The following is a 57,671-nucleotide window of genomic DNA, read 5'->3' as shown; positions in this document are numbered from 1 at the left end:
ATAAACTATTTTCAATATTTTTAACTATGGCAACGGTTATTTTATCCCCACTTTGGACGTTAATGATAGCTAAATTAACAGCGCAACAGTTTCAAGATATTAAACGTATACATAAAAAATTAATGATCATTATATGCATGATTTTGATAAGTATGTTTTTCATGACATGGATGGTGAATTTAGTCATAAATATTTGGATAGGTAAATCATATCAAATCGAATGGATATTTATTTTTTTAACCGCAACTATAGTGATGTTATCTATTATTGCCTTTACTTATCAAACGTTATTAAATGCAATGAACATTGTTTATTCACAAGCAATCATTTATTTATGCGGTGTAATTGTGAGCTTGGGATTAATGTTTATTTTACTCAAAGTGTTTAATTTAGGTCCTTATTATTTCTTATTAGCGATTAATAGCGGTATATGTATACCAGCTATAGTATTGCCTTTGATTTTTAGAAAAAATTTACATAAATTATCAATTCAATATACTCAATCGAAACTATAGTGTTATAGCCTTTCGATGATAAATTTATAAAAACAACTTGGTGATGACATGAAAGCAATATTTTTAACGGTAGTCAATATTTCAACGATTAAAGACATTGGGTTATATCCTGATTTAATTAATGAATTAAAACAATATTATGAAGACGTTGTTGTGCTCTGTCCTTTGGAGAGACGACACGTAGAAAAGACGCATGTAATTAAAGAAGATAATGTATCGATATTAAGAGTGAAATTACCCACAAATATTAATCAAACAAATGCAATTGAACGAGGCATTAGTATGCTAATCATTAGTCGATTATTTAAACGTGCTATTGGTAAATATTTTCCTAACGATACGTTTCAGTTGATTCTATACCCAACCCCACCTGTCACAATTGGGCCACTAGTTCGAGATTTGAAGCAACAATTTAATGCAATAACGGCTTTATTGTTAAAGGATATATTTCCACAAAATGCTGTTGATTTAAATATGTTAAAAGAAGATAGCTTTATGTATCGATATTTTAAAAAGCAAGAAACATTACTATACAAAGTTTCAGACTATATTGGTGTAATGTCAGAAGCTAATGAGAAATTTATTACAAATCATCATCCTAATATTGTGAAAAATAAAATACACATTTTTAGAAATGGATTATACGATATTTCACAAAAATTTAGTCATAAAAAGGCAAAAATCTTTCGTCAATATGGTTTAGATGCAGAAAAAGTTACATTTATCTATGGTGGGAATATTGGTGTACCACAATCACCAGACAAGATTAAAGCTGTTGCACAAGGATTTAACCAAATACCCAATGCTCAAATGGTGATTGTAGGTAATGGCACTGAATTTGAAGATGTTGTTCAAGCTACTAAACATATTGACAATGTAATTACTATACAGAGATTATCTCAACATGCCTATCATCAACTGTTAAAAGAAAGTGATGTAGGATTTATATTTTTAGACGAACGTTTTACTATACCTAATTACCCTCAACGACTAACAAGTTATTTTATGTTTGGTAAACCAGTGATTGCTATGACTGATAGTAATACAGATGCTGGCAGTGAAATTGTCAAACAGCAATGCGGATATTGGGTTAATAATGGTGATTATCGCCAATGTTTGACATATGTAAGTCAATTAACTGATAACCAAACATTGAGAGCAGAAATGGGTACGAATGCCCGCCGATTTTATGAAAGTGAATTTAAGATTGAACAAAATGTAGAAGCGATGATGAAACAGATCAAACAATTAAAGAAATGAATGTAGGGGTTAGCTATAAATATACTGAAATCAATTCTAATGGTGAATATTTCGAAAGATTAAATGTTAGCCTCTAATGATAGATTAGGAAGATGGAAAGATGAAGATTTTAGTATTAGATTATGCAAGTGAATATGGAGGAGCAAAAACCATATCGGATTATTTTAATAAGGAAGTATTAAAAGATAAACATAATGAATGGCTATTTATTACAAGTAAAAGACGAGTCTATGAATCTAAACACGTTAAAGGCATGACGTTTCCATTTATTAAATATTCAATTTTGCACAGAATCTATTTTGAATTTGTTACATTAAAGCGCATGATAAAAAAATTACAACCAGATTGTATTGTGTCATTACTAAATTATGGTGTCTCGGGATTTAGTGGAAAGCAGATTTTATATGTTCATCAAGCACTTGCATTCATAAACGAATCGTACAAACAATCAGATAGTATGCTTAAGCGATTGAAAATGAATATATTAAAGAAAAAGATTAGAAAAAGCGTGAGTGATGCAGATTGTATTATTGTTCAGACTAATGAAATGAAAAAGTTAGTAGAACCATATAACGACCAAGTTCAAGTTTGTCAGCCAAAACTATTTACTTCGTACCCTGAAGTACATGATGAAGCCATCCATTTATTTTATCCGACTAATACTGAAAACTATAAACGTTTTGATTTAGTAGTAAAAGTGGGACAAGCAATTAAGAAATTTCAAATTCCTTCTTATATACAAATCACATTAAACGGAGATGAAACACGTTCAATAAAACGAATGTTTAAGCAATGTCGTAAAGAAAAACTACCAGTAAGATTTATTGGTTCAATTGATTGTTTGAAAATGCAGACTTATTACCGTAGTAATCATTTGTTGTTTACCTCTGAAGTAGAAAGTACTGGGTTGCCGCTTATAGAAGGTATGCATTACGGTGCTAAAATACTAGCGTTAAAACAAGCTGTCACCGAAGAATTATTAGAACATTATCCTCATCAATTTTTATTTAATGATGCAAATTTAGAACAACAAGTTTTAAATTTTTATAATTATCCAATTATCAGTACTAAAGGTATGAATATACAGGCTAAAAGTATTTTAAATATATTAGGTCAACAGGGTTATATTATTAGATAGTTAATTAAATGGGATATATAGATGATAATGTGTAAATCAACGCTACTAGAGGTATAAATAAATAACCTAGGAAATAATTGAGTATATACAAAGAAATGAAATGAAAAAAGAGGTGGCAACAGATGGAAGATAACAATAGAGAATTGGATAATAGAACCAATAATGTACTGGGATCGTTAAGCTATTTAAGTATCTTTTTTGCACCCGTACTGTTCCCACTTATTGTTTGGATTGTGGGTGAAAAACCTGCATCTACACATTCTAGAAATGCATTATTCAATCATATTTTATCGTGGTTATTTATCGTCGTGTCTTTAATTTGTTTTGCAATGGCACCAGCATTTTACGATAGTAACACTATACTAATGGTACTATTATTTATTTTAGCTACTATATTAATCATTGGTTCAGGCATACTATTTATCATTAATATAGTAAGAGGAGTTCAACTACTTATTAATTAAACATATTAAAGCGCCGTTCAAAGGAGATGCTTTAATGTATCTTTCTTTGAACGGCGTTATTCATATTGTGATTTTAATGTAATTTATTTTTCATATCTTATTGGTCTTGAAGTGCCGTAAGAATGATGAATCGATGTTTGTATTAAAATATGTTGTGAGTCTTCATAGTCTAATGTATATATTATTTGCTGATTATCTTCAGGTAATATTTTGATACGCTGATGGTTAGAATCAATTTGAATTATTTGATATTGATTAAGAAGAGTATGTCTTTCATATCGAATACTAATTGATTTTTTAAGTGATTGGTTTTTCCAATTACCTAAAAATTGTTGAATCAAATTAAGCTGTTCCTTTGTGAGTGTTGATGGATTGAAATCTAAATTAATAAATTGAAGTTGATACATACTTTCACCTACCTCTAATCAATATCAATGACTATGTTAATTAATAACCTATCATTGTGTCATCCCATGTATAGTCTCTATTGAATGACAGATGTAATAAGTTAGAATCTGCATCTTGAATAGATAGTTCAGTATCCCAAGGATTCCAATAGATAATTTTATCTTCATTATTAATTTGAGCATTACCAACCACGGCTAGAGCGTGACCAAGATGAGGATCATTTGGATTGTTTTCAACACTATGTGCTAAAATCATAGCACCTTTATTATCTTTAGTTAATTGATCAACTTGGTTATAAGAAGGCATGCCACTTTGATGTTGGATATCTCTACCTTGTGAGTTACCGTATCTTATCATTTGATTTGGGTTAGTAGAATATTGTGGCAATTCTGCTTCGCTAACATTAGGATATAAAGTTCTCATAATGTCATATGCATTGTATTTATCTGTATTTTTTGTAGCGTTAAGTAGGGCAGCCATACTGAATCCTGCACACCAAGAATTATCAAATTGTTGTTCTCTAATTTTGAAATGATCTAGGGTGTTTTCATATTGAACTTGATTATTACTTTCATTTTCTGCATATTGAGTTTCTTTAATTTTAGTCGGTTCAGATGTATTGTTTAATTGTTTTTTGAGTGTTGAAGAAACAGTTTTACTGCTTTCTTTTTCCTTAGTGTTAGTAGGTAGTGGTGTAGATTTAACTAATTTGACTTTGCCATCTTCTTCAAAGTAAAATCCTTTTTCATCAGTAAGGATAGTGATTTTTGAATTTTTATCTTTAATTTTATCTAAATCATCAGCAATAAAATTAGATATTTTCACGCTATAATTAGCGTCTTCTTTAGATTTTTTTAAGTCGGAATTTGTTTTTGGACTTATTGTTAGTGTGTATACAATTTTGCCATCTTTCAAAATAGGATAATAATAACTATTATCTTCTTCGCCATTAAATTTATAAATATTAAAAGGTTCGCCTAATTGATATTTCCCACTTTGCTTATTGTGTTGTTTATCAAGTGCTTGTGCATAGCCAACATACTGTTGTTGTGCTAATTGTTCTACTTTTTGAGGTACTTTGTTACTCTTTACATTAATTTCAAGTTGATCTGAATCTTGATTAGCTTGAGCTGTTTTAATATTAGTTATAGCGCTTAGTGATAACAGTAAAGCAACAATGATAGAAAAAGTAAGTAACTTAAATAATTTATATTTAGATGTAGTTTGCATTAATAAACCTCCATTGGATGGATATTGTATAGCTATATTTAAAATATTTTAAAATTAAGCGGCGTCATCATTGCCATCGTCATTATTTGCAAAGTTAATATCTTGAATGTTTTGTTCTAAGAAATCTAAAACATCATCATTGAAGTAAACCGCACCATTATAAGCATTAGAAACGCCACCCCAATGAATACCGATAAGTTCATTTCTTGAGTTAAATACTGGAGAACCGGAATTACCACCAGTAGTACTTAAATCATATTGCATATTTTCGCCTTGAAGTTTAGTGATTTTACCTTTACTTTCCCACATAGTAGCAAGTGGTTTGTCACCAGGATATCCAGTTACAGTAATAGGTTGGTTAGTTTCTGAATCTACATTACCGTCTATTGTTGCTGGTTGAATAACATCTCCAATATTTTCACCGTTTTGATTAGGAGAGAACTTTACGATGGCTAAATCAGCATTACCAGGATATTTAGTGATAGTTTCAGCAGTAAAGCTACCATTAGGGAAGTCATTTTCATTGATAGCGGAAGGGGCTGCAGTTAGATTTTGTGGATTACCATTAGTAGCATCGACGACATGTTTATTTGTTAAAAGTTTATCTTTACCAACTACGATACCTGATGCAATTGCAGTACCGCCATTAGTTTTGACTTGAATGAAAGTTACTGGTGCATAGTGTCCTAAAGTCGTATCTGTAATTTGGTGTCTATTATTGTTAGGTAATATAACATTTGCTCTTTCTTTTTTCTCGATAGGTTTAATGTTGTCTTTGTTCTGAATGTTAGATTTCTTTTGGTGTTGGCTCTGTTTAACTTGTTGGTTATTATCTTGATGTTGCGTGGACATAGTGTCGGCTTGTGCTGAGTTGAGAAGAGTAGCGGACGTTAAAGTTGCAATTAACAAAGAACTAGCTGTGAAAAATTTTGCTTTCATATAAAAACCTCCAAAAAATTTATTTACGATTCAAATATAACATCAGATATTTTTAAGTCAATATAAATATATAAATTTTTTAAAAATATTTATGACATTTAAGTTTTGAAAATAATTCTTTTTATTTTATTTAATTAAATGGAGTTTAATATTATTTAATTGTCGTTAATTCGATTTAACTATAGAAAAAAGTATCGATAAAAACTATAAGAAGTTGGTATTTATCGATACTTATATGAAAAAAAGATTAATTTATGAAAGTTTAAGAAAGGAGAAATTAATATAAAATATATTATTTTTTAGATGAAGTTCGTTTTATAAAGATAAAAGTAATACCTAATACTAAAAGCACTACTAACCCTAGGAGGGGTGTATGCTTTCTGTTTTGACCAGTTTCAGGCAACAATTTCATTTGTTGCACATGTCTTTCTTTTGTTGTCTTAAATGTATATGTATTATCTTTTTGATTTGAAATGTGGTTTTTATGTGGATCTTCGTTTGTAGTAGCTAAAACATTTTGGTTGAAATTAAGTAATAAAGCTATAGCAATGACAATAGCACTGATAAAATATTTGATAGATTGATGAAACAAATAGATCTCCCCTTGAGTAAATGGTAAATGATTAAAGCTATTTAATATCTAAATTAAAGATATCATTTAAACTTTTAAAAGACCTATGTATGAGGTGTCAATTGAATAACAGTTTTGTCACTTTGCATTGGTTGTTTATGAATATTTTGTTATATAGAGAAGTAATAAGTACTTTTAATTTATTTTTGTATAATTCAACTAAAGAGGTGAATAGTATGGAAACAGTATATGTGGCTGGTGGATGTCTATGGGGAGTGCAAGCATTTTTTAAAACAATACCAGGCATTATTTCAACAGAAGCTGGAAGTGCCAATGGAAAGACTCAAACATTAGATGGGAATTATGATGGATATGCAGAATGCGTAAAATTAACTTATGATCCTGAAGTGTTAACAATATATAAAATTATGGAGTATTTATTTGAAGTCATTGATCCATATAGTGTAAATAAACAAGGGCATGATGTAGGTAAAAAATATAGAACAGGTTTTTATAGTAAGGATGATCAACATTTGCAAGAAGCGAAAGACTTTATAAATCAAAGAGAAGATTGTTTTAAAATAAAGGTGGAAGTCTTACCTCTGTCTAATTATGTAAAAAGTGCGTTAGAACATCAAGATAGATTAGAACATTATCCTGAAGATCATCATATGTGTCATATTCCATTACATTTGTTAAATAAATATAAATAAAATAGACCACAAGGATGTGGTCTATTTTATGGTCAAAATTATTTGCGTTTACCATCAAATGTATCTAGTAAACTTAATGTTGCTAATCCTAGTAAGTCTAATGCGTGTTGTGCACCTTTTTTACCATGGCCAGCTTCAAAGTGTTTATAAGTTGCTACACCTAATACTGAAATAGTAGCTAATGAACCTAAACGTGAAGCTGTTTTACTTAAGAAACTAACTGCGAATAAACCTGCAGCTGCAGCTTCAACACCACCAGCTAATTTAACAGATTGTTCTGGTAATCCGAACACATTTGTGAATGTATCAACCATACCTTGATCACCTTGTAATTTTGGTTTTGATGCATGGTATAATTCTTTAGCAAGTTTTAAATTTGTAGCATAACGTAATATCATAATAATATTTCCTCCTATTTATCTTTAAAATATTTATCTACTATAGGTTTAACCTTTTCCCCAAAAAGACGAATTGAATGCATTGTTTTTTCATGAGGCATTGATCCTACTGGTGTATGAATCATAAAACGATTAAGACCTAGAGTTTCTATAGTTTCAATTATCTTTTGTGCGACAGTCTCTGGACTTCCTAAGTATATCGCACCATTGCTTCCAATTTCTCTTTCAAAGGCTTGTTCATCAAAAATTGGCCAACCGCGTTCTCTACCAAGTATATCTTGATGTGCTTTTAATGACGGGAAGAACTCACGTTTAGCTTGTTCATCTGTATCAGCAATATAGCCCCAAGAATGGACTGAAATCGGCAGTTCAGAAGGATTGTGACCATATGATTCAGCAACAGATTTATAAATCTCAATGTTGCGAGTAAAACGTTTAGGATTACCACCAATAATAGCATAAGTAATTGGTAAACCTAATGCACCAGCTCTTAAAGAAGATTCAGGTGTTCCTCCTGTAGCAATTGAAATAGGTAATTGTCCATGTTCTATTCTAGGATATATACCTGTCTTATCAATGCTAGGTCGTAATTTACCTTCCCAATCTATCATTTCATGATTGTTGATTTTTAGCAACATTTGAAGCTTTTCATTAAATAAATCCTCATAGTCATTTAAATTGTAACCAAATAAAGGAAATGACTCGATAAATGAACCTCTACCAATCATTACTTCAGCTCTACCATTAGATACGGCGTCTAATGTTGAAAAACGTTCGTATACTCTGACTGGATCATCAGACGATAATACGGTAACGGCAGAAGAAAGTTTAATGTGAGATGTTTTTGCAGCAGCTGCAGCTAATACTGTAACAGGATCGGATACTGCATAATCCTTTCTATGATGTTCTCCAAGACCATACACATCTAATCCTAATTGATCAGCAAGCTGAATCTCTTCAACGATATTTCTAATTCTTTCCGCGTTTGAGATAGGTAATTCTGAACCTTCTGGCATGTGAATAACAGTGTTATCAGCAAAAGATGTTAAACCTAATTCTACTTTCATATGGGTCACCTCCATTTAATATATTTTTTATACTGGATATATTATATATCTTGGGGTGATGAAAGTCAATACGAATTGCTTGTAGGTTATAAAAGGGATAGATGAGCAAATTACAGCGTATATCAACGTGGTATTTAATTTGCTATAAATTTTAAATTTTTTGCAAATTAAATAGGTTCTTTAGTTTTATGAGTTAAAGTGTAATAATAGGTAACGTTAATAAAAAATAGGAAGGGAGTATAAAGATAAATGGAAGAACAACGTCATTATAATCTTATAACTATAATTCTCTTTTTCTCAGGAATTATCGTTATGGGAAGTTTATATACTGCACTTCCGCTTACTGCAGCATTTGCTCATTCATTTCATATTCCACAATCTGTTGCTACTTTAAATGGTGTTATTTTCTCTATTATGTATTCAATTAGCTGTCTATTTTATGGAACCATTTCTGATAAATACGGGAGAATTAAAACAATATTAATAGGATTAAGTGGTTTGACATTGATTTGCTTTATTATTGGCTTTGTAAATTCATTTACATTATTACTTGTTATGCGTGCGTTACAAGGAATATTTGCCGCTGCATTTTCTCCAGTAGCCATTACTTATACCACAGAAACTTACCCTGCTAAAAAGAGAGTTACAGCAATTAGCTTTATTAGTACAAGTTTTATGTTATCTGGTGTGTTAGGACAAAATTTAAGTGAAATGATAGTTCATCATTTAAATTGGCATTGGGTGTATTTTACTTTAACAGTATTATATTTGTTATTGGTATTTGTTATTTATCAATTTGTACCTGAAAGTCCTCGCAGAAATACTGATGTTAAATTACTTAAATTTTTTAATAACTTCAAAGACTTTCGAGATAATTTAAAAGTTATTTACTGTTTATTCATTTCATTTACTTTATTGATTATGTTTATTAGTATGTACGCTATTTTAAATTTATATATACTATCTGATAAATTGAATGGTGACATTTCAACAGCATCATTAGTAAAACTATTTGGTGTTATTGGTATGTTGCTATCATTATTAGCTGGACGTTTGAGCGGTCGCATAGGTATCAAACGATTGATCTCATTAGCTTTATTAATAAGTACAATTTCACTTTTAGTTATGGGAATGACTACTAACATTATTTGCATAACTATTTTTAGCGTTACGTTTGTAGCTGGTATTGCCTTTGCAATCCCTTCAGTCATTTCAAAAGTAGGAATTACAGTTAATCGTAATCAAGGATTCTTTTTATCTGTAAATACAGTGATATTATTTATGGGAACAGCCATTGCTCCAATAATAATGATTTATATTGGTGAGATGTCTAGTTACTTTATGATGTTTGCTTCAATCGCTTGTATAGGTTTTGTTGCATTTATCGTATCGTTATTTATGCCTAGTGATGCTAACGCTTATTAAATAAAAGTTAAAGGAATATTGTTAGATTAATAGTTATTAATTATTTTTAAACGATTTATTTATAGCATGTGACTATAAGTAAATCGTTTTTTAGTATTAGAATTATCAATGAAGTTATTGTATGATTGAAGAAATATAAATATTTAATAGGGGTGAGGAACAATGAATTATTCACCAAAGCAAGGCACTAAATCTCATGGATTACCACATGATCCATTTAAAAGTAGTACAGTACCAAGACCTATAGGATGGATATCAACTGTTTCTAAGGATGGTAAAGATAATTTAGCACCTTATAGTCAATATCAGAATCTAACATGGAACCCGCCAATGGTTATGTTTGCCGCTAATCAATCTGTTTTAGGAGACCACGAACGTAAAGATACAGTGAAAAATGCAGAAGAAACAGGTTGGTTTGTTTGGAATATGGCGACTTATGATTTAAGAGAAGCTGTTAATTTATCATCCAAAGCATTAGCACCCGAAGAAGATGAATTTGAATATGCTGGTGTGACTAAAGAAGAATGTATTGAAGCACCTGGATATAGAGTTAAGGAATCTCCTGTTCATTTTGAATGTGAATATGTTCAAACTATTCGTATACCAACTGGTGACCCGGTATCTACAGTGGATATTGTAATTGGTCGTGTTGCTCAAGTTCATATCGATGATAAAGTGATTACTGAAGATGGAAAGCTAGATATACCTTCAATTCGTCCAATTGCACGTTTAGGATATTATGATTACACTGTTGTAGATAAAGTGTTTGAGATGAAAGCACCACATGCATCTAAAGAAGAATTAGCAGGACTAGAAGGAAGAAATTTCGATAATAAAAATGAAGATTAATATAAATAAAGAAAGCTCCTCAATTCGCTTTGAGGAGCTTTCTTTTATATCTATAGTAAATCTTTATTTGCTTTTTGTAGTTTTGTATATTCATCGTCGATATTAACTTTCGGAGGTTTAACTTCAACTTTTGGATAGATTAAGATTGGTGTTAAACCAATAATGCCATATATTACAAAGGTGAATGTATAACCTAATTCTTCTACAATAGGGCCTGCTAAAACAGAACCAATGACTTGTCCTACTGCTAACATTAAAAATGGAATTCCTATACCAAGAGAAGCGTTTTTAACGAACAATTTAACTCCCCAAACAAGCAATACACCTGTAATAAATATATAACTTGCTCCAAAAAGTAAAGAAGCTAGGAAAGGTACTATCCAAATAAAAGGTGTTAATGCCAGTAGAATAGATGCAGCTGCCATTAAAATGACACCTAAAAAATATGAGAACTTAAGTCCGTATTGATCAATCATTCGACCGGAAATACCGCCTAATACACCAGCTACACCAATAAGTATCCAAAATATAGATAAAGCGATAGGCGAGTAGTGATCAGTATTTTGAACATATGATTTTGAAAAGGTCCAATATGGTGCAGTTGAAATACCTAATATTGTAGATGCAAAGATAATTCTTTTACTGGCACTTATATCTAGAATATTAAGAGAACCTGGATTTATGTTTATGTTGTGTTTTAAAGACGGAATAATAAAGAAGTTCCATACGGTAATTAAAATGGCGATAATCCCATAAATTAAATATACTGAACGCCAATCTATAAAAACTAACATAGCAGTTATTCCAGTAAACACTAAACCTATACTCGTACCTGAATTAATCCATGTGTTAGCTTTACCTTGTTGTTCCCATTTAATCCATAATGAAATAGCATAACCATAAGGTGGAGAGATAAGGCCCGAACTCGCTCCAGCAAATATAACACCTAAAGAAAGCGTCAATGCATTGGAGGCTATGCTAATGGTGATTAAACCTAAAATAACTAATAAGCTAGCTAACATAATCATATATTTAGGACCAGTTTTTGCAGTTCTTAACGTAGCATAGATGATGGTAAAACAATAAGATAAATAAAATAAAGATGATATAATTCCAGCACTTGAAGCGCTTAAATGTAAATCTTTAGAAATATCAGGGAGAAATAGGCCAAAACTAAATCTACCTAAACCATAGATTGTAGCAATCATGGCAATACCTGGAAATACAAGTTTATAGAAATTCATTATATGATCACTCCCTCTTTTATATAGAACGTTCATTCTATTTTAGGTTGAAATTAAAGAGATTGATGAAAACATCAATCTCAAATATTAATTGTATTTGGTTGCTTCATCTATAAATAGATGTGCAATATAACGTGCATGCTTTGTCGCTTCATCTACACCTAATAGTGTTGTCATAGAAGTTGTACCTTCCATAAGTAAAGTATATCTAATCGCTAAATCACGACCATTTTTAAAGTTAGATCGAGTAGCTAAATTTTCAAGAAAGTTTAAAAGACGCTCTTTATGACCACGAGCGATAGATTCTATATTACTATCACTGTCCCTATTATCTTCGATAGCTCTCATAAACATATCTCCAGTATAAGAATAGTCTTCTAACCATTTACAATGTGCATCAACAGCTGAAATAAAAGGTTGATGAGGAGATTGATTAACACCATCTTCTAAATAATGCCAATAACGTGATTCACGTTGTTTAAGGACAGCTTCTACTAATTTTTCTTTTGAATCAAAATGATTATAAAGTGTCATTGTGGCTACATTAGCTTCTTGAATAATTTGTTTGAGACCAACACCATGGAAACCGTGTTGATAAAATAATCGTTCAGCTACTTCTAATAAATCTTGTTTCTTCTTGGACATCTTCATCACTCATTAAAAATAGAATAGTCATTCTAGTTAAAGTTAACACTGTCAATTTTGGTTGTCAAATTGTGTTTGTCTGCTATAACAAGAGGGGATATTGATATCCAAACTATCATATAAAGCTTCTAAAATTTCATCAGCTGAATAACTATAGTCATTTTCAACCCACCGACGAATAATTTCTATTAAACCACTACTATAAAAATCAGCAATTAATTGTGGGAATTTACTATTATTAATTTTATTAGAAAGAGGGTCATTATTGTTTTGTGCTTCTTCAATCATTTTTTCACTACCATATCGAGTGAACAGACGAAATACATCTTCTTGTCTTGAAGCTACTAATAAATTTTTAAAAACGCGTTTGTTACTATCAATAAAATGGATAAACAGTTCGAACGCATCTGTTGAAGCATTATGGCCATCATACTTCACTACTTCTTCTTCCATTAAGAATTCTGTAAGTGGTAGAAGTAGATCATATTTATCTTGAAAATATCGATAAAATGTACTTCTGTTAATTTCGGCTGCTTCACAAATCTTTTGTACAGTAATTTCATCAAAATGATTATGGTGTAACAATTCAAAGGCAGTTTGATTAATATGTTTAATCATGCGTTTTTGTGTTGATGTTGGCATAACTATGACTCCTCAAGTAATAATGTTAATTAATAATAACAATGTTTATTTCGTAATGTATCACGAATAATTTTATCTTACCAAATATAAATGGTTTTTACATAAACTAAACAATTATCTTCAGTTAAATACACAAAAAAGGACTTGAGAATGTCTTCATTCTCAAGTCCTTTACATGATTGTTACTCGGAGTTATTAATTCGTAGCTAAGATTAGTGGTCGATGCCTTCTAACCATTCGTCTACTTTATTGTCGTGGTCATCTACATAATCTTTTGCAACTTGTTCTGGATTTTTTTGGTCTTTGAAGATTTTCTTAGCTAATTGATCTTCATCTTTTTTGCTCCAGTCGTCTGACATGCGTGTTGCAATTGTATACGCAGCTGGATGATTTTCTTTAAATTCTTTGTTAAATACTAAATTGATATGTTGATCTTCTTTACCATAGATTTTATCTGGATCTTTTAACATTTTTACATCTAATTCTTTAGAGAACCAACTTGAATCCATTGCTGTAAATAGGATTGGTTGTTGTTGTTTATAAGCTTTTTGAATCGCTTTAAATTGATCTTGGTCTGAAGATTCTTTAAGACTATAGCCGTCTAAATTATCTTCATCTAATTCACTTTTAGTTTGTTTCATAACGCCATTTCTTGCGTCAGTACCTTGAATGTCTTTATCGAATTTTTTACTGTCTTTAAGATCAGCAATAGAATCGATATCTTGTTCGTATTTTGGTACGGCCAAGCCAACTTTAACGTCATCTACAAAATTTTCTTTGTCATAAACTGATAATTTACTTTTGAATTTATTATAATAGCTTTTATCTGTAGATGGGAAAATACCTGATGCATGGAATGAATCCGGATTTTCAGCTACAGAAGCATATAACGGGCCACTTGCTTGAACAGGTGTTGTTGTTACATCATAACCAGCTTTCTTTAAAACTTCAGCAATGACTAATGTACGTGGTGCAGAGTTATCGCTAGCAACGTAAGGTAATTCGATTTCTTTATTACCAAGTGATGTGTCTTTTTCTTTTGATGAACTTCCGCCACCGTTACCACATGCACTTAGCACAATGGCTAAGGCAATAGTGGCAAATAGGCCTAAAAGTTTTAAACTTCTTGTTTTAAACATTCAGCATTTCCTCCTATTAAAAATTAATATCTATCTCTATCGTTATTACGGTGAGTGTCGTCATGAGATTGTTGATCAGAGTGATGATTATATTGATTATAAACATCGTGATCATTTTCTCTTGCATATAACATTAGAGCATGGAATAACACATCTTGACCATTTGATTTACTTGATAAATCTTTAAATAATTCAGTCGTACGTACTTCATTGCTTTGTTGATTTGATTGAGAACGACGTGCGTACGAAGTGTTATGGTTATCATAATTATTTGGACTATCGTAGTGTCTGTAATCATCATTTCTGCGATTACCAACATATTGTCCATTTCCTTCTTTGTTATATAAAGATTCATAATCTACATCATCATTAGGTTCGTTTGAAGAAAGTCGAGATAAGTGTGATTCACTAGTATATGTTGAATGATCACGGTTGTCGTTATAATGTTGTCCATTTTCATTATGGAAACGACGTTGCTCATCTAAACGATATTGGTTGCTTACACTATTTCTATCTTCTCTTTGACGACGGTCATCGGCATAAGCATTATAATCATCTTCATTATAATGTGCTTGAGAATTAGCTCTATTTGAATCTTGTTCTAATGCTTTACCTTCGATATCTAATTCAGGGAGGATGTTACGCAACCATTTAGGCATGTACCATGAAGCTTTACCGAATAATTTTGTTAATGCTGGAATTAATGTCATTCGTACTACAAATGCATCAAATAAAACACCGAATGCTAGAGAAATACCCATTGATTTAATTGCCATATCATCTTGGAAAACGAAAGCAATAAACACACTGAACATAATCAATGCTGCAGCAACAATAACTGGGCCACTTTCTTTAATACCTACTCTAATAGAGTGGTCGTTATCGCCAGTCTTACTATATTCTTCATGAACACGTGTCATTAAGAATAATTCATAGTCGATAGCTAAACCGAAGAGTAAGCCTATTGTTATAACAGGTAAGAAGGCTAATATTGGTCCAGTGTTTTCGACACCGAATAAGCCACCTAAGAAACCATCTTGCATTACTAAAGTTGTGAAACCTAATGTAGCCATTAATGAAAGTACGAAACCAAGTACTGCTTTTAATGGTACAAGGATTGAACGGAAGACAAATACTAATAATACAAAGGCTAATAATACGATAACGCCTGCAAATACTGGAATAGCGTTGTTAAGTTTTTCTGACATATCAATGTTAATAACACTTTGACCTGTTATTTCAGAATTGAAATCGTATTTTTCTTTAGCATCTTTATTGTAATCACGTAAATCATAAACTAAATCGTTTGTAGATTTAGCGTTAGGACCATCTTCTGGAATAACTTGGATAAGTGCATAATGATTATTATCATTTAATTGTGGTTTTTCCACAGTATCTACATTATCCATGTCTTTAATATCTTTTCTCATGCTGTTTAAATCAGATTCGATAGATTTTTTGCTACCGCCATCTTTAGTGTTAACAAGCATTGCAATTTGTCCATTATAGCCTGCACCAAAGTTATCTGTGATTAAGTTGTAAGCTTTATGTGCTGATGAATCATTAGCTTTAAGACTATCATCTGGGATACCTAATCTCATTCCGGATACAGGTATGATAGCGATAATTAAAATGATTAAACTAATAATAATTGCAATTATAGGTTTACCAACTACGAAATTTGCCCATTTATGATCTTTAGGGTCTTTATTATTTTCTGGTTTGTTTTTAATCTTAATTTGTTTATGGAATACACTAATTAATGCAGGTAATAGTGTTAAGGCTGCTAATACAGCAAATAAAACACTAAGTGCAGAAGAGAATCCCATAACTGCTAAGAAGTCAATACCTACTAATGATAATCCACAGACAGCAATCATTACTGTTAATCCGGCAAAGATAACGGCGCTTCCGGCTGTTCCAACTGCTAAAGCGATGGATTCAACAGGAGGTGTACCTTTTTTCCTAATTTCTTTATATCTAAATAAAATAAATAAGGAGTAGTCGATACCAACTGCCAAACCAATCATTACTGCTAGCGTCAATGTGAAGTTTGGAATGTCAAATACATTAGTTAGTAATGAAATGATTCCCACACTTGAAGCTAAACCGATTAAGGCACTTACAATCGGCATACCTGCAGCGATTAATGAGCCAAATGTAATTAATAAAATAATAAATGCTGTGATGATACCAACAAGTTCTGAATTACCACCAATTTCAGAATTCATTGAGCTTCCAGTTGTTTGTTCTATTTGAACATTGTGGTCATCTTTAACATCTTTCATTTCTCGATTGATAATTTTTTTAGAAGAATCTTGTAATGATGTTTGATTTACAACATAGTTTACTGTTGCAATAGCAGTATCTTTATCATCATTTACTTGATTTGTTTCATATGGATTACTTACATTTTGTACGTAATCATCGTCTTGTTTAATATTATCTAAAGCTTTTTCTATGTCTTTTTTAGTATTTTTATCAGTGATGCCATTCTTTTTATCAGAATGAATCACAATTTTCATCGATGCCTTCTCACTATCTTGATGGAATTCTTTAGACATTTTGTCATTTGTGTCTAATGATTTAAGTCCATTCATAGTGATATCACTATCGAATTTTGGGGAGCTTATCAATAGTGGTGTGATAATTACGCCAAGAATGATAAGCCATGAAATAATGCTTAACCATTTGTGCTCAGCGATAAATTTGCCTAATTTGTATAAAAGTTTTGCCAAGACATTTCCTCCTATTTGTTTTTTTATTAGTAAACTTATGTCGTACATATGAAGTTAAGCTCAATTTAATTGAGTGAAATCTATGGTGTGTAAAAGTTACATTTATCAATTTAACAAGATTCAACTATATGAAACACCATTAATTTTTTTAAGGCGTTGAAAAATGAAACAGATTGCAAAAATTGTTGGAAAATTAATTGATAATGTTAGCTGTAACGTTGTTGTTCTCATTGAATAGGGAATTAATTATAGAGCTTGTTGTACCTTATTCCCTTAATTTATATAAATAATTAGTGAAATAGGATGTTTTTGAATATAACTGTTGAAAATTGGGATAGGGATGTACTTGTTTACCATTATATTTTGAATAAGATCATAAAATATTAAAAAAAGTGGGGAGAATCATTCATTCTCCACCACTTTCAAGATATTTAATATATATTAATGAAATCATAGGGGTAATTAAAAATTATCTACTATTATTGAGCAATTGCTTTTAACGAAACATCAATATTTCCACGTGTTGCTTTAGAATATGGGCAGAATTGATGAGCTTGTTCAACATATTGTTCTGCTTCTTCTTGAGATACATTCTCTAAAGTAACTTGAATGTCTGCAGCTAATTTAAAACCGTTATCCGTAGAATCTTTAACTAATTCAATCGTTATTTCTACTTCAGGATTTGCATCGTTGACTTTGTTACGAGATAGAATTAAAGACAAAGCACTGTTAAAACAAGCACTATATCCTGCAGCGAATAATTGTTCAGGGTTAGTGTCGTTACCGCCTTGACCACCCATTTCTTTAGGCGTCGCTAAATTTTGTACGAAAGTATTGTCCGGGCTAAATACACGACCATCTCGACCACCATTACTAATAATAGTAGTAGAATAAATTGACTCTGCCATCTGAAAAACTCCTTTTAAATTTAATTAAGTTAAATTATATACAAAAACCAATTAATTTAGCTTGGTTGAATTATAAAGCTATATACATAGAAATACAACGTATTTGTTTGATAAAATTTATAAGGATATCAAATACCTTCTATTTAAAATGTAAAGTGTAATTTTATAGGAGTTTGTTATATAATAAAAACAAATTTAAAATTACTAATCGGCTAAAGGAGATTGAAAACATGAAAGATAAACAAACAAATAAAGTCAGCATATGTTTGAAACTATCTTGTTCAGCGCTTTTAATCAGTGGCTCAATGATTGGATATGGTTTTACAAATAATATGAAAGTCCAAGCAAAGGATTCATCATCTTATAGCACACTTGAATCGAAAGAAGAAAGTTTGCAAGGTCAAATCAAAAAAGCTAAACATGACATTAAACAACTCAGCCATTTGAATGAAGAAAAACAGCAAGATTATCTAGAACAATTGGATGACGTGACTGATAATACTAATTTGGACAAAATTATTAAAAATGCTAAGCAAGAAGATACAAAAATAAAAACAATAAAGAAACAGACTGCTAAGAGTACTGAGAATGAAAAATCAAATTCACAAGTAAATCATTCCAGTAATACTGATGATAATAAAGATGTGACAGAGAATTTAGACAAAATGTTAAAGGATTTAGACATTTCATCCTCGAAAGTTGATAATAGTCAACTAAGTGAAGGAGATTCCTATTCCGATAATGATAAAGATGTAACCGAGGAACAAAATCAACAACTTGATAAAACGAATTCAGATGATAAAAAGGGCAATATCATCGATGATTTGGATAAAATCAAACAAGATGCAACAATAAATGGCGAAGAAGATAACAACAATGATCAACTGGAAAAAGTTGAACCATCAAACAATTCTAAGAAAGTACAATCCAATCATAAAGAACAAACGAAGAGTAATTTGCAAAAGCAAAATAATGTTGAAGATAAAGAAAATCAAACATCATCTCAAGTTCAACAATTAATCAAAGATACAAATTCAGAGAGTACTAATAATAAAGCTAAAGATAAAGTGAATGATGTTACTAAAAAGTTAGAAGGCAGCGACAAAATTGATCATGATATTTCTAAAAAATTAGCTGAAAGTCATGCAAATAATGGTCAATATTTGAATAATAAACAAGATGCCTTAAAGCAATTAGAAAATAATGTTAATCAACAAAGTGAATTATCTACTCAAAGTAAAAAGGAATTGAAACGAGATATTCGTCAAACTCAAAATCGTACAAATCAACAACGTGATTTAATACTTGATGAGCTCAATAACTCTAAAGACAAAAATAAATCAGTTAAAGCGATATTAAATAACGTTATGAGCCAAAATGAAGCGAATCAAACACTGAAAAAAATACAAACCAAAGGTCGATCAGATGAACAAATCGCTAATCAAATTGCAAAACAATTTGATAACTTATCCCATACTTCATCAGATAACATTTTAAAATCAATGCTAGACCAGTCTAAAGATAAGCAACAATTGATTAAACAATTACTTTCTACCCGATTAGGTGACAAAGAAGCAGAACGTATCGCCAATCAACTAGCAAATGGAAATTTAAATAATCAACAAATTATAGATCAGTTAAAACAGCAAATTGATAAACAAGGGAACGTCACTGCAGATGATATCTTAAATGACGTATTAAATAATGCTAAAGATAAAAGACAAGCCATTGAAACGATATTAGCCACTCGTATTGAACAAGGAAAAGCCAAAGTGTTGGCAGACATCATTAATCGTATTCAAATCGATAAAGCGAGTACGTTAGACTTAATTAAATCTGCAATTAACGGTAAAGCAAATGACTTACTACAATTACAACATAAAGTTGATAGTGCTAAGAAAGATTTAGATTACATTATATCTCCTATTAAAGATAGACCGAGTATCTTTGATAGAATCAATCAACATTCGAATAATAATAATTCAAGCTTATTGGATCAATTAAATTCAGGACGTAGTTTATTGGATGGAATTGAAGATATACCAACACCTACACCAGAAAAGGGATTGACACTAGGTTCTGGAGATGGTCTGTTAGAAGGGTTATTTAATGATGACGGTAATCTATCATTACCAGAAGCAGGACAAACAATCAAACAACACTGGATGCCAATTTCAATTGTTGTTGCATTATTCGGGGCAAGTCTTATTTGGATAAGCAGACATAAACGAAAACATCATCAACAGTAACATCAAAATAAAAATGGACGAGGCAAATTTAATATTGTCTCGTCCATTTTTTTATAGTTTGAAATTATTTACCAGTAATATAATCAAGTTGTGAAGCGTCACTCGCATCAATTGTTCTATATGAAATGACACCTAATCCTTTAACATTAGATTCTGAGATAATAATTGAACCATCTGAATTAACCTTTTCTACAAAAGCTACATGGCCATATTGTGTGTCTGCACCTAATTGACCAGCTTCAAAAACAACAGCAGTGTGCTTTTTAGGTGTAGATGATACATGGTAGCCTTCTTTTTCTGCACGGTTATTCCAATTATGAGCATCTCCCATATTATTATGGATATATTCATTAAATTGTTTCATACGTTGGTCTACATACCAAGTACATTGACCTTGCGGATAGCCAGCACTACCTTGACTTTCTTCGAATGGTTTGAAACTTGATTGTGACTGATCGTCATTCTTAATAGAATGATTATATTTATCTAAACTTGGCATTTTTTTCTTATCAAAGTCAGTTAAATGATAATGTTTAATAATACTATTTAATTTTTTAGCATAGTTTGGATCAGTGGCATACGTGCGTGATAAGTGTGATGTTGCTGACTGATATGTAGATGCCTTACTTTTCCATGTCGGTTGATAAATTGTTGGATTACCATCGATACCACCTTTAATTAAATTAGCATAATCTTCTAATGAAGCTTTGGTATTAGGGTATTTACGGAATCCAGCTGTTATATTATACATACTATTTGAGCTATCAGCTTCTAATGTGTTAAATGAAACAGATTGACCATGATAATCGCCTTTAATTCCAAATAAATTGAAGTTAGGTTTTTGGGCAAGCGCACTGTTACCTGAGTCAGATTCTAGGATTGCTTGTGCCATCATAACCGAAGCATAAATATCTTCTTTTTGGCCTATTTGATGTGCGTCTTTGGCGATAGATTTTATAAAGTCTCTTGTGTTTTTACTATCTACAACATTGATATCCCCATCTGTTAAATGACCATCTTGTAATGTTGGTAATTGTTGGAATAGACCAGTTGAACGTGTATTAGACTTTTTAAAATCACTTTCAAATGATTGTGCTGGTTTCGTCTTGTGTTTTAATTCGTCAGGTGTTGGTAATTGAGGATTCTTGATATCTTGTTGTGTATCGTCTTTTTGTTGTTCTTCTGAATGATTCTCATCGCGAGTTTCTTTCTTTTTAGAAGATTGATATTGGTTTTGTGTCTTCGTTGCATCTTCACTATATTCATCTAAAATAGAATCAATCGCAGAATCTGAGATACTTTGATTTGATGAATCAGTATTATCGTCATTCTTAGTATTTGATTGACTTGAATGGCTTGTGTTTGAGCTTTGAGATGCATCATCATTTGTTTCTTGTGTTGCATTATCAGAATCATTGTTATCATGATCTGTTTGATCATCATTTGATGTAGTTTGATCGTTTTGATTATTGTCATCTTGTTCTAAATTGTTATTAGATGATGCGTTATCTAAATTGCTTTTACTTTCGTCACTCGTTACATCATCGTTAGTATCTTGATCATCGGAATTTTGATTATCTTTCTCTTCATCGCGAGTTGGTTGTTCATAGTCTGAAATATCAGTGTCAAAATGAAATAGATTTTGAATTAATGTCGTTAAACTAAAACTATTGTCATATTTATCTGGTGACCACAAACGATTGAAATCAGATTGTGAAAAAGATAATCCATCATAAAATTGATTGATAACATTAGTTGGCTGATGGGATTTTTTATAATTATCATCAGTGACAGATGTTTGTGTAGAATGATGTGATGAATGATTCTCTTCTTTTGATTGATTATTTTTAGAATCATGACGTGAAGATTTATTTTTAGCTTCTTTATCACTTTGAGAGGTATCATGATCTTTGTCTTTATCTTCTTCGTCATTATTATCATTTGTTGATGAAGTAACTTGACCACTCTTTTTATCAGCATTACTTTGAGATTGAGTGCGTTGTGAAGATGACGAATGTGTAGGTGTTTGATCATCTTCAGCATGGGCTATGGGTGCTGTTGTTAGAGATGGCACGATTAAAGTAGTTGAAAGTAAATAAATTAAGAATTTGTCTTTAGACATCTATATTAAGCTCCCTTGAAAATTTAAATATTATTGTGCTATATACCTTGAATTTGATATAATTTAATTTATGGCATTTATAGTTGATACATATCAACGAATTATAATAACCTAACAAAATGTATTATACTAACCTTTATAAGAAAAATAAATTGTTTTTAGAAAAATGTAAAATAACATTTGATAAAATGAGTATAAAGACTGTGACAAAATAGGTAGAAAAGTTAATAAATTGTTTTTAGGAGTGTGACAATGAAAAACGCACTGAAACTGTTTAAAACGGATTTAAAGAAAATTGCTAAGACACCGGCAGTTTGGGTGATTTTAGCAGGTTTAGCTATATTACCTTCATTTTATGCTTGGTTTAACTTGTGGGCAATGTGGGATCCGTATGGTAATACTGGACATATTAAAGTGGCAATTGTTAATGAAGATAAAGGTGACAAAGTAAGAGGAAAAGAAATTAACGTCGGTAACAAAATGGTACAAACACTTAAGAAAAATGATAGCTTTGATTGGCAATTTGTAAGTCGAGAAAAAGCTGATCATGAAATAAAAATGGGGAAATACTATGCAGGCATATACATACCAAGTAAGTTTACACACCAAATTACAGGTACTTTAAGAAAGCATCCTGAAAAGGCGGATGTTGATTTCAAAGTTAATCAAAAAATTAATGCTGTAGCTGCAAAACTAACAGATACAGGTTCTTCGATGGTAGTAGAAAAAGCCAATGAACAATTTAACCAAACTGTGACCAAAGCGTTACTTGCAGAAGCAAATAAAGTAGGATTGAAAATTGAAGACGAAGTACCTACAATTAATAAAATTAAAAATGCAGTGTACGCAGCTAATAAATCATTACCAGAAATAAATAAATTTAAAGATAAAATTATCTACTTAAATGACCATCAGGATGACCTTGATCAATATGCGAATCAATTTAGAAATCTTGGTAATTATAAAGGTGATATTTTAGATGCACAAGAAAAACTCAATCAAGTCAATGCATCAATTCCTGCATTAAACGAAAGGGCAAAATTAATTTTAGCTTTAAATAATTATATGCCTAACATTGAACGCGTCTTGAATGTTGCAGCGAATGATGTACCAGCACAATTCCCTAAAATAAATAAAGGGGTATCTATTGCAGGACAAGGTATTGATGAAGCAAACGATCAATTGACTGATGCTAAAGGATTTTTAACTCAAGTTCAAAATAGAGTTGGTGATTACCAAGACGCAGCTGGACGAGCACAAAATGCTAATAATAATGTGAACCAAGACTTACGACAACAAACTAATACAAGTCAACAGAGTGCACATGGTAAACAGCATGATGAAGGACATAGTTATAATTCAAATATTAAAACGAAATCATTGAGTACATCTGGTAATAATGAAAATAGTAATTCTAATGAGTTTGTTACTTCAAATGATGTGAAATCAATGAATACTGCATTGACTGAATCGTTATTATCACTATCCAATATGAGTGATGTACAAGCAAACGCATCACAAAAAGATATGGATGCGCTGAAAAATGTATCTTATGGTATTTTGTCATCAGATAAGCCATCTGAGTTTAAAGAACCATTAGATAATATTAAATCAAGATTAGAAAATGCTACAAAATATAATCAACAATTTATCGATATCTTATCAGAACTTGAGAAAAATGAAGATGTTGATTTGTCTAAAGAAATTAAACAAATTAAATCTGCAAACAATCAATTGAACAAACAATTAAGAACTACAAATCAATTAATCGATGCATTATCAAATGGAAGTTCTGGTAAAGCAGAAGCGGTTAATGTATTAAAAAATATCAAAGATACAAATAGTGCATTAAGTCAATTCCGTACGTATATTAAGAAAGAATTAAATCAAAACTTATTAAACATCTCAAATGACATTACTTCACAATTATCTGAAGGACAACAAACATTATCAAATGTACAATCTAAATTAAATTCAATTAACCAAGTGATCAATTCAGGTCAAAGTATTTTAGATAGCGGCCAAAAACGAATTGAGCGTATTCAAACAGTATTGCCTAGCATTGAACAAGCATATATTAATGCCATGAAAACAGCGCAAGCGTATTTCCCAACTGTGAAAAAAGATGTTGGTAAGGCTGCAGACTTTGTGAGAAATGACTTGCCTGGATTAGAACAACGCTTAGCTAATGCAACACAATCAGTAAATGATAATTTACCATCATTGTTCAGTAGGTATGATAATGCAGTTAATCTACTAGATAAAAATCAACCTAGAGCTAAAGAAGCATTGTCTAACTTAGCTGACTTCTCTGAAAATAAATTACCAGGCGTTGAAAAAGACTTGAAAAAAGCAAATAAAATTTTCAAGCAATTGGATAAAGATGACGCTGTTGATAATTTAATCGATACTCTAAAAAATGATTTGAAAAAACAAGCTGATGTCATTGCTCATCCAATTAATAAAAAGACAACAGATGTCTTCCCAGTTAAAGATTATGGATCAGGAATGACGCCATTCTACACTGCATTATCTATATGGGTAGGTGGGTTATTGATGGTGAGTTTATTATCAGTAGACAATAAACATGAATCATTGAAACCGATACTCACACCACGCGAAATTTTCATGGGCAAAGCAGGCTTTTTCTTCTTATTAGGTATTGTTCAATCATTAATTGTATCTATAGGAGATTTGGTAATATTAAAAGCAGCTGTTGAATCACCATTATTATTCGTAACGATAGCAGTGTTCTGCTCGTTAGTATTTAACTCAATTATCTATACATGTGTATCGTTATTAGGAAATCCAGGTAAAGCAATTGCCATTATTTTCTTAGTATTACAAATTGCAGGCGGTGGCGGAACGTTCCCAATTCAAACAACGCCTAAATTCTTCCAAACGATATCACCGTACTTGCCATTTACTTACGCTATTGACGCTTTACGTGAAACAGTAGGAGGTATTGTGCCTGAAATTTTAATTACAAAAGTGATTATTTTAGCAGCATTTGGATTAGCGTTTATAATTATAGGTGTAGTACTTAAACCGATTACTGATCCTCTAATGAGAAAAGTCTCAGCTAAAGTTGATGAAAGTAATGTAACCGAATAATAACAATTAGATTCTAGCACTTAAGACAGTTAATTAATGTCTTGGTGCTAGAATTTTTTTGTGATTTTCTTAAGAGAAGTTACTTGCACACAAAATCATTTTTAAATAATATTATAATATATTAATATAATTCATTGATATGAAGATAATAAGTGATGATTTTGATGAAATAGTTAGCGCTAAGTGGAAAGATTGAAGTGAGATTTAATTAAAATCAAAACAAAAAAGGATTAGACATTCAGCTCATTGAGCCTGTGTGAGAATGACCTAACCCTATTTCTTATTTTATTCTGATTTGTTCTGTTTATTTGAATTACTACTGTTATTCTGCGATGAGTGATTCGCATTTTGGTTAGTAGTTTGTCCATTGTTAGCTTTAGGAGTTTCTGTACTCGTATTAGATTGATTTTGTTTCTTAGATGCTGATGGTTGTTGTGAACGAGTTGGTTGATTACTACTACGTTGTGAAGATTGTGCAGGTTGTGTTGATTGTTTGGCTTGTGTTGATTGATTTTGAGACGTTTGATTATTATTTTTATTTGATTTTTGAATCGTTTGTTGACTAGCTGAACTATTAGAGCGTGTATTACTTGGTTGTTGAGACGATGAAGGCTCAGTTTGAACAGGCTCCTGCTGTTTAGTAGTTGTTTGTTTTTTATCTTTAGAGTCTTTCTTTTTATCTTTGTCTTCAGTTTGATGATTTGTTTTGTGATGTGATGATTTATTTTGATGAGTTAAAGCTGCGAAAACAGAAAATCCTAATGCTATTACAAGTGCTAAAACGACAATACTTGCTAATATTTTTTTCAAAAGCATATCCTCCATTAACTTCGATGATAATTAATTATATTATAATCAATTTTCTGAATAAGAACATATCATTTAATTATATTTTTAATGAAGAATGTTAATTGACTTCAAATATGATAGGAAAGAAAGTGAAATTTATGGCCGTATTAACTAACGAAGAAAAGGTAAAAATTTTATCAGATATTGTATCTATTCCTACAGTTAATGATAATGAATTAGAGGTAGCGTTGTATTTACAGCAATGTCTTAACAAATATAATATTGAATCTGAAATAGACAGAGTATCAGATAAACGTGCAAATCTTATTGCAACAATTGGCTCAGGAAAGCCAGTAATTGCAGTTTCAGGTCACATGGATGTTGTACATGAAGGAAATCATGAGGAATGGACATCGCCTCCATTTGAGTTAACAGAACGAGATGGCTATTTATACGGTAGAGGTGCTGCCGATATGAAATCAGGACTAGCGGCATTAGTGATAGCAATGATAGAAATTAAAGAAAGTGGCCAATTACCTAAAGGAACAATTAAATTATTAGCAACTGCTGGAGAAGAAATGGAACAAGCCGGATCAGAGCAATTATATCGTAAAGGTTATATGGATGACGTAGATGCACTAGTGATAGCTGAGCCATCATATCCAAGTATTGTATATGCACATAAGGGTTCTATGGATATTAGAATTACATCTAAAGGTCGTTCGAGCCATAGTTCAACACCGTTTATGGGAGAAAATGCGATCACACCACTGATCGAATTTATTCAAAATATTAATAAAGAATATGAAGAAATCACTCAAAATATAAAAGGTACAGCATTAAACTATGGTAATATGGTCGACCAAATGGCTAGTCAGTTACCTAGTTATGTTAGTAAAGAAGAAGTGCAAACTAGAATACAAGGTCTTGTTATGACAAATAGCATCATTAAAGGTGGCACTCAAGTAAATTCAGTTCCAGATTATGCAACTGCTGAATTTAATATTAGAACGATTCCTGAATACAATAATGAAAAAGTTAAAGCTTTATTTGAAAAATATATCAACATGGCAAATGATAAAGGAGCAAAATTAACGCACGACATATATTTAGATTTGGATCCTGTAGTGACTACTGGAGACAATCGTTTGTTTAAATTAGGACATCAGTTAGCGACAAATTACTTCAATCAATCAGAATTAGTGATTACACCAACTGTTGCAGTTACAGACGCATCTAATTTATTAAAAGGTAAAACAGATGCTTTTCCATTTTTAATGATTGGACCAGGAAAAGGACCTCATCAAATCGACGAGTGTGTAAATAAAGCGGATTATTTAAAATTCATAGACTATTATATCCAACTGCTAACTACATATTTAGAAGAATGTTAAAAATTAATTATGTTTACAAGTGTTTTATGTTCATCAACAATTTGAATATTACAAATATGTAATAACAACTGCTTTTAATTGTATGTCTTTGACCGATAGCGTATAATTTAGAAGTCTCATTGAGAGACATAGTAACAGATAAAGAAAGTGAGGTACTCTCATGAATAAAAAGACTAAAACAATTATTGCGTCTACATTAGCTTTTGGAACATTATTAAGTGCATCAGCGAGTGCGACGCCAGTTATAAATACTACTGCTCATGCAGCAACTACACAACAACATAATGCATATTATACTTATAAAGGTGACGCAGGCTACGATGCAAAATTCGTATTAGATAAAAACTTCAAAAATGCTATCAAAGCTCAAAATGTAACATTTAATGGTATAAAAATTGCATCAACAAATTCAACAAAAAATATTGTTAAATCAGATCAATTATTCCGCCAATATGATAAAAAAACTAAAAAGGCTTCACTAGTTGATATTCCATTGAAAAAACAATTGAAGCTAACTGATTTACAAAAATCATATGGTAAAGATTTGAAAAAAGTAAATAATGGTAAAAATAATAATACTGGTATCTATTATTACCAACCTAATAAAAAAGGTGAAACAGTATGGTTTGACTCTTCTAAAGGTAAAATTGACCGTATAGTAATTGGTTATGAAAAAACTAAAGTAGCTGTAAAAGAAGATAAAGCTATCAAAAAAATTAAATAAAATAAGATTTTTTACAGACGTCATATATTAAATGACGTCTTTTTTATTGTGTTTTATAAAGAATATTCAAAGTATTTTATGAAATTTGCATTTACTTTTTTGAAAAATATAAATATTATTGGGGGAGATTATAAATTTTGTGAATAAATGGAGGAGTTCTATGAATAAAATTTCAAAAATTGCTATTTCAGGCATCTCATTATTAACATTAAGCAGTTCTATTTATAGTGGAAATGCCGATGCTAAGATCGAACAGTCATCAACTAAAAGTAAAATAGAAATTACAGAAAAACATAAAGCATTCCAAGCATTAAAAGTATTACCTAATGATAAAAATGCGAAAAAACAATATAAACATTACAAAACTGTTGAGGTGAAAACTGACCAATTAGGTTATACACATTACACTTTACAGCCAAAGTTTAAAAATACATATGTGCCTGATAGAGAAGTTAAAATACATACAGATCAAAAAGGGAAAGTAGTTCTTATAAATGGAAATACGAGTGGTGGTGAAATTAAGCCAAGTAATAGTATTGAAATTAATAAAAACGAAGCTCTGAATAAAGCATTCGAATCTATTTCTATGTCATCAAATAAAGCTAAAAACTTTAAAGATAATGTTGTTAAAGAGAATAATATCCAAATTAGTGGTCAACATAATAAATATGTTTATAATATTGAAATCGTAACAACATACCCTAAAATATCTCACTGGACTATACAAGTAGATGCCCAAACAGGTGAGGTCGTTGATAAATTAAATAATATGCAACATGCTGCTACTAAAGGTACAGGCAAAAGTGTACTAAATAAAAACAAAAAAATTAATATCAATAGTCAGAAAAAAGGATATGCACTGCAAGATGTGACACATCAAGGTGAAATTTCAGCTTATGACTATAATGATAAATCAGGTGATTCGAAACTAATGACTGATAAAGATAAAAACTTTGTAAGTCAGTCCCAACGAGCTGGCGTAGACGCTAATGACTATGCTAAAGACGTTTACGAGTATTATAAAAATAAATTTGGGCGAGAATCTTATGATGATAAAGGAAGTACTATCGATTCACTGACACATGTTAACCAATTTGAGAATGAAGACAATCGAAATAATGCTGCATGGATTGGAGACAAAATGATTTATGGTGATGGCGATAATGAAAATTATTTACCATTCTCTGGTGCTAAAGATGTTGTAGCACATGAAATTACACATGGAATCACCCAAGAAACAGCGGATTTAGTATATGAAAATCAACCGGGAGCCTTAAATGAAAGTATTTCTGATACCTTTGCATACTTTATTGATAGTGATAACTTTTTAATAGGTGAAGATATATACACACCTAATGTTAAAGGCGATGCACTTAGAAGTATGTCTAAACCTGAACAATATGATCAACCATCTAATATGAAACATTATTCAAAAACTCAAGAAGATAATGGCGGAGTACATACCAATTCTGGTATACCTAACAAAGCTGCGTACTTAACTATCAAACGTATTGGTAAAGATAAAGCAGAACAAATTTATTATCGAACATTAACACAATATCTTTCTTCAAATTCTGATTTTGAAGATGCAAAGAAATCATTACATCAAGCAGCACTTGATTTATATGATAAATCCACTGCAGACAAAGTAAATCAATCATGGGAAGATGTCGGCGTTGAATAATATTTATATAGTTAAAAGCTTTTCATTGTGAATGAGACAATGAAAGGCTTTTTTAATATACGTCACACTTAGGTTTGTCTTACGGTAGACATCGAGTAGTCTTAATTTCAAAGTAAAAACAAGAAGATATAAATAAATAGATTAACTTGCTTGAAATGTAGAAAATTATTTTTGAAAGATAATAATATGATTGTTGCTTAGTCTTTTTCTTTTAAAATGTTTCATGAGAAACATCATGAAATAGTTTTATATTACAAAAACATATATACATAGAAAACGTATTTTGCTTCAGATTAGATAGCAACTAATCAGAATAACAAAGGGAAAAGCGCTTTTTAATTCATGCATAAATAATCATTATATTGAATCTATATTAATTTTATTGTAATATGTTATCAAGGAGTTGATGACATGAGAGAATTTAACTTTGAAGGTAAATGTTTTTTAAAATCGACTGATTATACTAAAGAAGAATTGAATTATATTATTGAAAAAGCACGACAATTAAAAGATGAAAAGAAAAATAATCAATCACATCAATTACTTCCAAATAAAAATATAGCTATTATTTTTGAAAAACCATCAACACGTACTCGAGCTGCTTTCAGTGTAGCGGCACATGATTTAGGAATGAATGTTGATTATTTTGGTCAAAATGAAATTCATTTAGGTAAAAAAGAATCTATTTATGATACTGCTAAAGTATTGGGAAGTATGTATGATGGTATTGAATTTAGAGGGCATGAACATGATGATGTGGAAACATTAGCAAGATATGCAAATGTACCAGTTTGGAATGGGTTAACGAATGAATGGCATCCTACTCAAATGTTAGCTGACTTCATGACTTTAAAAGAGGAATGGGGTACATTGGAAGGGAAAACGTTGACTTTTATAGGTGACGCTCAAAATAATGTTGCTAGTGATTTATTAGTTACAGGCGCTTTATTAGGTGTCAATGTAAACATTGTTGCACCTACGTCACGATTACCACAAGAAAAAGTAGTGACTATGGCTAAAGAATACGCACAACAAACTGGGGCGACAATACAATTAAGTAGTGAAATAGATAATACAATATATCAAACAGATGCTCTATATACTGATGTTTGGTTTTCAATGGGAGAACCTGAAAATGTTATAGAAGAACGTGTAGCAATGTTAAAACCTTATCAAGTGAACATGTCAATAATTAAAAAAGTTCAAAATCCGAATGTAAAAGTACTACATTGTTTGCCAGCTTTCCATAATACACAAACTAAAGTAGGTAACGAAGTTTATCAGAAATATGGACTCTCTGAAATGGAGATTACTGATGAAGTATTTAATAGTTCGTATTCTATTATTTTTAAGCAAGCAGAGAATCGTTTACATTCAATTAAAGCAATAATGGCATTAACTTTAGGAGGATTAAAATAAATCATTAAAAAGAGGTGATATATATGATTATAGAAGTCTCTAAAGAATTAAAATCGTTTCTTTATCAAAAATATGAAATAGAGATAGGTGAAATTGCAAGTAAACAAATTATTGATCATTTATATCCTATGATTAAAGATGAAATACATGAAGATATTAAATCAGAAATACAGGAACAGACTATTAATCATGTTATTGAAAAATTAGAAGAAGAAAAAATGATTCAGCATCAATAAAAACAATCCTCTTGAATAATGATCTAAATTTCATTATTCAAGAGGATTTCTATACAAGTAAGTTGTTATATGAAGTTAATGCTTAATTATTTATTTTGTGAAGCAAATGCTTTTGCAATATCGCTTAATTTAGTTGGTGCATCTTCAACAGCCATTTTGACTTCGACGAAATGCATACGATCATTATTAGCGTTTATGTTTTCAAAAGCATCTTTAAGTTCATGGGATGTGTTGACATCATGAACTGCAACATTATCGCCACCAAACACAGCAGGTAACGCTTTATAATCCCACATATGAATATCATTATAAGGTTCTTTCATACCATGAATTAATCTTTCAACCGTATAACCATCGTTATTAATAACAAATATAACAGGTTTCAATTGCTGTCTAATTATAGTAGATAATGATTGGACAGTTAATTGTAATGAGCCATCTCCGATTAATAAAATATTTCTTCTGTTAGGCGCAGCAATTTGAGTGCCTAGTGTGGCAGGTAATGTATAACCAATTGAGCCCCATAAAGGTTGACCTATAAATGTATTATCTTTATATAAAGATAAGTCATATGCACCGAAGAATGACGTTCCTTGATCAGCTATTAAAATATCATCAAGTTGTATGAATTCTTGCATCATCTTGAAATAAGTTGCTTGTGTTAAAGGTTGATCATCTAATATATAATCGTTATTTTCTTCTCTAACATATGAAGGGAAATCAGATGTATTTTTATATGAAATATTCATTAATCCTTTTAATAAGTTAGGTAAAGCAATATCGTTTGAAGTTGTTTCATTCATTTTAAAATAGTTGTGATTTAACATAACGACATCATCTATATCGAATTCATATGAGAAACCTGCTGTTGCAGAGTCAGTTAATTTAGCACCAATATTTAAGATGGCATCGCTTTGGTTAACATAGTTTTTAACATTTTCTTCAGCAATACTACCATCAAAGATTCCAAGATAGTGTTCATTTTCCTCATTAAAGGCACCTTTACCTAAAGAAAGTTGTGCTACTGGGATATTTGTTTGATTAACAAATCGTTCTAGCTCTGAATGTAATCCAAAACTATTAATTTCATGACCTGCAATAATAACAGGTTGCTTAGCAGCATTCAATTTATCTTCAATCATTTTGATATAGCTAGAGATATCCTGTTCTGTTGATTGTTTAGGTTGGAACGTTGAAGTCACATCTATTTCAGTCATAGCTACATCAATAGGCAAGTGGATATGAACTGGGCGACGTTCATTTATAGCTTCTTGAATTAGTCTTGGAATTTCTGTCGTTGCATTGTCAGGTGTAATGTATCCTTGAGCTGTAGTAATGGGTTCAAACATTTTTCTGTAATCATCAAATTTACCTTCACCTAATGAGTGGTGAACATATTTACCAGCAGATTCAACCGCTCGAGTAGGTGCCCCAGTAATTGCAATTACTGGTACGCGTTCGGCATAAGAACCTGCAATACCATTGACAGCACTTAATTCACCTACACCAAAAGTAGTGACTAATGCACCTAAACCATTGATTCGTGAATAACCATCTGCAGCATAGCTAGCGTTTAATTCATTCGTATTGCCAATCCACTCTACGTGTTCATGTGAAATTATATCGTCTAAAAAGGCTAAGTTAAAATCGCCAGGGACACCGAATATTTTATCTACTCCTGCAGCGTGTACTGCATTCATCAAATATTGTCCTACACGTTGTTTCATAACTCATTCCACCTTCGTTTATGTATTTGTATATTACATTTAAAAGATAACTTTTTAAGATTATAAAGTCAACTAACTTGACCTTTCTAGTTATAAGTATAAACATGACGAAATACTGAATTTTTATTATAATAAGTCTTAAACATAAGAAAAGGAAAGAAAGCAAATGTCGACAAATAAAAATGATTATGAACATATGTTGTTTTACTTCGCATATAAAACCTTTGTTACAACTGCCGACGACATTATTGAACAATATGGCATGAGTCGTCAGCATCACCGGTTTTTATTTTTTATCAATAAATTACCAGGTATTACTATTAAAGAGTTATTACAAACTTTGGAAATTTCAAAACAAGGTTCGCATGCTACATTAAAAACTCTAAAAGAAAAGGGACTTATCATAGAGAAAACGTCCGACAAAGACCGTCGAGTAAAACAGTTATATTCAACTGACAGTGGGAACGCGTTAATCAATGAACTTAATTATGCTCAAGACCACTTATTACAAACAATCCAACAAAAAGTAGGTCATAATTGGTACGATATTATGGAAGAACTAGCAATTCAAAGAGATGGTTTTAAACATATAGAACATTTAAAAGGACAAGAGTAATAAAAGATATTTTATAAACATATATCGTTTTATATCTAATTAAAAAGTTCTCCTGAAACAGTTGTCATTCATACTCATTCTGTATATTTGTGTTAAGTATATTAAATTTAATTTATGTTTTTTCAATCCTATTAGATTAAGGTTTTTAAAATTATTGGAAAAAAGTGTATAATTATGTCATAAGAATTTCAAAGCGATAATTGAAATGAATAAATTGAAAAGGAGTTTTGATGATGAAAAAATTAGCTATACTTTTAACTTTAGTTGGTGCAGGTTACTATGCTTTTAAAAGATATCAAAACCATGTAAACCAAGCGCCAAATATTGAATATTAATTTAGATATTTAATATAACTGTATACATGAAATTAATCCGAGATGAGGTATTACTCATCCCGGATTTTTTTCAATCATTTTTTTCAATCATTATTTGACGTCATTAGCGAAAAAGTCGAATATGTTTTTAGCACTATCAGTATTTTCTTTATTACCTGTAAATTTTTTAGAACCAGGACCATATGCATAAGTATTAACATCTTCACCAGTATGACCATATGTTGTCCAACCAGTATGAGATTCATCATTAATTGGTTTTTGGATTGCATCTTGAAGATGTGTTGTTTGTTCTTCTACTTTAGGATCTTCGTCATCTTTACTTTTTTTAGTTAATTTTTTAAGCTTTTTAGCTTCTTTTTTAACTTTATCCATTTGTTCTTTAGGGAAATCAATGCCATAGCCTTCTTTAATAACTTTTTCAGGATCTTTTCCTGATGCGATTTCTTTAGTCATATATGAGCCAGAATGTTTCATTTGATGTATGGCTTGAGGATTCCATTTATAATCTTTGCCTTTTGCAATTGTCATACCACCAGTAGAATGGTCAGCTGTAGCCACAACTAGTGTATCTTTATGATTTTTCGCATAATCAATAGCATTTGAAAATGCTTTATCAAAGCCTTGCATTTCAGACATGACACCTGTTACATCGTTTGGATGAGCAGATTTATCAATAGAAGCACCTTCTACCATTAGGAAGAATCCTTTATCATTTTTTTCAAGTTTACTTAAAGCACTTTTTTCCATATCAACTAATAATGGGTTACTATTTGGCGCATCAATTTGAAGCGGCATATCTTCTTCTGAGAACAATCCTAATACTTGTTTTTTGCTAGATTGATTAAGCTCATTTTTGTTAGATACTACATCGTAGCCATCTTTTTTAAATTTTTCATCAAGATTGCCGTTCTCTTTGCCAAAGTATTTAGAGCCACCACCTAAAAGTACATCTACCTTATGTTTGCCATTAATTTTATCTTTATAAAATTGTTTAGCAATCTCGTCTTTTTTATCTCTTGAATCTACATGAGAAGCATAGGCAGCTGGTGTTGCGTCAGTGAGTTCAGCAGTTGATACTAATCCAGTTGATTTGCCTTTTTCTTTAGCGTCTTCTAAAACTGTTTTAACTTTTTTCTTATTTTCGTCTACACCAATGGCACCATTATACGTTTTATGACCAGAACTAAATGCAGTTGCTCCTGCAGCTGAGTCTGTCACGTTTTCTTTAGGATCGTTTGGATATGTACGATTCGTACCCTTTAAGTATTTATCAAAAGTGGTAGGATTCATAGATTTTGCAGATGGATCATTTTGGTAATAACGATAGGCCGTATTAAATGATGGACCCATACCATCACCCACTAAAAAGATGACATTTTTTGGATTTTTAGTATTACCGAAGGCTACTGCGTCATCTTTGTTTTTATCCTTACTTTTATCAGCATTTGTTTCTGAAGCTGAAGATATATTTGTCGTACTTAATAATGTTGCAGCGACTATGCTACCCGACAACAAATACTTACCAATATGTTTAAAAGATTTCATTAAAAAAGCCTCCTAAAATATGTATATACTCATTACATTTTAATTATAAGAAAATAATTTTGACTGTTTATGATATTCATGTAAATAGATTGTAAATCTATAATAAATTTTAATTACATTAAGAAATGTAAAAGTAAATCACTCATAACAAATGTATTTTTTATAATAAAGATGTAAAATAGATAATAAATACAGTGTAGTAAGAGAAATTAAGGTGTGTATTTACCATCGTAACTTCTTAAGCTAATATGACTGAGGTGAAGAAAATGATATTTGTCATGTTATCCCCATTATTTATAGTAGGTTTTATTGCTTTAAGTATTTATGTAGAAAAAAGAAGAAAAAAGAACCAAGAAGCTAAAAACAATCAAAATGAAAATCATATTCAACATCAAACTGATGAAAAAGATAAACATCAAGATAAAACAATTTAGCGCAACGAAAGGTGTATCTTAATGAAGATTTTTATAGTAGAAGATGATTTTGTCATTGCAGAAAGTTTAGCTAATGAACTTAAAAATTGGAATTATGAGGTAAGTATAGCTAAACAATTCTCAAATATTTTAGATGACTTCATCACATATCAACCTGACATAGTATTGTTAGATATTAATCTACCGACATTAAATGGATTTCATTGGTGCCAAGAAATAAGAAAGATTTCTAATGTGCCTATTATATTTATCAGTTCTCGAACGGATAATATGGATCAAATTATGGCTATCCAAATGGGTGGCGATGACTTCATAGAAAAGCCATTTAATTTATCATTAACGGTTGCTAAAGTTCAAGCTTTACTTCGTCGTACCTATGATTTAGCAGTTTCCAATGATGAATTAACTGTCAAAGGTTGTAAGTTAATTATTGATGAGGCCAAAATTATTTATAACGAAGAAGCAATACAATTATCTTTAACAGAACTTCAAATCATAAAGTTATTATTCCAAAATGAAGGGAAATTCGTTAAACGCAATGCTTTGATTGAAAAATGTTGGGAATCTGAAAATTATATAGATGATAATACATTAGCCGTTAATATGACGCGACTGCGCAAGAAATTAAATCAAATTGGTTTAAAAGACTTTATTGAAACGAAGAAAAATGTTGGATATAGGGTGTAAATAAAATGATGTTACCTTTTATAAAAACAATTAAAAATGAAATTGCAATCGTCACATTAATATTATTATTATTTGCTGTGATCTTTTTTGTATTTTCACTTTCAATGAGTGCATTGCTGCTTGGTATTGCTATTGTTTTATTTATTATGCTGATTTATTGGTGGATTAGTTATTTAGGATTTCAAAAACAAGTTAATCTTAAACATAAAATAGAGGTACTTGAAGAAGAATTATTTGAAACAAAAAAACGACAAGCTGAATATCAAAAAGATATTGAAAGTTATTTTTTAACATGGGTACATCAAATTAAAACACCTATTACTGCCACCCAATTATTATTAGAACGTAATGAACATAATGTTGTTAATCAAGTAAGACAAGAAATAGTACAAATAGATAATTATACTAGTCTAGCATTAAGTTATTTGAAATTACTTAATGAAGCTTCTGATATGAGTATTTCAGAAGTAAAAATTGACGAGTTAATCAAGCCTTTAATTATGAAGTATCGTGTACATTTTATTGAACAAAATACTAAAATCCATTATCAATCAGTTGATGATAACGTATTAACCGATGCACAATGGGCATCTATATTAATAGAACAGTTGTTAAATAATGCATTAAAGTATGCACGTGGCAAAGATATTTGGATTAACTTTAACTCAGAAACAAAACAATTACATATCAAAGATAATGGTATAGGTATTAGCCAAGCAGATTTACCGAAAATCTTTGACAAAGGATATTCTGGATATAATGGGAGTCTTAATGAATCATCTAGTGGTATAGGTTTATTTATTGTTAAACACATATCTCAACATCTTAATTTAAACGTTGAAGTAGAATCAAAATTAAACAGTGGTACGCAATTTACGATTGATTTTCCAAGAGAATGATAACTTTCAAAATTGTAAGGTAACCAACAAAATTTGTAAGAAATTATAAATGTTGTTGGTTATTTTTTAATATAAAATAGGTAATGATTAGGAAAGGAGCGTCCATATGTTATTAGAAGTGAAGCAAGTTAAAAAAGTGTTTGGCAAGGGGCTAAATAGGACAGAAGCATTAAGTGATATGAATTTATTTGTTGATAAAGGTGAATTTGTAGCTATTATGGGAGAATCAGGTTCTGGAAAAACAACTTTACTTCAACTTATTGCGACGTTCGATCAATTGACAGAAGGAACGATTCAAATCAATGGTCAATCATTAGCATCACTGAAATCGAAAGATATCGCTTCATTTCGACGGGAACAATTAGGTTTTGTCTTTCAAGACTTTAATTTATTAGATTCAATGACTAACAAAGATAATATTTTAATACCATTAGTTTTAGCTAATAAACCAGTTAAAGTTATGCAACAGCGTATTGATAACTTAGCTCAGCGTCTTAATATTAGTGATATATTAAATCAATTTCCTAACCAAATTTCTGGAGGACAAAAGCAACGAGTAGCTATAGCAAGAGCGCTTATTACACAACCCCAAATTTTATTAGCTGATGAGCCCACTGGTGCACTTGATTCGAAAAGTTCAAAACATTTAATGCAATTATTTCAACAAATTAATCAACAACAATTACAAACGATTTTGATGGTGACTCATTCTAATATTGATGCTTCATATGCGAATAGAGTCATATTTATAAAAGATGGACGTTTGTACCATGAAATTTATCGTGGAGAAGAAAGACAATCAGAATATCAAAAGCGAATTGCTGATAGTTTAGCTATCTTAAATAATGGGAGGGAGTAAATGAGATGCCCTTTTCGATGATTTGGACTATGGTTAAGCGTCATTTTGTAACACAACGACATATCATCTTACCATTTATTTTATCTTCAAGTATTATATTTGCTATAGAATACATATTATTATCTATTACGACTAATTCATATATACAACAACATCACCAAATGCTAGGTATGTTTGCAATTATTGGTAATGTATTCATGTCATTATTAGCTGTCATTTTTATCATTTATGCCAATCAATTTGTAATGAAACAACAACAAAAGACATTTTCACTGTATCTTATTTTAGGAATGGAAAAGAAACATATTAGAGTGATGTTACTTATTGAACATATAATAAAATACTGCATTATAACGATAATTAGTATCGTGGGTGGATATTTATTTGGATCATTATTCTTTATGTTAATCAATAAAATTACGACAGGTCATCAAACTAGTTTACGTGCATATCCATTTGATGTTAAAGCAATGTGGATTACATTATTGTTGTTATTTATAGTGATGTTATTACTTTTTATGATTAATCAATTTAAAATCACGCTACAAAATCCTATGCAATTAATTAATAAAAAGGTTTATCACAAGCGACGTTATAAAAAAGTGATCAATTATATACTTCTACTTGTAGGCATTATTCTTGTGGGCAATGGTTATAGAATTGCATTGCAGGACAATACGCCTGTTGAATCTTTTTTTGCATTGTTTATAGCTATATTTTTCGTGTTTTCTGGTACTTATTTATTATTTGTTTCATTCAGTGTGCTTATAATAGAAAGATTACAAAAATTGCCAAAGTATTATTATCAACCTAAGCATTTCTTTTTAATTTCTGGTCTAAGAACACGCATGAAATCTAATGCTATTGGTTTGGCGAGCATAGCACTACTTTGTACTTTCTTAATTGTTACTTTAGGGATGACAGTAACTACATATAGAGGTTTAGATAAAAATGTAAATAAAATGTGGAAAAACCAATACGTTACAAGTGTAGATGGCGACTATCATCATAATCAACAAACGGCTAAAAAAGTAAAAAAAGTAATTAATGATATTAAACAGAAGACGAATGCTGATACGTCTAAAGTTTATACGCAATCATTGTTTAATGTATATTTGGATGCTAATTCAGAATATCAAAGATTATTAAAACCGAGTGAAACACCAAATAAATTTAATATTGATCCAGGGAGTAATAAAAATATATTTATAACGGCTATGAATTTAAATGACTATAATCAATTTAATCGTCATCTCCATCTTAAAGATAATGAAGTTGGCGTAAACACTAATATGAATATTCTAGATGATTCTGACAAAATAGTCATACAAGGTAAACCTTACCATATAAAACGTGTCCATCAGACTAACGTTAATTCTCTAAGATTCAGTGAAAATATTAATTTGATAGTGAAAAATGATAGGGAATTAAATCAAATAGTTAACTACTATAACAAGTCGACATCACAATCGAACATGCATTTAACAAATACGACGATAGAGTTTAATGACTATGAGTTAAAAGGAAATGATTCACCGATAATACATGAGATTGAACGAAAACATGATATAGATATTAGTACTTATGAGCAATTTAAGAACGTTTGGTACAACATTAATGGAGGACTTATATTTGTTGGAAGTTTAGTATCATTAGTTCTATTTATTGGCATATTTTTAATTATTTATTACAAGCAAGTTTCTGAAGCACAAGAAGATGTTCAAAATTATCTTACTATGGAACATTTAGGTATTGATAATCAGAAAATCAAACACATATTGGATCAACAATTAATATGGTTATTTAGTATTCCTTTTATCGTAGCTATCATTCATACATTATTTGCTTCTAAAATTATATATGAAATTTTAGGTTTGTTTGGAGAAGTATACATAGGTATATATATTACAAGCTTTATAAGTATTGTTCTCATTGTAGGTATAATTTATTTTATTATGTATAAAATGACATCTTATTTATTTACAAAATTAGTAAAACAATTAAAGAAATAATACTTATTAAACATTGATATAATAGGGATAATTAAAATTTTATGAATTTAATTTAATAATTTAAGCATATATTAATATTCATTTGGGTAATGATTAAGAAATAGAGAAAGAGGTGTAAATTGATGAAAAGAACAATTGAACGCATCCTTGCTTGGTTAGGGATCATTACTCAATTATTTGTAATATTAATTTTAGGGGTAGCATCATTATTTGGTGGAAGAAGTGAAGTGCAAAGTGAAATAAAAAGACAAGCGAAAGAACAAGCAGCTTCTAATCCGGCCGTAGACTCAACATCACACATGTCTGAATTATTACCTTCAATCTTTAAAGTAGGTCTAATATACGGTTTAGTTATTTTTGTAATTGCAATAATTGCAACGTTATTAATAAAAAAACATGCAAAATTAGCAGGTATCTTATTATTAATTGCAGGAGTCCTATCATTAGTGATGAACTGGATAGCAGCATTATTCTGGATAATTGCTGGTATTATGTTATTAGTTAGAAAAAACAAACAAGTAGACAATCATAATGATGACAAGCATAGAAATAATGAACATCATACTAATGATCAACATAACGATAATCAACGTCATCATGAAACTGATGAAAAAAGAAATGACCGTGTAGTAGATAATCATAATGATTATGACAATCAACGTGATTCATATGAAGAAGAACATAGAGAAGATGATCACTTTAATGAACATAATCATCACGAAGAATTAAGTCGTCAAAAAGATAAATTAAAAAAAGACGATTCTAACAAAGATGATTTCACTGACGAAGTAACACGTCGTTTTAACGATAATAAAGAGAAATAATTAAAGTAATATCTATAAAAAGTAAATAGGCTTATTTTTAATTCAACACCTTGAAAGGAAATCAATTGAGTTCCTTTCAAGGTGTTTTGTGTTTGAGATTAAACTTATTTATTTTAGACTATTATTTGCTAAAAAAAGTAAATGTATAAAAAGATTGTTTGTAAATGTTAATAAATACAGTTATTATGTATTATTGTCTGCTAATTCTTTTTAAAAGGTTTAAAAAGGAAAAGTTAGGTAATAATAAGATTTGCATATCATTATATTTATATATACTAAAATAGTTTCTGCTATTTTTATTAATAATAGGTAATTAGACCAAAGTTTCAAAAATTATATAAAGAAAGGAGGTATGACGATGTATACAGTAGGTTTAGTACCATCTCCAGGCGTAGCGCACGAGCATGTGACAAAAATCATTCCTAAAGTAAAACGCTTATTATCACAACGAATTAACGATGATAGTCAGTGGAACTTTGATGTAAAAGAAGATTTAATCATTGGATCTGCGGAAGATGTACACGAAAGTGTTGATAAAGCTGAACAAATTAAAAATGAAAAAAATTGGGATTTTGCAATATGTGTGACGGATCTTCCAAGTATTTCAGGAAAAAGAGTTGTAGTGAGTGATTTTGATAATGACAAACAAGTTGCAATGTTGTCATTACCCTCATTAGGAGCAATTGATTTAAAACGAAAGTTAATCAGTAGTATCACAACTATGATTGAACAACTTTATTATAATGAACCCTTAAAGAAACCTAGTACACACCCCCTCATACATTTACGTTCTGTTGAACCTGCAGAAGATGAATCCGCTAAAAGACGCTATATCAATACATTAATGTTAATAAGTTGGATTCAGTTAATATGTGGCTTAACACGAGCAAATAAGCCGTGGAAGAATGTATTTAACTTTAAAAAAATTATTTCTGTAGCCTTTGCGACTGGAACATATGTCTCAATTTTTTCAATGCCATGGGAACTCAGTGTTATTTATTCACCATTAAGATTTATTATCTTAATGATTATATCAATAGTTGGGATGGCAGGTTGGCTTTTTTACGCCCATAGATTAATTGAAAGAAAAACAGCTAAATCTCAAAGGACTTATAGATGGATATATAATGCGACTACAATGTTGACACTTGTTGTCATTACTCTTATTAACTATTTTGTATTATATATACTGTTAACTATAAGTATTACCTTATTCGTACCAGTAAGTTTATTTAATAGTTGGACAAGTGCACAAGCTGAATTTACATTTATGAATTACGTTAGATTAATTTGGTTTGTTTCCTCACTTGGTTTATTAGCTGGTGCAATGGGATCAACAGTTGAAAATGAAGAAAAAATCCGTAAGATTACTTATTCATATCGTCAGTACCAACGTTATAAAGAAGCTCAAGAAGAACAACAAGAGGAAGAACAGCAACATGATCCATCACATCAAGAAGTGGAACAGCAATCTTCAAGTGATGATCGTAATGATGATTTAAACAAAGGCAAGAAACAAGAGCACAGAGAGGAGGGACGCTAATGTCGCAACGAAAAATGATTGGTTTAGTAGTAGCACCTGGTGTTACAGAAGCACTTGCAGAAAAAATAATGGAAGATGTTCCTGATATTTTATCTGATCAAAATGAAAATCAATATGAATGGGAAATTGACTTAGTTGTCGATCCTCTGACTGGTTATGCTGAAAATGTAGAAGATATATTTAGTAAAGTTCAAGAGTATCACGATGAACTTGAGTGGGATTACGTTCTTGCAATTACAGATTTACCTATTTTTCATCAACATCGTGTGATGGCTGTAGATATTAATATGAAAAATGGTGCTGCTATCTTTTCTTATCCTGCATTTGGTTGGAGACCAGTTAAAAAGCGTTTTAAAAGTGCGATTTTAACAATTATCAATGAAGTGCATCATGCTGAACAAGATCATCGTGACTATGATGAAAATAACAATATTGAACAAAGTATAAAGCAACAGTTTCCTTTATCTAAAATCGATAAAACGCAAGTATATTTAGAAAATACAGAGACTCATCATACACGATATTTATCAAGCTCTAGAACAAGAGGTATGTTTAGGTTAGTTAGCGGCATGACATTTGCGAACAATCCACTCAATATGATGGCTAGTTTAAGTAATATTGTAGCTATCGCTTTTACTACAGGCGCCTTTGGTTTAATATTTACTACCATGTGGCAGATGGCTGACAATTTCTCAATGTGGCGATTATTTGGTATCTCTATTATTGCAATATTAGGTATGTTGCTATGGATTATGGTGTCACATGATCTGTGGGAATCTTCAAAGCACAGCAAAAATAAAAGAATCACCTTATTATATAATTTAACAACTGTTATGACATTGTTTATTGCAATTATCATATATTATATTATTCTCTATTTAATGTTTTTATTCGCAGAATTAGTTCTTTTACCAGCAGATTTCTTAGGAAAACAAATTAGTCTTAAAGGTCCAGCTGGCCATGATTTATATTTAAGCATTCCTTGGTTTGCAGCATCTATTTCCACAGTAGCAGGTGCTATTGGTGCTGGATTACTCGATGAAAAATTAATAAAAGAAAGTACGTATGGTTATCGACAACGCATTCGATATGAAGACACACATCAAGACCAGGATTCATAAAAAGTATCGCCCTTTTTGGAGCGGTACTTTTTTATTAATTGATAGGATTAAAACAATTAATTTTAAAAATGTAAAAGAAAAGATAGTCATTTTACATAAATTAATTTAAAATATTGTATAACAATATTTTTAAAACTATAAACTGTGAACGATTATTGAGAGAAGGGAACGATGAAAATGAAATATTGTCCCAATTGTGGAAATGAATTAAAGTCTGGGCAAGCATTTTGTAATAAATGTGGGAAGTCTTTAAATAATCAGGATAAAGCAACTTCATCGGCATCACAAAATGAACAAACTAATCAACAGTATCCAGATCGTAATCAATATAACCCTCAACAAAATAAAAAGACTAAAAAACCGATATGGATCGTGATTTTATCAATTATCTTTATTCTATTGATAGCAGCATTGTTATATGGCGCTTATTATTTTTATAACAATGTAATCAATAATAGTTCTGACGATAATCAAACTACAGAGACAAATAAAAAATCTAAAGATACTAGTAAATCAAATGATAACGCATCAAATGATAAAAAAGGTTCAGAAAAAGCACCAACGATTGATGTATTTAGTAGTAACTTCGATCAAGGTTATATGAAATCTGCTTCTACTGATGGTTACAAAGGCATTTATGAAGATATGACGAGAAAAGAAGTTGAAAGTAAATTTGGCAAGCCTACAGGCAAAGTTGATGGGGGCCAAACATATTATGAAAAATATGGTGATTTAGCCGTGTTATATTCTGGTGATAAAGTTGATCGAGTGGGTGTAGCACCTTCGAATGTATCAGAAGATGATTTTACAGACGTATATAATGAGCCAGATGAACGTAAAGGCGATGAATTGATTTACGATAGTAATAAAAATAATGATTTCTCAGTCGTTGTGCATAGTAAAAAAGGCAAAATCACTTTAATTGAAAATATGGATCAATTGTAATTGGATAAATAATCAGTTAAATCTGGTTGAATCAGACTGTCGACAAAGTATATGACTTTGTGGGCAGTTTTTTTATACTCTCGTTTTCGTAGAAACTATCTTAGATTAGCATTCTACAAAGTTACATCTATTAAAATGACTAGAGTATTAACATTATTTATGAGGGATTTAGTGCATAACTCTTACCAATAAAGGTATTATTTCCTGAGAAATGTTAAGTAAGATACTGTTTATAAACCACTTATCTTTAAATTTGAAATCAAATCGTATCAAATGGTACTAAAAAAGAGATGTAATTACACTATCATTTACTGTTTTAACGTTTTGGTACATAATGAAAGTAATCGAATCCGACTTAAAAATTAATATGTATAATAGAATTTTAAGATGATTAGCTATTAGTATTTGAACGCTTACAGATTGAACGTTTAAATTTAAAATTAATAAAAAATATAGAACGACAAATCATTTCATATATAAAGTACGGATTTAAAGAATTTAGTATTGAAGATAAGAGGTGGAAACAGTGAAGATTAACATCACAAATAGTCCTTTCAATGAGGAACAAGCAGAACAACTTAATGAATTACTTCAAACACTATCACCCGAACAAAAAATGTGGTTAAGTGGATACATTTTAGCTAGTGAACAAGTGTCAAATAATGAAAAAGAATCAACTTCCACGTTGAACTCAAGTGATTCAGTACAAAGTAACCAACAGACTGAAGCGCTACTAGCTGAAAAGGAACCAGAAGTTACTCCAGAATCGCGAACAATTACCATTTTATATGGTTCTGAAACAGGAAATGCACAAAGTTTGGCTGAAATATTTGAAGCAAGACTTGTGAACCTAGGAAACGATGTCACATTAAAATCAATGGAAGATTTCAATACTTCTGATCTTAAGAAAGTAGAAGACTTATTTATTATTACCTCAACATATGGCGAAGGTGACCCACCAGACAATGCATTTGAATTTCACGAAGCGTTACATAGACGCGAAGCACCAAAATTAGATGGTGTAAGATTTTCAGTATTAGCTTTAGGTGATCAAACCTATGAATATTTCTGTCAAGCTGGTAAAGATTTTGACATTAGATTAGATGAATTAGGTGCTGAACGTATCTATGACCGTATAGATTGTGATGTAGATTATGAAGAAGACGCTGAAAAATGGATGGCCAATGTGATTAATTCAATTGGTTCTAAACCTGAAGATACAGAGAGTGAACAGGTGGTAAGTGAGTCTATAAAATTAGCAAAAGAAAGAAAATATTCTAAATCAAATCCTTATGAAGCGGAAGTATTAGAAAATATTAATTTAAATGGTGAAGGATCAAATAAAGAAACACGTCATGTTGAATTACTATTAGATAATTTTGGTGAAGACTTTGAACCAGGGGATTGTATTGTTGTGTTACCACAAAACGATCCAGCTATAGTAGAGTTATTAATCAGTACATTAGGTTGGGATTATGAAGATCAAGTACTTATCAACGATGATGGAGATACACTTAACTTAGAAGAAGCCTTATCATCCTATTTTGAAATTACGAAACTAACAAAGCCATTGTTAGAAAATGCTGCTGTGTTATTTGATAATGATGATTTAAAAGAGAAAGTTCAAGATAAAGAATGGATTCAAAATTATATTGACGGTCGAAACCTTATCGATTTATTAAATGATTTTGATACAACAGAATTACAACCAGAAAACCTATTCCAATTATTGAGAAAATTACCGCCTAGAGAGTATTCAATTTCAAGTAGTTATAAAGCGATACCTGATGAAGTACATATTACGGTCGGTGCAGTTAGATATCAATCACATGGTCGTAATAGAAAAGGTGTATGCTCTGTAGAATTTGCAGAACGCCTTCAACCGGGTGATACAGTACCAATTTATTTAAAACGTAATCCGAATTTTAAATTCCCTCAAGATAGTGATATTCCAGTTATCATGATTGGACCAGGAACAGGCATTGCACCATTTAGAAGTTATATGCAAGAAAGAGAAGAACTTGGGTTAAAAGGAAATACATGGCTATTCTTCGGTGAACAACATTTTGAAACGGATTTTCTATACCAGGAAGATTGGCAAGAGTGGTTGGATAAAGGTTATCTAACTCAACTAGATGTTGCTTTTTCTAGAGATACTGAACACAAAGTGTACGTACAACATCGTATTTTAGAAAATAGTGAGCAATTTAATGAATGGATTCAAAACGGAGCGGCTATTTACATTTGTGGAGACGAAAAACAAATGGCTAAAGATGTACATCAAACAATTAAAGAAGTATTGATAAAAGAACAAAATTTATCTGAAACAGAAGCTGAAGATTATCTAAAACAAATGAAAAAAGAAAATAGATATCAAAGAGATGTCTATTAAAATAGAAATGGGGATTACGCATGCAAATGCCAATAATGATTGATTTAACAAATATGAATGTAGTTGTTATTGGAGGCGGAAAAATTGCCACTCGTCGCGTAAGTTTGCTCCTTGAATATACATCACAAATTCATGTAGTCAGTCCGCATATTACAGATATATTGGAACAACTAGTACGACAGCAACAGATTACGTGGGAAGAAAAATCTTTTGAAGCATCAGATGTAAACAATGCCGACCTAGTGATTGCCGCTACAAATCAAGCGCATGTTAACGATGAAATTAAAAATCATATATCCCCTCACACACTATTTAATCATGTTGGTAATGCCCAACAAGGTAATATAACGTTTCCTAATCAACTTAGAAGAGGAAGATTAACTATCAGTGTTTCCACAGAAGGTGCAAGTCCCAAATTAGGAAAACAAATTATTCAAGATTTATCTGAAACATATGACAAATCTTATGAGAATTATATTGATTTCTTATATGAGGCAAGACAATTAATTAAGGCGAAAGTAATAGATTCGTCTAAGAAACAGCAACTACTTAAAGATATTTTGTCTAAAAAATATTTTAATCAAGCAGAACAACAATCATTTATAAGTTGGCTTGAATCTATGAATTCATATAGATAGAGGACGTCTTGAAGTATGTATAAGAGTTTTAATAATACATTTAACTATGTTTATAAACAGTAAATAATTCGTTATTTAATTAATAGAGGGTACGATGAAGAAAGTTGACATTTCATCGTATCCTCTTCGTTTTTTCCCAAAAAATCGGTACACAGTAAAATACATATTTAAAATAGTGTTTATTTATTGGTTGTAAGTGAAATATTTAATGTAAAGTGATTAATTACATGGAATACAATGGGGATGATGACATGAGTGTATTTTCAGAAGAAGATAAAATAAAAATTTTAGCTGATATTGTAGAAATAAATACTGAAAATGATAATGAGCTTGAGGTTTGTAATTATTTTAAAGCATTATTGAACAAATATGATATTGATTCGAAAATAATAAAAGTTGACAATCGTCGTGCTAATTTAGTTGCTGAAATAGGTGAAGGAAAGCCTAAAATTGCTATATCAGGACACATGGATGTAGTTGACGCAGGAGATTATAATGAATGGAAATATGATCCTTTTAAATTAACTGAAGAAGATGACAAGTTGTATGGACGTGGAACAACAGATATGAAAGGTGGATTAGCAGCATTAATTATAGCCATGATTGAGATTAAGGAATCGGGTCGTTTACAAAAAGGGACAATTAGATTAATGGCTACTGCTGCAGAAGAAAAAGAAATGTCAGGTGCTCAATTATTTAAAGAACAAGGATATGTTAATGATTTAGATGGAATGATCATTGCTGAACCATCAGATGGTTTCGCTTTTTACGCAACAAAGGGATCTATGGGATTAAAAGTAACATCTAAAGGCATACCGGCACATTCATCTTTACCATCATTAGGGCACAACGCAATCAATTCATTAATTGCATTCATACAAAGGATTAAAGAAAAATATGTTGAAATCAAAAAGAACGAAAAAGAACATTCGCTTGATGTTCATCCTTATATTGATGAATGTATTAGAGAGCAAGGTCATTATAATGATGGTGACCTAAAGGAAGATGTGGCAGCAGGCCTAGTAATTGTAAACTCAATTATTAGAGGAGGCGAGCAATTCAATACAGTGCCAGAATCTGCCTACGCAGAATTTAATATAAGAACAGTGCCAGAATATGATAATGTTGCTATTGAAAAGTTATTTAAAGATACTGTAAAAGAAATAGACAGTGAAAGATTATCTGTAGAAGTCACTGTTAATCATCCTACAGTTTATACGCATAAAGATAATCGTTTAATAAACACATTTTTAGAATATAATCACGACTTCAAAGTATCAGGTATGGTTGGTGCAACAGATGCAGCAGAATTACTAGGGGATAAAGATGAAGATTTTGATTTAGCTATTATTGGACCAGGACATATAACGTTGGCACATCAAACAGACGAATATGTTTATAAATCTAGATATTTAGATTATATAGATATGTATCAACAAGTTATATTGAATTATTTGAATCAACATTAATAGATTATCAAATACTAAGATAATAGTAGAAATAAAGCTATTATCTTAGTATTTTTATGTCTGTAATTGTCAGATAAATTACATAAACAGTAATAAATAATATAAATATAATTAAATAATAGCCTAGGCAATGAATTGAAAGCCATTACAACGATATCCAACAATTTTACAAAAAATGTTGGATTATTATGATTCATTTACAAAACATTAACATTGACCACAAACTCTTGTATGTCTGTTAGAGTGTGACTTGTCGTTATTTAACGAGTAAAAAACTTTTATTAATTGAAAATTGAAGGTAGCCACGAGATAAAGAGAATAAACAGTTATATCAATCTTTAGGAGGATATTTAAAATGAAAAAAATCGCTACAGCTACAATCGCAACAGCAGGTTTCGCAACTTTTGGTTTAATGCAACATGATGCAGATGCAGCAGAAAACAATAATAATGGATATAATCCTAATGATCCTTATTCATATGAATACACATACACAATAGACCAACAAGGTAATTACAATTACGATTGGAAAGGTAATTGGAGTCCTAACCAACAGAACCAACAAAATCAACAACAAGCTCAACAACCACAACAAGGTAATTACTATAGTTATTCATATGGTAACCAAGGAACTCAAAGCTACAATTCAAATAACGCTACAACAAATAATAATCAATCTACACAATCTTATACAGCAAATAATTCAAATAACCAAGGTGGCGGATTAGGTGCTGATTATTCAACATCAGATAAAAATATTAAAGTAACTACACAAAATGCGCCATCATCAAATAATTCAACTGCATTTTCAGGTCAATCAAGCTCTGGTTCAAATGCATACACAGCTGGTCAATGTACTTATTATGTATATGACAAAGTTGGCGGAAAAATTAGTTCTAACTGGGGCAACGCTAGCAACTGGGCAAACGCTGCTGCACAAGATGGTTATAATGTAAGTAATTCACCTAAACAAGGTGCAATCATGCAAACATCACAAGGTGCATATGGTCACGTTGCTTATGTTGAAAATGTAAATTCTGACGGTTCAATTAAAGTTTCAGAAATGAACTATAATGGTGGACCAGGTAACGTATCAACTCGTACAATTTCAGCTAGCCAAGCTGGTTCATACAACTATATTTCATAATATAGATTGAGTTTATTAAGACAAACTTACCATGAGGTGGGTTTGTCTTTTTTTATTTTAAAAAATAAGTTATTTATGCTGATTAAAATAAGAGTACTAATATAGTAGCGCACGCATTGTTATCAATTGGATTGCTATCAATAATGTAAGAATTATTTTATAGTTGTTCATTAATTGGTAAAAACTTTATGACAGTTTGGTTAAGTGTCGAGTTATCCATTGAATAACTATATATAGTGGATTAAGTTTAAATTAGACACTATATATAGAAAAGAGTGAAAAGATGAATCAACTAGAACAATCATTAACTGGACTTATAGAAAAAGACCCAACTATAGTAAATGAAAATGCTAATAAAGATAGTAATACTTTTTCCACAATGAGAGATTTAACAGCAGGAATTGTTTCTAAATCATATGCTTTAAATTACTTATTACCTAAACATATAGCGCAAGCACATGAAAGTGGTGATATTCATTTTCATGATTTAGATTATCATCCATTTCAACCTTTAACGAATTGTTGTCTTATAGATGCAGAAAGTATGTTAAAAAATGGCTTTGAAATCGGTAATGCTAATGTAACTTCTCCTAAATCCATTCAAACAGCGTCAGCACAACTTGTACAAATTATTGCTAATGTTTCTAGTAGTCAATACGGTGGTTGTACAGTTGATCGTGTAGACGAATTACTTAGTAAATACGCAGAAAGTAATGAACGGCATCATAGTGAAATGGCTCATAATTATGTGAAAGAAGACCAGATTCAAAAGTATATAGACGAACAAGTTACAAAAGATATTAACGATGCTATAGAAAGTTTGGAATATGAAATTAATACTTTATATACATCAAATGGCCAAACACCTTTTGTGACTTTAGGTTTTGGATTAGGAACTGATCGATTAAGTCGAAAAATACAGCAAGCTATTTTGAATACAAGAATTAAAGGACTAGGTAAAGATAGGGTAACAGCTATTTTCCCAAAATTAGTATTTTAGATTAAAGATGGTGTGAATTTGAAGCAAAATAATCCTAACTATGATATTAAGCAACTCGCATTAGAATGTTCAACGAAACGTATGTATCCAGATATTTTAAATTACGATAAAATTGTTGAATTATTAGGTGATTTTAAGGCACCAATGGGATGTCGATCATTTTTACCAAGTTGGCGCAATGACAAAGGAGAATTTGAAAATAATGGTCGTTGTAATTTAGGTGTCGTGACATTAAATTTACCTAGAATAGCTTTAGAATCAGAAGGGGATATGACGACGTTTTGGAAACTATTTTACGACAAAATGACATTAATGCATGATGCATTAGTATATAGAATTGAACGACTAAAAAGTGCTACAGTCAATAATGCTCCTATTCTGTATAGAAGTGGTGCATTTAAATACAAACTTAACGATGATGAACAAGTCGATACTTTATTCAAAAATAAAAGAGCTACCATTTCTATGGGTTACATTGGGTTATATGAAACTGCAACAGTTTTTTATGGCCCTGAATGGGAGCATAATCAAGAAGCAAAAGCATTTACGCTAGAAATATTAAAGGAAATGAAACGTCTTCAAGAACAATGGACCAATCAATATGATATTTGGTTCAGTATTTATAGTACACCGAGTGAATCTTTGACAGATCGCTTCTGTCGATTAGATAAAGAACGGTTCGGTGACATTCCAGATATCACAGATAAAGGTTATTACCAAAATTCATTTCATTATGATGTAAGAAAAGATATTACACCATTTGAAAAAATTGATTTTGAAAAGGATTATCCATATTATGCGAGCGGTGGCTTTATACATTATTGCGAATACCCAAAATTGAATCATAATATTAAGGCATTAGAGACAGTATGGGATTACGCTTATGAAAGAGTAGGGTACCTAGGAACCAATATTCCTATTGACCATTGTTATGAATGTGGCTTTGATGGAGATTTTGAGTCTACTAAGAAAGGTTATAAATGTCCACAATGCGGCAATGATAACCCAGAAACAGTAGATGTAGTTAAACGTACATGTGGCTATTTAGGTAATCCAGTACAACGTCCTGTCATTGAAGGTAGACATAAAGAAATGTGCGCCCGTGTTAAACATATGAAGGAATCTAAAGCATGAAATCTTATTTGAAAATTGAAAATGGGCGTGGATATATCGCTAAAATAGAGACGCATAGTTTTGTAGATGGAGAAGGCGTACGTTGTAGTGTCTACGTTTCTGGTTGTCCATTTCAATGTCTTAATTGTTATAACGAAGCTGCACAAAATTTTAGATATGGAGAACCTTTTACAGATGATATATTAGAAGAAATTATCACATATTGTGAACCTAATTTTATAAGTGGCATAAGTATTTTAGGTGGAGAACCATTTTGTAATTTAGACGTAACCTTGAAGTTAGTACAAACGTTTCGACAACATTTTGGACAGCAAAAGTCTATATGGGTATGGACTGGGTTTCAATATGAATATTTAGCGCAAAATAAAGGTAAACGTCATCAATTATTAGAATATGTAGACGTTTTAGTGGATGGAATGTTTATAACACAATTGTATCGTCCTAACTTACCTTATAAAGGATCATTAAATCAAAGAGTCATTGATGTGCCACTTTCTTTAAAGAACCATCATGTAGTTGAATATATTTATAGCGGTCCATCAACATTTGAGTATGTATAATCATGTGATGAATTAAAATAGTTGAATAGGGAAATATAATAGTAAGTCAATGATAGAGAAGGTGAGACATTATGTGGTTACTAATTGGTAAATGGATTATCGCCATCGGTCTTATCGCAGGTTCAATCATCGAAGAAACTATTTATAAAAAGCGACGTCAAGCGAAGAAACAGAATAAATGAATAAGTGAAATGAGACATACCTGAGACATACGCCAATGTCTCAGGTTAAAATTATGTATTTTCTCAATTGTTACTAATTTTTGACTGTATTAAAACCATTGATACAACAGTTCTGATAGATATTTTATACATAAAAAAACATGATTTTGATTTTATAATCAAATATGAAAATATATACTTATCACATATTAAAGTGATAAAATATTAATGTTCCAAAATTTAACTTCAATAAAGATTAGGGGTTCATGAATTGCTACTATTTATAATAGAAATCATCATTATGATTTTAGCAGTGCTACTCGGTTTAAGAACAGCTGGCGCGCTTGGCTGTGGAATCTTTGCCATCGTAGCCCAACTTATTATGATCTTCGGATTTCAATTGCCACCAGGTTCAGCACCAGTAACTGCAGTATTAATTATACTTTCAATAGGTATAGCAGGAGGTACGTTACAAGCTACTGGCGGGATTGATTATCTAGTATATATTGCATCAAAAGTTATCGAAAGATTTCCTAAATCAATCATTTTTATCGCACCTATGATTGTATTTATCTTTGTTTTTGGTATAGGTACTGCAAATATTGCTTTATCATTAGAACCAATTATTGCAAAGACTGCCCAAAAAGCCCATATACAGCCTAAAAATGCTTTAACTGCATCAGTTTTGACAGCTAATTTAGCACTTTTATGTAGTCCAGCTGCTTCAGCTACAGCATACATCATTTCTGTATTAGCAGGTTATGAAATTTCAATGGGTAAATATTTAAGTATCGTATTACCTACTGCTATATTGAGTATGCTTTTATTAAGTGTATTTTGTACGTTTGTCGGTAAAAAAGATCCAATACCATCACATAAGTTAGTTGAGTTACCTGAAGAAACGTTGCAAAGTCAATTTTCTAAAAAGGTTAAATTTGGCGTGCTAGCATTCTTATTATGTGTATTGTGTATTTTAACATTCGGCATTTTTCCGAATTTGATGCCATCATTTAATGTGAATGGTAAAACCGTTAATGTTGAAATGACTGATATTGTTCAATTCTTTATGTATTTAAGTGCAGCAACAAACTTATTACTAGCGAAAATTAACACTTCTGACATTTTAACTTCTCATATTACACAGTCAGCATTTGGTGCTTTATTTGCTGTGTTAGGGCCAGGTTGGTTAGGTGCAACTATATTTAATGCACCGAATAACTTGAAAATATTAAAACAAGATATTGGCGCAACAATTAGTAATACACCCTGGTTAGTTATTATTTTAGTTTCAGTTGTTGCGATGATTGTTATTTCTCAAACTGCGACTGCATCTATAATGGTACCTATCGTTATGAGTTTAGGTATTCCGCCTATTTATTTTGTCGCAATGATCCAAACACTTAATGTTAACTTTGTAATTCCTGCACAACCAACATTACTGTTTGCAGTTGAATTAGATGAAACAGGTAGAACAAGACCAACTAGTTTCATCATTCCAGGATTCTTTGTCATTGTCGTATCTATCATCATTGGTTTTGCATTAAAATTCTTATTAGGTTATTAACAAATATATAAATATAGCAACTATCTTTCATCATTCGTATGGAAGATAGTTTTTTGTTTAAAATAAATAAATATTCTTTTATTGTGTATAAAAATTCAATATTAAACTAAAGTAAAGTTTGTTCAATACGTTAAATCTAAACTTAACACTGTTGTCAAGACAATTAATAGTGATGAATTATATGACGAAAATTATATAAATATTCAATTTGACTGCTATTATTGTTTGTATGTAATTTGCATTATTATTAAATGTTCGTTATTGTCAATTTTGTGAATCGAATAATTTTGAGCGTGTAACTTATAGAACATCAAGATTCATAAATCATTTAGTATTAGGGGGATCACGATTGAAAAAGGAAAAAGTTATGGACTGGACGACCTTTATAGGTGTAGTCGTAGTATTACTTATAGCTGTTATACCTATGATGGTTTTCCCGAAAGCAAGTGAAACAATTATTACAGATATCAATAGTGCTATTTCAAATTCCATTGGTTCTGTTTATTTGTTTTTAGGTTTAGTTATATTTTGTTTCGTATTATACATAGCATTTGGCAAGTACGGTAATGTTACTTTGGGTAAAGCAACTGATAAACCAGAATTTAATACTTTCACTTGGGCAGCAATGTTGTTCTGTGCAGGAATAGGTTCAGATATTTTATATTGGGGTGTCATTGAATGGGCATTCTATTATCAAGTGCCACCAAACGGTGCTAAAGGTATGTCTGATGAGGCTCTCCAATACGCGACTCAATATGGCATGTTCCATTGGGGACCCATAGCGTGGGCAATTTATGTGCTACCAGCATTACCAATTGGATATTTAGTATTTGTTAAAAAGCAACCAATTTATAAAATTAGCCAAGCATGCCGTCCAATTTTAAAAGGCCAAACTGACAAATTTGTCGGTAAAGTAGTTGATATCTTATTTATCTTTGGATTATTAGGCGGCGCGGCAACATCCTTAGCATTAGGTGTGCCTATGATTTCAGCAGGTATTGAAAGACTTACAGGACTTGATGGTCATAACATGATTATGCGTTCAATCATTCTCTTGACGATTACTGTTGTCTTTGCAGTTAGCTCTTATACTGGACTGAAAAAAGGTATTCAAAAATTAAGTGACGTCAACGTTTGGTTATCGTTCCTACTATTAGCATTTGTATTCATCGTAGGACCAACAATATTTATTATGGAAACAACAGTTACTGGATTAGGGAATATGATTAATGACTTTTTCCATATGGCAACTTGGGTTGAACCATTTGGAGGAATAGGGCACCGTAAAGAGTCTCATTTCCCACAAGATTGGACTATTTTCTATTGGTCATGGTGGTTAGTTTACGCACCATTTATAGGGTTATTTATTGCTCGAATTTCAAAAGGTAGAACATTAAAAGAAGTAGTACTGGGTACAATGTTATATGGTACCTTAGGTTGTGTTCTATTCTTCGGTATTTTTGGTAATTATGCTGTTTATTTACAAATTTCAGGACAATTTAACGTAGTAGATTTTTTAAATCATCACAGTACAGAGTCGACAATTATTGAAGTGATGCATCAACTACCATTCCCATCACTGATTATTGTTCTATTCCTAGTATCAGCGTTCTTATTCTTAGCAACAACATTTGATTCAGGATCATATATTTTAGCTGCTGCATCTCAGAAAAAAGTAATAGGCGAACCATTAAGAGCCAATCGTTTATTTTGGGCATTTGCATTATGTCTATTACCATTCTCATTAATGTTAGTAGGCGGGGAGCGAGCATTAGAAGTTCTAAAAACAGCTTCCATATTAGCCAGTGTACCGCTGATAGTTATATTTATATTTATGATGATTTCATTCTTGATTACTCTAGGTAACGATCGTATCAAGTTACAAACGCGTGCTGAAAAACATAAAGAAATAGAAAGACGCTCATTGAGGATTGTTCAAGTTAGAGAAGAAGAACAAGACGATAATTTATAGAATAAGAAAATGGGAGTGGGACAGAAATATAAAGCACTACTCCTAATTTTATTAGGTTAGTAG

48 protein-coding genes and 1 pseudogene (1 of these 49 running past the window's edge) are annotated in these 57,671 nt (G+C 30.9%); 33 read left to right on the top strand and 16 right to left on the bottom strand.

What is annotated here, in order from left to right:
• From HMPREF3125_RS09085 to HMPREF3125_RS09070, 4 genes are all read left to right on the top strand, one after another.
• Positions 1-515, top strand: the 3' portion of a protein-coding gene (locus tag HMPREF3125_RS09085; RefSeq protein WP_029055892.1) for an MATE family efflux transporter. 805 nt of this gene lie to the left of the window's left edge; the window shows 515 of its 1,320 coding nt (coding positions 806-1,320); the start codon falls outside the window, past its left edge; it ends in the stop codon at positions 513-515.
• Positions 516-563: 48 nt separating this feature from the next.
• The gene (locus HMPREF3125_RS09080) at positions 564-1,775 is read left to right on the top strand and encodes a glycosyltransferase family 4 protein (protein ID WP_017637266.1); all 1,212 of its coding nucleotides are present in this window, start codon (positions 564-566) and stop codon (positions 1,773-1,775) included.
• Between the two features lie 100 nt (positions 1,776-1,875).
• Complete coding sequence (locus tag HMPREF3125_RS09075; protein WP_070453363.1) at positions 1,876-2,913, top strand: glycosyltransferase; 1,038 nt, start codon at positions 1,876-1,878, stop codon at positions 2,911-2,913.
• A gap of 122 nt (positions 2,914-3,035) precedes the next feature.
• A complete protein-coding gene (locus tag HMPREF3125_RS09070) occupies positions 3,036-3,377 on the top strand; it encodes a magnetosome magnetite crystal formation protein family (protein ID WP_017637264.1) in 342 nt (113 codons plus the stop codon).
• Between the two features lie 83 nt (positions 3,378-3,460).
• On the opposite strand, the gene HMPREF3125_RS09065 is transcribed toward HMPREF3125_RS09070, so the two are convergent.
• The 4 genes from HMPREF3125_RS09065 to HMPREF3125_RS09050 all read right to left on the bottom strand — a co-directional run bounded on the left by HMPREF3125_RS09065 (position 3,461) and on the right by HMPREF3125_RS09050 (position 6,546).
• On the bottom strand, positions 3,461-3,784 hold the full coding sequence (locus HMPREF3125_RS09065; protein ID WP_017637263.1) for a cysteine protease inhibitor staphostatin B: 324 nt from the start codon (positions 3,782-3,784) through the stop codon (positions 3,461-3,463).
• 40 nt (positions 3,785-3,824) lie between these two features.
• Positions 3,825-5,015, bottom strand: a complete 1,191-nt coding sequence (locus HMPREF3125_RS09060; protein ID WP_017637262.1) for a C47 family peptidase — start codon at positions 5,013-5,015, stop codon at positions 3,825-3,827.
• A 54-nt stretch (positions 5,016-5,069) separates the two neighbouring features.
• Positions 5,070-5,954: a trypsin-like serine peptidase gene (locus HMPREF3125_RS09055; RefSeq protein ID WP_070453360.1), complete on the bottom strand. Its 885-nt coding sequence runs from the start codon at positions 5,952-5,954 to the stop codon at positions 5,070-5,072.
• Between the two features lie 292 nt (positions 5,955-6,246).
• Positions 6,247-6,546 carry an LPXTG cell wall anchor domain-containing protein gene (locus HMPREF3125_RS09050; protein ID WP_029055899.1) on the bottom strand — a complete coding sequence of 100 codons (300 nt, stop codon included), beginning with the start codon at positions 6,544-6,546 and terminating at the stop codon, positions 6,247-6,249.
• A 215-nt stretch (positions 6,547-6,761) separates the two neighbouring features.
• Here HMPREF3125_RS09050 and HMPREF3125_RS09045 point away from each other — a divergent pair, with 215 nt between their 5' ends.
• Positions 6,762-7,238: a peptide-methionine (S)-S-oxide reductase gene (locus tag HMPREF3125_RS09045; RefSeq protein ID WP_070453357.1), complete on the top strand. Its 477-nt coding sequence runs from the start codon at positions 6,762-6,764 to the stop codon at positions 7,236-7,238.
• 38 nt (positions 7,239-7,276) lie between these two features.
• On the opposite strand, the gene HMPREF3125_RS09040 is transcribed toward HMPREF3125_RS09045, so the two are convergent.
• Positions 7,277-7,636 (bottom strand): hypothetical protein, encoded by a 360-nt coding sequence (locus HMPREF3125_RS09040; RefSeq protein WP_070453354.1) that lies wholly within the window; start codon positions 7,634-7,636, stop codon positions 7,277-7,279.
• Positions 7,637-7,650: 14 nt separating this feature from the next.
• Positions 7,651-8,703, bottom strand: coding sequence for an LLM class flavin-dependent oxidoreductase (locus HMPREF3125_RS09035; RefSeq protein WP_070453351.1), 1,053 nt, complete (start codon positions 8,701-8,703; stop codon positions 7,651-7,653).
• Between the two features lie 249 nt (positions 8,704-8,952).
• On the opposite strand from HMPREF3125_RS09035, the gene HMPREF3125_RS09030 reads away from it, so the two are divergent.
• Both HMPREF3125_RS09030 and HMPREF3125_RS09025 read left to right on the top strand, forming a co-directional pair.
• Positions 8,953-10,128: an MFS transporter gene (locus HMPREF3125_RS09030; RefSeq protein ID WP_070453348.1), complete on the top strand. Its 1,176-nt coding sequence runs from the start codon at positions 8,953-8,955 to the stop codon at positions 10,126-10,128.
• A 162-nt stretch (positions 10,129-10,290) separates the two neighbouring features.
• Positions 10,291-10,977, top strand: a complete 687-nt coding sequence (locus HMPREF3125_RS09025) for a flavin reductase family protein (protein WP_070453345.1) — start codon at positions 10,291-10,293, stop codon at positions 10,975-10,977.
• Between the two features lie 50 nt (positions 10,978-11,027).
• Here the strand turns inward: HMPREF3125_RS09025 and HMPREF3125_RS09020 are convergent, their stop codons facing one another.
• The 6 genes from HMPREF3125_RS09020 to HMPREF3125_RS08995 all read right to left on the bottom strand — a co-directional run bounded on the left by HMPREF3125_RS09020 (position 11,028) and on the right by HMPREF3125_RS08995 (position 18,293).
• Positions 11,028-12,221 carry an MFS transporter gene (locus tag HMPREF3125_RS09020; RefSeq protein ID WP_017637254.1) on the bottom strand — a complete coding sequence of 398 codons (1,194 nt, stop codon included), beginning with the start codon at positions 12,219-12,221 and terminating at the stop codon, positions 11,028-11,030.
• A gap of 87 nt (positions 12,222-12,308) precedes the next feature.
• The gene (locus tag HMPREF3125_RS09015; protein WP_083279985.1) at positions 12,309-12,866 is read right to left on the bottom strand and encodes a TetR/AcrR family transcriptional regulator; all 558 of its coding nucleotides are present in this window, start codon (positions 12,864-12,866) and stop codon (positions 12,309-12,311) included.
• Positions 12,867-12,917: 51 nt separating this feature from the next.
• Positions 12,918-13,508 carry a TetR/AcrR family transcriptional regulator gene (locus HMPREF3125_RS09010; RefSeq protein ID WP_017637252.1) on the bottom strand — a complete coding sequence of 197 codons (591 nt, stop codon included), beginning with the start codon at positions 13,506-13,508 and terminating at the stop codon, positions 12,918-12,920.
• Between the two features lie 212 nt (positions 13,509-13,720).
• Complete coding sequence (locus HMPREF3125_RS09005; RefSeq protein WP_070453339.1) at positions 13,721-14,647, bottom strand: glycine betaine ABC transporter substrate-binding protein; 927 nt, start codon at positions 14,645-14,647, stop codon at positions 13,721-13,723.
• A gap of 23 nt (positions 14,648-14,670) precedes the next feature.
• Positions 14,671-17,385 carry an MMPL family transporter gene (locus HMPREF3125_RS09000; protein WP_070453336.1) on the bottom strand — a complete coding sequence of 905 codons (2,715 nt, stop codon included), beginning with the start codon at positions 17,383-17,385 and terminating at the stop codon, positions 14,671-14,673.
• Positions 17,386-17,864: 479 nt separating this feature from the next.
• Entirely contained in the window at positions 17,865-18,293 is a 429-nt protein-coding gene (locus HMPREF3125_RS08995) for an organic hydroperoxide resistance protein (protein WP_017637249.1), read from the bottom strand.
• Positions 18,294-18,523: 230 nt separating this feature from the next.
• Here HMPREF3125_RS08995 and HMPREF3125_RS08990 point away from each other — a divergent pair, with 230 nt between their 5' ends.
• The gene (locus HMPREF3125_RS08990) at positions 18,524-20,542 is read left to right on the top strand and encodes a synaptonemal complex protein 1 (protein ID WP_070453333.1); all 2,019 of its coding nucleotides are present in this window, start codon (positions 18,524-18,526) and stop codon (positions 20,540-20,542) included.
• A 64-nt stretch (positions 20,543-20,606) separates the two neighbouring features.
• Here the strand turns inward: HMPREF3125_RS08990 and HMPREF3125_RS08985 are convergent, their stop codons facing one another.
• Positions 20,607-22,664 (bottom strand): amidase domain-containing protein, encoded by a 2,058-nt coding sequence (locus HMPREF3125_RS08985; protein ID WP_070453330.1) that lies wholly within the window; start codon positions 22,662-22,664, stop codon positions 20,607-20,609.
• Positions 22,665-22,916: 252 nt separating this feature from the next.
• Here HMPREF3125_RS08985 and HMPREF3125_RS08980 point away from each other — a divergent pair, with 252 nt between their 5' ends.
• Complete coding sequence (locus HMPREF3125_RS08980; protein WP_070453327.1) at positions 22,917-25,778, top strand: YhgE/Pip domain-containing protein; 2,862 nt, start codon at positions 22,917-22,919, stop codon at positions 25,776-25,778.
• Positions 25,779-26,063: 285 nt separating this feature from the next.
• Here HMPREF3125_RS08980 and HMPREF3125_RS08975 read toward each other — a convergent pair whose 3' ends face one another.
• A complete protein-coding gene (locus HMPREF3125_RS08975) occupies positions 26,064-26,594 on the bottom strand; it encodes a hypothetical protein (protein ID WP_244971514.1) in 531 nt (176 codons plus the stop codon).
• A gap of 131 nt (positions 26,595-26,725) precedes the next feature.
• Here HMPREF3125_RS08975 and HMPREF3125_RS08970 point away from each other — a divergent pair, with 131 nt between their 5' ends.
• From HMPREF3125_RS08970 to HMPREF3125_RS08950, 5 genes are all read left to right on the top strand, one after another.
• Complete coding sequence (locus tag HMPREF3125_RS08970) at positions 26,726-27,961, top strand: ArgE/DapE family deacylase (RefSeq protein ID WP_070453323.1); 1,236 nt, start codon at positions 26,726-26,728, stop codon at positions 27,959-27,961.
• Between the two features lie 160 nt (positions 27,962-28,121).
• Entirely contained in the window at positions 28,122-28,685 is a 564-nt protein-coding gene (locus HMPREF3125_RS08965; protein WP_070453320.1) for an immunodominant staphylococcal antigen IsaB family protein, read from the top strand.
• A 160-nt stretch (positions 28,686-28,845) separates the two neighbouring features.
• Positions 28,846-30,369: a M4 family metallopeptidase gene (locus tag HMPREF3125_RS08960; protein WP_070453317.1), complete on the top strand. Its 1,524-nt coding sequence runs from the start codon at positions 28,846-28,848 to the stop codon at positions 30,367-30,369.
• A gap of 411 nt (positions 30,370-30,780) precedes the next feature.
• Positions 30,781-31,788 carry an ornithine carbamoyltransferase gene (argF, locus tag HMPREF3125_RS08955; protein ID WP_070453314.1) on the top strand — a complete coding sequence of 336 codons (1,008 nt, stop codon included), beginning with the start codon at positions 30,781-30,783 and terminating at the stop codon, positions 31,786-31,788.
• 23 nt (positions 31,789-31,811) lie between these two features.
• Complete coding sequence (locus HMPREF3125_RS08950) at positions 31,812-32,024, top strand: hypothetical protein (protein ID WP_070453311.1); 213 nt, start codon at positions 31,812-31,814, stop codon at positions 32,022-32,024.
• 86 nt (positions 32,025-32,110) lie between these two features.
• On the opposite strand, the gene HMPREF3125_RS08945 is transcribed toward HMPREF3125_RS08950, so the two are convergent.
• Complete coding sequence (locus HMPREF3125_RS08945; protein WP_070453307.1) at positions 32,111-33,751, bottom strand: alpha-keto acid decarboxylase family protein; 1,641 nt, start codon at positions 33,749-33,751, stop codon at positions 32,111-32,113.
• A 166-nt stretch (positions 33,752-33,917) separates the two neighbouring features.
• Here HMPREF3125_RS08945 and HMPREF3125_RS08940 point away from each other — a divergent pair, with 166 nt between their 5' ends.
• Both HMPREF3125_RS08940 and HMPREF3125_RS08935 read left to right on the top strand, forming a co-directional pair.
• Positions 33,918-34,367 (top strand): MarR family winged helix-turn-helix transcriptional regulator, encoded by a 450-nt coding sequence (locus HMPREF3125_RS08940; RefSeq protein ID WP_070453304.1) that lies wholly within the window; start codon positions 33,918-33,920, stop codon positions 34,365-34,367.
• A gap of 233 nt (positions 34,368-34,600) precedes the next feature.
• On the top strand, positions 34,601-34,702 hold the full coding sequence (locus tag HMPREF3125_RS08935) for an SE2200 family small protein (RefSeq protein WP_017637237.1): 102 nt from the start codon (positions 34,601-34,603) through the stop codon (positions 34,700-34,702).
• Positions 34,703-34,792: 90 nt separating this feature from the next.
• On the opposite strand, the gene HMPREF3125_RS08930 is transcribed toward HMPREF3125_RS08935, so the two are convergent.
• On the bottom strand, positions 34,793-36,247 hold the full coding sequence (locus HMPREF3125_RS08930) for an alkaline phosphatase (RefSeq protein WP_029055919.1): 1,455 nt from the start codon (positions 36,245-36,247) through the stop codon (positions 34,793-34,795).
• Positions 36,248-36,513: 266 nt separating this feature from the next.
• Here HMPREF3125_RS08930 and HMPREF3125_RS12845 point away from each other — a divergent pair, with 266 nt between their 5' ends.
• The 17 genes and pseudogenes from HMPREF3125_RS12845 (at position 36,514) to HMPREF3125_RS08850 (ending at position 57,608) form a co-directional block, all read left to right on the top strand.
• Positions 36,514-36,681: a hypothetical protein gene (locus tag HMPREF3125_RS12845; RefSeq protein ID WP_176745292.1), complete on the top strand. Its 168-nt coding sequence runs from the start codon at positions 36,514-36,516 to the stop codon at positions 36,679-36,681.
• 21 nt (positions 36,682-36,702) lie between these two features.
• Positions 36,703-37,368 (top strand): response regulator transcription factor, encoded by a 666-nt coding sequence (locus tag HMPREF3125_RS08925; RefSeq protein WP_046466948.1) that lies wholly within the window; start codon positions 36,703-36,705, stop codon positions 37,366-37,368.
• Between the two features lie 5 nt (positions 37,369-37,373).
• Entirely contained in the window at positions 37,374-38,267 is an 894-nt protein-coding gene (locus tag HMPREF3125_RS08920; protein WP_046466949.1) for a sensor histidine kinase, read from the top strand.
• Positions 38,268-38,373: 106 nt separating this feature from the next.
• A complete protein-coding gene (locus HMPREF3125_RS08915) occupies positions 38,374-39,126 on the top strand; it encodes an ABC transporter ATP-binding protein (protein ID WP_070453301.1) in 753 nt (250 codons plus the stop codon).
• A 5-nt stretch (positions 39,127-39,131) separates the two neighbouring features.
• A complete protein-coding gene (locus tag HMPREF3125_RS08910; protein ID WP_070453298.1) occupies positions 39,132-41,138 on the top strand; it encodes an FtsX-like permease family protein in 2,007 nt (668 codons plus the stop codon).
• 122 nt (positions 41,139-41,260) lie between these two features.
• Positions 41,261-41,962, top strand: a complete 702-nt coding sequence (locus HMPREF3125_RS08905; RefSeq protein ID WP_070453295.1) for a DUF4064 domain-containing protein — start codon at positions 41,261-41,263, stop codon at positions 41,960-41,962.
• Positions 41,963-42,320: 358 nt separating this feature from the next.
• A complete protein-coding gene (locus HMPREF3125_RS08900) occupies positions 42,321-43,505 on the top strand; it encodes a voltage-gated chloride channel family protein (protein ID WP_017636665.1) in 1,185 nt (394 codons plus the stop codon).
• Positions 43,505-44,626 carry a 5,10-methylene-tetrahydrofolate dehydrogenase gene (locus HMPREF3125_RS08895; protein ID WP_070453292.1) on the top strand — a complete coding sequence of 374 codons (1,122 nt, stop codon included), beginning with the start codon at positions 43,505-43,507 and terminating at the stop codon, positions 44,624-44,626. Before HMPREF3125_RS08900 ends, HMPREF3125_RS08895 begins: the two co-directional genes overlap by 1 nt.
• A 177-nt stretch (positions 44,627-44,803) precedes the next feature.
• A complete protein-coding gene (locus HMPREF3125_RS08890) occupies positions 44,804-45,571 on the top strand; it encodes a zinc-ribbon domain-containing protein (protein WP_070453374.1) in 768 nt (255 codons plus the stop codon).
• 526 nt (positions 45,572-46,097) lie between these two features.
• Complete coding sequence (locus HMPREF3125_RS08885; protein WP_070453289.1) at positions 46,098-47,963, top strand: assimilatory sulfite reductase (NADPH) flavoprotein subunit; 1,866 nt, start codon at positions 46,098-46,100, stop codon at positions 47,961-47,963.
• Between the two features lie 20 nt (positions 47,964-47,983).
• Positions 47,984-48,601 (top strand): NAD(P)-binding protein, encoded by a 618-nt coding sequence (locus tag HMPREF3125_RS08880; RefSeq protein WP_017636661.1) that lies wholly within the window; start codon positions 47,984-47,986, stop codon positions 48,599-48,601.
• A gap of 251 nt (positions 48,602-48,852) precedes the next feature.
• Positions 48,853-50,070 (top strand): ArgE/DapE family deacylase, encoded by a 1,218-nt coding sequence (locus HMPREF3125_RS08875; protein WP_046467181.1) that lies wholly within the window; start codon positions 48,853-48,855, stop codon positions 50,068-50,070.
• Positions 50,071-50,425: 355 nt separating this feature from the next.
• On the top strand, positions 50,426-51,217 hold the full coding sequence (locus HMPREF3125_RS08870) for a CHAP domain-containing protein (protein WP_017636659.1): 792 nt from the start codon (positions 50,426-50,428) through the stop codon (positions 51,215-51,217).
• A gap of 283 nt (positions 51,218-51,500) precedes the next feature.
• Positions 51,501-53,351: pseudogene (gene nrdD / locus HMPREF3125_RS08865) on the top strand (anaerobic ribonucleoside-triphosphate reductase).
• Positions 53,348-53,911 (top strand): anaerobic ribonucleoside-triphosphate reductase activating protein, encoded by a 564-nt coding sequence (gene nrdG, locus HMPREF3125_RS08860; RefSeq protein WP_029055930.1) that lies wholly within the window; start codon positions 53,348-53,350, stop codon positions 53,909-53,911. Before nrdD ends, nrdG begins: the two are co-directional and overlap by 4 nt.
• Before the next feature lie 432 nt (positions 53,912-54,343).
• On the top strand, positions 54,344-55,636 hold the full coding sequence (locus HMPREF3125_RS08855; protein ID WP_070453286.1) for an anaerobic C4-dicarboxylate transporter family protein: 1,293 nt from the start codon (positions 54,344-54,346) through the stop codon (positions 55,634-55,636).
• 349 nt (positions 55,637-55,985) lie between these two features.
• The gene (locus HMPREF3125_RS08850) at positions 55,986-57,608 is read left to right on the top strand and encodes a BCCT family transporter (RefSeq protein ID WP_017636654.1); all 1,623 of its coding nucleotides are present in this window, start codon (positions 55,986-55,988) and stop codon (positions 57,606-57,608) included.
• The last annotated feature ends 63 nt before the right edge of the window (positions 57,609-57,671 follow it).

This window comes from Staphylococcus sp. HMSC13A10, assembly GCF_001808005.1.
Lineage (GTDB): Bacteria > Bacillota > Bacilli > Staphylococcales > Staphylococcaceae > Staphylococcus > Staphylococcus pasteuri.
This window is presented reverse-complemented; position numbering and strand designations above follow the sequence as displayed.

What these genes read in the sequence shown, in the direction of transcription:
- HMPREF3125_RS09075 (WP_070453363.1), top strand. Translation starts at nt 1,876, where the DNA reads ATGAAGATTTTAGTATTAGATTATGCAAGTGAATATGGAGGAGCAAAA.
- HMPREF3125_RS08895 (WP_070453292.1), top strand. Translation starts at nt 43,505, where the DNA reads ATGTCGCAACGAAAAATGATTGGTTTAGTAGTAGCACCTGGTGTTACA.
- HMPREF3125_RS09080 (WP_017637266.1), top strand. Translation starts at nt 564, where the DNA reads ATGAAAGCAATATTTTTAACGGTAGTCAATATTTCAACGATTAAAGAC.
- HMPREF3125_RS08940 (WP_070453304.1), top strand. Translation starts at nt 33,918, where the DNA reads ATGTCGACAAATAAAAATGATTATGAACATATGTTGTTTTACTTCGCA.
- HMPREF3125_RS09060 (WP_017637262.1), bottom strand. Translation starts at nt 5,015, where the DNA reads ATGCAAACTACATCTAAATATAAATTATTTAAGTTACTTACTTTTTCT.
- HMPREF3125_RS08920 (WP_046466949.1), top strand. Translation starts at nt 37,374, where the DNA reads ATGATGTTACCTTTTATAAAAACAATTAAAAATGAAATTGCAATCGTC.
- HMPREF3125_RS08935 (WP_017637237.1), top strand. Translation starts at nt 34,601, where the DNA reads ATGAAAAAATTAGCTATACTTTTAACTTTAGTTGGTGCAGGTTACTAT.
- HMPREF3125_RS08890 (WP_070453374.1), top strand. Translation starts at nt 44,804, where the DNA reads ATGAAATATTGTCCCAATTGTGGAAATGAATTAAAGTCTGGGCAAGCA.
- HMPREF3125_RS09045 (WP_070453357.1), top strand. Translation starts at nt 6,762, where the DNA reads ATGGAAACAGTATATGTGGCTGGTGGATGTCTATGGGGAGTGCAAGCA.
- HMPREF3125_RS08965 (WP_070453320.1), top strand. Translation starts at nt 28,122, where the DNA reads ATGAATAAAAAGACTAAAACAATTATTGCGTCTACATTAGCTTTTGGA.
- HMPREF3125_RS09040 (WP_070453354.1), bottom strand. Translation starts at nt 7,636, where the DNA reads ATGATATTACGTTATGCTACAAATTTAAAACTTGCTAAAGAATTATAC.
- HMPREF3125_RS09005 (WP_070453339.1), bottom strand. Translation starts at nt 14,647, where the DNA reads ATGTTTAAAACAAGAAGTTTAAAACTTTTAGGCCTATTTGCCACTATT.
- HMPREF3125_RS08980 (WP_070453327.1), top strand. Translation starts at nt 22,917, where the DNA reads ATGAAAAACGCACTGAAACTGTTTAAAACGGATTTAAAGAAAATTGCT.
- HMPREF3125_RS08960 (WP_070453317.1), top strand. Translation starts at nt 28,846, where the DNA reads ATGAATAAAATTTCAAAAATTGCTATTTCAGGCATCTCATTATTAACA.
- HMPREF3125_RS09065 (WP_017637263.1), bottom strand. Translation starts at nt 3,784, where the DNA reads ATGTATCAACTTCAATTTATTAATTTAGATTTCAATCCATCAACACTC.
- HMPREF3125_RS09025 (WP_070453345.1), top strand. Translation starts at nt 10,291, where the DNA reads ATGAATTATTCACCAAAGCAAGGCACTAAATCTCATGGATTACCACAT.
- HMPREF3125_RS09055 (WP_070453360.1), bottom strand. Translation starts at nt 5,954, where the DNA reads ATGAAAGCAAAATTTTTCACAGCTAGTTCTTTGTTAATTGCAACTTTA.
- HMPREF3125_RS08900 (WP_017636665.1), top strand. Translation starts at nt 42,321, where the DNA reads ATGTATACAGTAGGTTTAGTACCATCTCCAGGCGTAGCGCACGAGCAT.
- HMPREF3125_RS09020 (WP_017637254.1), bottom strand. Translation starts at nt 12,221, where the DNA reads ATGAATTTCTATAAACTTGTATTTCCAGGTATTGCCATGATTGCTACA.
- HMPREF3125_RS09030 (WP_070453348.1), top strand. Translation starts at nt 8,953, where the DNA reads ATGGAAGAACAACGTCATTATAATCTTATAACTATAATTCTCTTTTTC.
- HMPREF3125_RS08875 (WP_046467181.1), top strand. Translation starts at nt 48,853, where the DNA reads ATGAGTGTATTTTCAGAAGAAGATAAAATAAAAATTTTAGCTGATATT.
- HMPREF3125_RS08915 (WP_070453301.1), top strand. Translation starts at nt 38,374, where the DNA reads ATGTTATTAGAAGTGAAGCAAGTTAAAAAAGTGTTTGGCAAGGGGCTA.
- HMPREF3125_RS08930 (WP_029055919.1), bottom strand. Translation starts at nt 36,247, where the DNA reads ATGAAATCTTTTAAACATATTGGTAAGTATTTGTTGTCGGGTAGCATA.
- HMPREF3125_RS08995 (WP_017637249.1), bottom strand. Translation starts at nt 18,293, where the DNA reads ATGGCAGAGTCAATTTATTCTACTACTATTATTAGTAATGGTGGTCGA.
- HMPREF3125_RS08970 (WP_070453323.1), top strand. Translation starts at nt 26,726, where the DNA reads ATGGCCGTATTAACTAACGAAGAAAAGGTAAAAATTTTATCAGATATT.
- HMPREF3125_RS08905 (WP_070453295.1), top strand. Translation starts at nt 41,261, where the DNA reads ATGAAAAGAACAATTGAACGCATCCTTGCTTGGTTAGGGATCATTACT.
- HMPREF3125_RS08985 (WP_070453330.1), bottom strand. Translation starts at nt 22,664, where the DNA reads ATGTCTAAAGACAAATTCTTAATTTATTTACTTTCAACTACTTTAATC.
- HMPREF3125_RS08950 (WP_070453311.1), top strand. Translation starts at nt 31,812, where the DNA reads ATGATTATAGAAGTCTCTAAAGAATTAAAATCGTTTCTTTATCAAAAA.
- HMPREF3125_RS09070 (WP_017637264.1), top strand. Translation starts at nt 3,036, where the DNA reads ATGGAAGATAACAATAGAGAATTGGATAATAGAACCAATAATGTACTG.
- HMPREF3125_RS08880 (WP_017636661.1), top strand. Translation starts at nt 47,984, where the DNA reads ATGCAAATGCCAATAATGATTGATTTAACAAATATGAATGTAGTTGTT.
- HMPREF3125_RS08870 (WP_017636659.1), top strand. Translation starts at nt 50,426, where the DNA reads ATGAAAAAAATCGCTACAGCTACAATCGCAACAGCAGGTTTCGCAACT.
- HMPREF3125_RS08945 (WP_070453307.1), bottom strand. Translation starts at nt 33,751, where the DNA reads ATGAAACAACGTGTAGGACAATATTTGATGAATGCAGTACACGCTGCA.
- nrdG (WP_029055930.1), top strand. Translation starts at nt 53,348, where the DNA reads ATGAAATCTTATTTGAAAATTGAAAATGGGCGTGGATATATCGCTAAA.
- argF (WP_070453314.1), top strand. Translation starts at nt 30,781, where the DNA reads ATGAGAGAATTTAACTTTGAAGGTAAATGTTTTTTAAAATCGACTGAT.
- HMPREF3125_RS08925 (WP_046466948.1), top strand. Translation starts at nt 36,703, where the DNA reads ATGAAGATTTTTATAGTAGAAGATGATTTTGTCATTGCAGAAAGTTTA.
- HMPREF3125_RS09035 (WP_070453351.1), bottom strand. Translation starts at nt 8,703, where the DNA reads ATGAAAGTAGAATTAGGTTTAACATCTTTTGCTGATAACACTGTTATT.
- HMPREF3125_RS09015 (WP_083279985.1), bottom strand. Translation starts at nt 12,866, where the DNA reads ATGTCCAAGAAGAAACAAGATTTATTAGAAGTAGCTGAACGATTATTT.
- HMPREF3125_RS08910 (WP_070453298.1), top strand. Translation starts at nt 39,132, where the DNA reads ATGCCCTTTTCGATGATTTGGACTATGGTTAAGCGTCATTTTGTAACA.
- HMPREF3125_RS08990 (WP_070453333.1), top strand. Translation starts at nt 18,524, where the DNA reads ATGAAAGATAAACAAACAAATAAAGTCAGCATATGTTTGAAACTATCT.
- HMPREF3125_RS08975 (WP_244971514.1), bottom strand. Translation starts at nt 26,594, where the DNA reads ATGCTTTTGAAAAAAATATTAGCAAGTATTGTCGTTTTAGCACTTGTA.
- HMPREF3125_RS09010 (WP_017637252.1), bottom strand. Translation starts at nt 13,508, where the DNA reads ATGCCAACATCAACACAAAAACGCATGATTAAACATATTAATCAAACT.
- HMPREF3125_RS12845 (WP_176745292.1), top strand. Translation starts at nt 36,514, where the DNA reads ATGATATTTGTCATGTTATCCCCATTATTTATAGTAGGTTTTATTGCT.